A 47,455-nucleotide genomic window follows, 5' to 3' on the forward strand; every position below is an offset into this window, starting at 1 on the left:
AGACGGACTCAGAATCAGGCGTGTGTGCCGCCGTCGACACGGATCTCCGTGCCCGTGATGAAGGCACCATCGTCGGATGCCAACATCGCGATAACTCCCGCAACACTTTCCGGCCCGGCCATGGGGGCACCACCGGACTCCAGATCAGTGCTCAGAATCGGTGACAACTTGCCGAAGAGCGACCAGTCGGTGTCTTCCGGCAAGTACGACGCCGTAGTGTCGGTGATCCCGCTCTTCACACTGCCCGGAGCCACCGCGACGGCACGCAGACCCTGCTTGCCGTATTCGAGAGCCAGTGCGTGAGTGAAGGACTGGATTCCTCCCTTACTTGCGGCGTACGCGGCCATGTACGGGTGCGCGAAGGCCGCGGAGGTGGAACTGAAATTCACCACGACTGCGTTGGCGGTGGCGAGGAGAGCCGGCAGTGCCTGGCGGGTGACGAGGAAAGTGCCCGTCAAATTCACGGAGAGCACCTGATTCCACAGGTCCAGCGAGGTCTCGTGGGTGTGCCCACCACGCAGTATCCCGGCGGCGTTGACCAGTACGTCCAATCCCCCGAGAGTCGAAATCGCCTGACCCACAACCTTGATGACGGAACTCTCGTCACCGATATCGACGACGACGGTGTCGAGGCGATCCTCCGTCGAAGCATGTTCTGCCGATCTCCGGGTGTTCGCCAAACCCTGCTCGGAGATGTCGGCAGCGACCACGCGGCCACCTTCGGCGAGCAACCGCAGCGCGGTGGCCTGCCCGATTCCAGATCCTGCGCCGGTGACGAGAATACGACGACCTTCGAAACGATTCATTGCTGTGTACCTTTCACGAAAACGAGTTGGCTGGCATTCCAGGCTCGGTGGCGCCGACACTCACAACTCACCCGCGAGAAACTTCAGGTACGGGAAATGCGCAGCACTGCAACAGGTGTGGCACTGCGAAATCTCGGCGAGGCAATGCTCGCCGAAGTGGCGAATGTCAGACGGATCCGGCCGGTGCGGCCAAGGCTCTTTCGATCCAGACAAGACCGGACGGGCGGCGGTCGATCGCCTTACGCCCACGTCGGAAAGTCGCTACGCCGAATCGGGCCGTGCGCAGTGCACGGCCGGAAGCGAGAGAACAGCGGCGTATGGACATCACAGGCACGGTAGCAGCGCCGGCACCACTCGCTCAACCGCGTCGTTTCGAGACCCGAATCATTCAGGTAATCAGATGTCACTTCTGGACAACTCGCTCGACTTAGGCAGCACTAACCTGGCGGCATCCCGAAAACCCGATCCAGGAGCACAGTCGATGACACATGCAGACGCCTCGCGCACAACAACTCCCCCGACGACCGTCCTAAGGACCGCTGACCACAATCGCGGACTCAACGACGTTCTCGCGATCGTCGAAGCGATGGAGCGACCGAGCGATCACCTGCTGCGGATCACGGCTCGTTTGACGGAGTCGACCGACGATCCGACCTGGTCACGCCCGAATGTGACCGTACGCATGAATCTCGGGCCGGCCTTCGACGACGCTTCGCGCGTGTACACGGTGCGTTCCTACGATTCAGCGAGCGGATCGATCGTCGTCGATGTGGTCCTGCACGGACAGACCAGTCCGATGATGAGGTGGGCAGCAACGTTGGCCGTCGGTGACACCTTCGGCCTCACCGGTCCGCGGCCACACTTCTTGATCCCTGATGTTCCTGGTCGACGTATCGCACTTTTTCTGGACGGCACCGCAATACCCGCATTGCACTCGATCATCGAGCAGTTACCTACCGACGTCGTCGGAATCGGCTGGGTCACAACAGATGACGAGGTCGTCTTCGCCGAACTGCCCGCCCTCCCCGGCCTGGAGCTTCACCGCGTGAGCGCAGATCCGGCCGAGCCCGACGGCCCACTGGCGGTAGGAGCACGCGAGCTCGCCAATCCCGCGAGCTACGTCGTGTGGGGCGCCGGTGAACGCAACGAGATGCGCGCAATCCGGAAGCACTTTCGATCGACCGTCGGACTCGACAAAAACGACGTCGCGATATTCGGATATTGGAAGGAGGGCGTCAGCAACACCGAAATCGACCTCCGTCGACGCGAGAACTACGAGCGCATCCTCGCCGACGGCGGAACCCTCACCGACATCGACGACCTGGCCATCGAGATCTGATTGCCTCACACCAGCCGACCTGACCGGCGGTGCACTGCGGTGATAAGTTCCTCTGTGCCAGCGGACCTCCACACAGGGGGTCAGGGAATCCGGTGTGAATCCGGAACTGACGCGCAGCGGTGAGGGTGACCGCCCGGGCTTACGCCACTGGATGAGAATCTGGGAAGGCGCTCGGGTGGGGCGATCTCGAGTCCGAATACCGGCTGGCAGCAGGGGTCAACAGGCGCCTGTTCACACGGTAACGGGCTCCGCGAACGAGCCCCTGCGAGAACGAGATTCCATGCGTCTGTCCAGACTTCGCCTACCCGCCGCCGCCGTCGCTGCCCTGTTGAGCGCGTCGTTGGTTGCCTGCTCCTCCGACGACAGTGCTGCCCGACAATCCAACTCTTCCGAACAATCGCGCGTGACAGTCCAGAACTGTGGCCGAGACGTCACGGTGGAGCGACCGATCGAACGGGCAATCGCGGTAAATCAACCTGCAGCAGAGATGCTGTTCGCACTGGGAGTGCAGGACCGGATGGCCGGGTACGCCATGAGCGATGACGATGTCCTCCCAGAACTGCGCGAGGCGCGTGGTCAGGTCCAGGCGTTCGACACCGAGTTCCCGTCATTCGAAAGTGTCCTCGAACGCGAACCGGACATGGTCTACACGACGTTCAACTACACGTTCACCTCGGAGGGCATCGCCGACCGGATCAAGTTCACCGACCTCGGTGTCGCGACATATCAGTCACCCAGCGAGTGCACCGGTCAGGATGCCGAGCAGAGCAAGGCCCTCACGCTCGACGACTTGTACGACGAAATCGACGACGTGGCAACACTGTTCGATGTCAAGGACAAAGGTGTCGACCTCACCGAGAATTTGAAGGATCGCGCGGCCACCGCCACGGCGGCACTGGGAGCTGAGAACGTGACGCTGGCGTGGTGGTACGCAGCCACGAAGACTCCGTACTTCGCCGGGTGCTGCGGTGCACCGGGAATCATGACCGACGCGGTGGGTGCGAAGAACGCCTTCGACGACAACAAGCAGTACTGGCCCGAAATCGGTTGGGAGAGTGTCCTCGATCGAGACCCGACCGTGCTGGTGCTCGCAGATCTCGACCGCGGTGGAGACGGCGACAGTGCCGCAGACAAGATCGCGTTCCTCGAATCGGACCCGGTCGCCAGCAAGCTCACCGCAGTGAAGAACAAGCGTTACATCATCCTCGAAGGAACGACGATGGATCCCTCGATCCGCAATGTCGGTGGCATCGAACAGCTCTCCGACGGGCTGCGCCAGTTGGGTGTGGTCTAGATGTCCGCGGAGATCTGTGAACTGGTGCGTCGGTGGGACGACCAGCAGGCGGCATACATCGCCGACCGTGAGAAGCGCTTCGACGTGATTCTCGACGTCCTCGAATTGCAGCACGCGCACGCCCCGTTCACGGTTGTCGACCTGGCCTGCGGGCCGGGTTCACTGAGCGCCCGGATTCTCGAAAAGTTCGAGCATGCGAGCGTTGTGGGGATCGATTACGACCCGATGCTGCTGGAGCTCGCCCGCCAGTCGTCGACGCGTTTCGGTGACCGACTGCAGCTGATCGACGCAGACCTGGCGGGAGCCGATTGGCCGAATTCGGTGGCTGCGCCGGTTCAGGCGATAGTGTCGACAACCGCGCTGCACTGGTTGCAACCGCAGAAGCTCGTCGAGGTGTATCGGCAGTGCCGCGAACTGCTGAGCCCTGCCGGCGTTCTGCTCAATGGTGATCACTTTCGCTTCGACGGCCGATCCCCCGTCATAAGCCGATGGGCGAACGCTCACGACGAGCAGACGCAACGCTCCGCCTTTGCTGCGGGCGCTCCCGAGTGGGACAGCTGGTGGGACGAGCTGCGGGCCACTCACGGCATCGGGGCACTGACCGACGAGCGTGAGCGTAGATTCGCCGGACGTGACGCCACCGCGCCCACAGCCGTCGACTTCCAGTTGGCGGCGCTCGCGCAAGCAGGTTTTCGGGAGTCGGGGACGGTCTGGCAACTGTTCGACGACTACGTGGTCTACGGCGTGAGATGACGACAAGAGTTCGGCTGCGTGACAACCCGACGACCGTCACCCTGCTGTGGATGATCGGTGTTGTCACGCTGGCCGGATCGGCTGCCGTGGCAATCACGTTGGGGCCGGCCGGTCTGTCGGTCGGTGAGGTGGCTTCGATCGTCGTCGGCCATCTCGGCGGTACCGCGGCGGACGTCACCCCTATCCGTGACGGCATCGTCTGGGACCTCCGTCTGCCGCGTACCCTGCTCGCCGCGCTCTGCGGTGCCGGTCTCGGGTTGTGCGGTGCGATCATGCAGTCGCTGCTTCGCAATCCGCTGGCCGATCCGTTTGTCCTCGGTATCTCGTCCGGCGCCTCGACCGGTGCCGTACTGATCGTGATCCTCGGAGTCGGGTCGGGAGTGATCGGCTTGTCGAGCGGCGCCTTCATCGGCGCGGTGATCTCCTTCGCCCTTGTGTTGCTGCTCGCCCATGCGGCCGGCGGCACGCCGGATCGGGTGATCCTGGCCGGTGTCGCCGCGACCCAACTGTTCTCCGCGCTCACCTCGTTCATCGTCATCACCTCGGCCGATCCCGAGCAGACCCGCGGCGTGATGTTCTGGCTCCTGGGCTCACTCGGCGGCGCCGACTGGCTCGACGTCGCACTCTGCGCTGCGGTGGTCGCAGTCGGCCTCGTGGTCTGTCTGACTCACTCCCGCGCACTCGACGCCTTTGCCTTCGGCGAGGACGCGGCGTCGTCGCTGGGGGTGAACGTGTGGCGGGTGCGTGTGACCCTGTTGTTGGCAACAGCCTTGATGACCGCAGTGATCGTGAGCGTCGCAGGCGCCATCGGCTTCGTGGGCCTGGTCCTCCCGCACGCGGCGCGGGCTCTCGTCGGTTCGAACCACCGCCGACTCCTGCCCGCGTCCGCACTGATCGGCTCCATCTTCCTTGTCTGGGTCGACGCTGTGGCACGCACAGCCATTGCGCCGCAGGAACTCCCGGCCGGTGTGGTGACCGCGCTGGTCGGTGTGCCTGCGTTTGCCGTCATCCTCTGGAGACGGAAGGCCAGGCCATGACACTCGAAGCTACCGGCGTCAGTTGGCGGGTCGGCGGGGCGCTCATAGTCGACGACCTCGACGTCTCGCCTACAACCGGAAGTACGGTGGGGCTTCTCGGCCCCAACGGTTCGGGGAAATCGACGCTGCTGAAACTGCTTGCCGGGCACAATCGTCCGACATCCGGTGTCGTGACCCTGGACCGAACCCCGTTGTCCGACTGGAAACGCCGCGACATCGCGCGTCGGATCGCGACCGTTGATCAGCACAGCAACACCGAGATCGATCTGACGGTCGCGGAGGTAGTCGAACTCGGACGCACACCTCACCGCGGACTGTGGGGTGGGCAGTCGGATTCCGATCGCGACGCCGTTCGGGCAGCGATCGAACACACCGACCTCGCCGGCATGCTGGACCGGTCGTGGCACACCCTGTCCGGCGGGGAGCGCCAACGCGTCCAGATCGCGCGCGCCCTCGCTCAGGAACCTCACGAGTTGCTACTCGACGAGCCGACCAATCACCTGGACATCAACCATCAACTCGAATTGCTCGCGCTCGTGCGACGCCTCCCCACCACCACGATCATGGCATTGCACGATCTGAATCTGGCCGCCATGTTCTGCGATTCGATAGTGATGCTGAACCGGGGATCCATCGTTGCCCACGGAAGCCCGACCGAGGTCCTCACCGCTGACCTGATAGCCGAGGTCTACCAGGTCGACGCCGAGGTTCGCCTGGACGGTCCCGGCGGAGTACCTACCGTGCGATACCTTCCGCCTTGCCACATGTAACCGTTCCGAGTGCCAATATGGATACGTGACCCTCGATGATGTCGCCAACGAACTGTACGGGCTCGACCCCGGCGAGTTCGTCGAGGCGCGTACACATCATGTGAAGGCCGCCCGGGAGGACAACGACCGCACATTGGCCGCGGAAATCGGCAAACTTCGGAAGCCGACCACCGTGGGGTGGTTGGTCAATCTCATCTCGCGCGATGCACCAGAGGATCTGGATGCACTTCTCGCGCTTGGCGAATCGCTACGCGACGCTCAACGCCATCTCTCGGGCCCGGACTTGCGACGGCTGACGACACAGAGGCAGCAGGTGGTGCGGAGTCTCGCCCACAAATCCGGTGAGATCGCGGCTTCACGGGGAAAAAGCGTCGGCGAGGATGCTTTACGTGATGTCGCGCAGACCCTCAATGCCGCTCTGGCCGATGAGGAGACTGCCGCGCAGGTTCGACTCGGACGGGTCGTGACCGCGGCGAGTTACAGCGGTTTCGGACCCGCCGGGCTCGCCGTGGTGAATGAGAAATCACCGCAGCACGCCGCGATTGAAGAGCCGACGACTCCGAAGTCGAAAACTCCGGAACCGAAGGCCGAACAAGCCAGAGCAAAAGCAGAATTGAAGGAAGCCACGGCGCAGGCCGACGAGATCCGCCGCCGGGTGAAGTCCGAGACCGCCGAACTCCAGGAAGCCAGAACGACGCTCTCCGACGTCGAACGGCGCGTTGAAGAACTGCGCACCGAACTCGAGCACGCTGAGCAGCAACGGCAGTTCGCACGGAACGCCGAGAAGACCAGTGACGCTGCGGTTCGAGAATCCGAGAAGGAACTCCGTGTTGCTGAGCGTCGCGTCGACAAAGCAGAACAAAACCTCGCCGCAATCAATTCGTAGACATCCTGTTCATTAATCGATAGTCTGCCAATTATCGATCAGGTTGATCATCCTGGGATCCAGCAGTTACGAACAATGCCGTGCCGATGAGGGTTTGGCGTTATCGGCTACTGCCTCGACAGTCTTCGGAGTGTGAACATGGACAGCGACAACACGTCGGAATGGAGTTTCTTACACGGCAAGCGCGTTCTCGACCTCTCTCGCCTTCTGCCCGGCCCGTTTGCGACGACGCTGCTCGCAGATCTGGGCGCCGACGTGGTCAAGGTCGAGAACCCGAAGCGACCTGATCCCACGCGGGCAGCTGGTGAACGGATGGCTTCGTTGAACAGGAACAAGCGATCGATCGCGCTCGATCTCCGTCTCGAATCCGATCGCGAGACGTTCCTTCGACTAGTCGAGACTGCAGATGCAGTGGTCGAGGGGTTCCGGCCACAGGTACTGGCAGGCATGGGACTCGGCTACGACGTACTTCGAAAAGCCAACCCACGCATCGTATTATGTTCGATCACCGGTTACGGGCAGTCCGGACCCTATGCCGACAAGCCGGGGCACGAATTGAACTTCCTCGGCCTTTCCGGCTTTTTCGCAGTTCCCGGGTGCACCGACGGAGTCGTCACCCGCCCTGGTATCCGGGCCGGTGATCTGGTGGGTTCGATGTACGCAGCACTGTCCATCTCGGTTGCTCTCGCCAGCGTGGACAAGCACGGACGCGGACAACACATAGACATTTCCCTCGCCGAGGCTGCAACCGCCTGGTGCGCGCCTTTCGCGCTCATGATCCGCGATATCGAGAACCCTACCGATTCACCGACCGTCCAGGGAGACAACGACATTTTCGAGACGTCCGACAGTTGCTTGCTTTCACTTGCCACTTTCGAAGACAAGTTCTGGATCGAGTTCCGAACAGCATTCAGCGCTGAGTTTCCGGCACTGAACACACTGCGCTACGACGATCGATGGACCCGAACACAGCACAAGGCAGAGTTGCGGGAACTCCTGGTCACCACCTTCGGTACGCACACATACGGGTGGTGGGAAAAATCGTTGACTGCGATCAATGCCCCGTGGGCGCCGGTGTTCACCGACGCCGGACAACTGATGAGCGATCCCCATGTCGTCGCTCGAAACCTGTTCAGCGAGGTCGCGACCGAAAACGGAGAAAGCTGGCCCCAGATGAGATTCCCGGCGCAATTCAGCTTGGGACTGAACAGTTTTCGACTTCCGACTCCGTACGTGGGCGAGCACACCGAGTCGGTTCTCGACGAAGCCGCCGCGGCAACGGCGAGACGTGACAGCGGCTATTCGGATTTCAATTCGCCGTCGAAACCCGAAGACCAGTAACGTCCCCGCAACGAAAGTTCGAGCAGCATCTCGGTGACTTCTTCCGGCGTCAGCGGTGGCGGGTCGGACTCGAGCCACCACTGCATGACCGCGATCTGTTCACCCACCCATGCCCGCGAGAGTACTTCGATGTCGATTCGCGGAGTAACCCCGAGCGCTTCTGCCCGTGCGGAAAATATCCGCACAGCGGCGACGCTGCGGTCTTCGACGAACTTTCGCAGCGCCTTGCCATCCCCCTCACCACGCAGGATCACACGGTAGACGTCACGTTCCTCAGCGGCATGCCTGAACATCTCGAGCACAGGCTTGCCGGTGAATCCGATCGAAGAGGCGGGAATGAGTGGACCGAGCCGCTCTTGCAGGTCATCGGCCAGATCGGACACGACTTGACCGAGCAAATCGTCTTTGTCGGTGTAGTGACTGTAGAACGTCGCCCGACCCAAATCTGCACGGTCCGTGATGTCTTCGACGGTGATCCCGGCATATCCCCGTTCCAGAACGAGCGAGACCAAGGCATCCCGCAGCAATCGTCGGGTACGCCGGACACGTCTGTCTTCTGGAGGCATTGGGTTCCCTTCCTTCGCACTGTTGTACGAAGCATAGTTCAACATTGACAGGACGATCGAATATAGACAGACTGTCCATTAACATTCGTGATGTCGATTTTCTCTGGAGATGTCCATGAACCTCGGTACTTATCTCGCCCGAAGCGCCAGCTACTACCCCGATCTCGAAGCCCTTGTCTGCGGCGAAGGCCGGTGGACCTACAGCGAGCTCGATACGGCCGCAAACCGTCTCGCGTCCGCTCTCGCAGTGACCGGGACACGGCCCGGACACATGATCGGAACCTTTGCCGGAAACTGCGGGGAACTCGTAGTGACCGAAATGGCCTTGTACAAGGGAGGATTCGTCAGGGTGCCGATCAACGCACGACTGGGCGCCGACGAACTCGGGCATATCCTCGCCGACGCCGATGTGCGTGTCCTCTTCGTCGACCCCGCCCATGCCGAGATGGCGCTGAAGGTCGTCGCCGACGCAGGGCTGAACTGCAGGGTGATCGACTACAGCACTTCGACTCCCGGCGCGGACAGTTATCACGAACTGACGACAAGGGGCAGCGAAGACAACGTCGAGGTGGACGTCGACATTGACGCCCCGGCTGTCCTCAACTACACATCCGGGTCCACCGGCAAGCTCAAGGCTGCGGTCCAGAGTCACGGCAACCGCTTGGCGAACATGCGCAAGCGACTGATGAGCCCCGAAGGCGCGCCGACTGTTGGTGATCGCTACCTCGCCCCCGGCCCGATCACACACGCTTCCGGCATGGTGATGCTCGGAATGTTCGCCAGGGGCGCCGCAGTGGTGATCCTGCCGGCATGGGACACGAGGACGTTCCTGCAGACCATCGAACGTGAGCGGATCACCACCACCATGGTGGTCCCGACGATGCTCAACTTGCTGATGGACCATCCGTCGGTTACCGAAGTCGACCTGAGCTCTCTGCGCTGCATCGGCGTAGGCGCAGCGCCGGTTTCTCCACAACGGTTGCGCGACGCGGTAAAGGTGTTCGGTCCCATCGTCATTCAGGGATACGGGCTCGGCGAAACGACCAGCGTCGTCACTGTCTTGACCGCTGAAGACGTGGTGCGCGGTATCGAATCCGACCCTGAGCTTCTTCTCTCGTGCGGCCGGCCGGCATACGACACCGATGTTCGCGTGGTCGACGACAACGGCGTACAGGTCCCGGCCGGCACGATCGGCGAGATCGTAGCCAGTGGTCCGGACTGTGTCCGCGAATACTTCCACGAACCCGAGCTGTCGGCTGAGACGTTCAGGAACGGCTGGGTCCACACGGGCGATGTCGGCTATTTCCGCGAAGACGGCTACCTGTTCATCGTCGACCGCAAGAAGGACATGATCATCTCGGGCGGATTCAACATCTACTGCAGCGAGGTGGAGGCCGCTTTGTACGAACATCCCGCCGTTTCCGAAGTCTGCGTAGTGGGAGTTCCCGATCCGAAGTGGGGCGAAGCAGTCAAGGCTGTTGTCGTGACCAGAGATGGAACTGACACCACCGCAATGGAATTGATCGCGCACTGCTCGACGCGTCTGGCAAGCATGAAGAAGCCACGTTCGGTCGACTTCGCAGATTCGTTGCCTGTCAACCGAAACGGCAAGATCGATCGCCGCGCGATTCGCGCGACCTACTGGACCACCGCTGACCGTCACGTCAACTGACAGGAAATAGACATGTCATTCGCTCTCACCCCTACCTACGAAGACAATCCAAGACTTCAATCGCTCGTCGAGCGTCTACGCGACTATCTCGACGGCGAACTAGCCGAGTACGAAGCCGAATTGGGTCTCACTCAAGAATCCCACTACATCCGTGAGACACTCGAGCCAGTGTGGAGACGCAGCCGCGAACTCGGCTTCTACGGAATACACCTCCCCACTGAACTCGGCGGCCAGAACCTCACCTATACCGAACTCGCCGCACTCAAAGAAGAGGTCGGTGCATCGCCGCGGGTCCTCGCGACGTCCGTGCTCGGAGACATGGGTGGCCCACTCCGCGCGGGATCGATCTTTCAATACGCCACCGAGCACCAGTTGGAAAAGTACTTGATTCCGGTGCTGCGAGGAGAGAAGGCGTGCTGCTTTTCTCTCACCGAGAACGACGCAGGTTCCGATGTTCGCGGCATGCTCACCACAGCTACCCCGGACGGTGCCGGATGGCGCCTGAACGGCCACAAGGTGTTCTCGTCCGCGGGCCCCTTCGCCGACTTTTCGGTCCTGATCGCAAAGATGGCATCCGACGGCGACGGACCGGATTCGTACTCGGCCTTCCTGGTCGACTTGGATTCTCCTGGCTGCACAGTGGCGGACGGTGACGTCCCGATGTCCGGTCAGCACATCGAAGCGGACATCATCCTCGACGGCTGCTACGTGGGGCCGGAACAGCTTCTCGGAAATGTGGGCGAAGGCTTGAGAATCGGACTCGGTCGAGTCACAGTCAACCGGTTGTTGCACTGCCCCACCGTCCTCGGCGGAGCCCGCCGAGCACTGGAATTGTCGTTGGAGTACAGCAAGACTCGCCAGGTGCAGGGCGCTCCTCTTGCGATGTTGCAGTCCATCCAACACAAACTCGCCGACATGGCGACCGACTACTACGCTGCGCGCTCGATGACCTACGACGCACTCGCCACACTCGATGCCGGTGGGAGTCCGCGTACCGAAGCATTCATGTGCAAGCTGTTCGTTGCCGAGAAGGCCTTCACCATCGCCGACCACGCAGTTCAGATTCACGGAAAAGCCGGGGTCATCCGTGGTTCGGAGGTCGAATCACTGTTCCAGCGGTTGAGGATGTTCCGAATCCTGACCGGCTCCTCCGAGATTCAGAAGAACGGAATCGCGCGTCAATTACTCACCACCTGAAGATCATTCAAGGACAGTCGTATCCAATTTCGCGCCCGCCAGGTCGTCATACGCTCGACGTGACGGCCTGGCGGGCACTCGACATTTCGGAGGCAATCACCGTGATCGATCACGAACCGGACTACAGATTCAGTCTTGCGAACGAACGAACATTTCTGGCTTGGATACGAACTGCGTTGGGGTTGTTGGCAGGCGGCGTCGCAGTCGGTCAGTTCTACGTATCCGAAAACGACAACAATATGTACAAAATGCTCGGAGTCGTGTGCACCGTCGTGGCGTCGGCTGTAGCGCTCGGCGCGCTCAGACACTGGAAGGCCGTCCAAACCGCGATGAGGCGTGATCTTCCCTTACCCACGTCACCGATGATCGCGCTTCTCGTCGGTGGGGTGTGTGTCGTTGCGGGTCTCGGCGTAGGGATGACCGTGTTGTGACGAAAAACGAGCCGCCCGGACTGCAACCCGAGCGAACCGTGCTCGCCTGGCGACGAACTGCCCTCTCCTCTGTGACTGTGTCAGTGATCACCGGTCGCGAAATCGCTTTGCATCCGTCCGTTCTACGAATCGCAGTGTTCGCCACGCTCATCATTACGACTGCCGGAGTCATCGTGGGCACGACAATCCGTCATCGTCGACTCAGTCTGGACGACAAGGATTCTCGAGAAATACCGTTCATTGTCATGGCGACTTTGGCCGTAGGCGTCACGGTTGCGGGACTCGGCACCTGCACTGTCATCCAACTTTGAACAAAGAGATAGACAGTATGTCTATTTATGTATATTGTCTCCATTAATGCTCACTGTGACTCAGTGCACAGTCGACCGCCGAGCGCTGCCCACCGCGCCCAAGCAATCATCGGCATTTTTCGAGAGGGAACAATGACCACAGAACTTGCGGCACCTACTCAGTTTCCACGCAGTCGGCGAGGTAAGAACCTCGCACTCCTGACCGGCTCCACGGCAATGGACAACGCCGAAAGCAGCGTGACGTCCGTGCTCTTCCCGCTCATGCGCGAGGCCATGGGATTGTCATCGGCGGCGCTCGGCACGATCGTTGCAGTGGCCAAGGCCGTCGGGGTCTTCACGGCAATCCCCTGGGCGTTCCTTGCCCGACGATATTCTCGTAAGTCGGTACTTGCCATCTGTTCAGGGTTCTGGGGTGTCTGGGTAATCCTGGCCGGATTGTCCGGCAGTTTCACTCAGTTTCTCGTCCTCTATGCGATCGGCGCCGCAGGTTTCGCCGGCGCCGGCTCGATTGCATTGTCCATCCTCGGAGATCTGTACGAGGACGCCCGGAGGGGCCGCGCAACGGGATTGGTATACGGCGGCGTCGCCGTCATCACCGGCGCGACCGCCCCGATATTCGGGCTTTTGTCTCGCTTCGAAGATGGATGGCGCTACGGATACATCATCACCGGTGCAATCTGCATCGCCATCGGTGTGCTTATCGTGCTTTTCCTCGACGATCCTGAATCCGCCGATGCGCCCGCACAGACGACCACCGACGATCTCGGCTCCAAAGCAAGATTCTGGCGCGAAGGGATACGAGAGCTACTCGCTATCAAGACATTCCGATACTTACTCGTACAACGCGCATTCTCGGGCCAGAACGTCATCATGAGCTTCAGCATCGTATTTCTCGTCGAGGAGCACGGATTCACGACCGCAACTGCTTCGATCATCGCACCGCCCTTCGCAATCGGGTACCTGCTCGGCACGTTCGTCGGCGGACGAGTCAACGACGCCGTACACGTCAAACGACCCCGAAACGGCCGCATCATCATGCTTCAGGCCAGCCAACTCGGATTCGCGGCCGCAGCACTGATCGCTACGCAGATTTCCTGGAACAGCATCGGCGTCTACGCGGTCTTGTTCGGGATCGTCGGCGTCCTTCAAGGTCAGGTCCCAGTGGTCAATCGGCCGATTATCATGGCCGTAGTTCGTCCGGAACTGCGAGCCCTGGCCTTTGCCGTCTCCGTCTCGACAGTCGAAGCGCTGGCCTACGCCGGATACGCTGTCTTGGTCGGAACCCTCGGCGACAGAATCGGATTGCAAGGCGCGCTCTTCATCGTCACCGTAGTGCTGACCACCGTCAACGGGGTCGCTTCAGGCGCACTGTATCGCCCCTACGCCCGCGACAGTGCGGCCCTACTCTCCGGGCCATCCGCCAACCCCCTACATGAACAGAATGCGCTTCGGCACTAGGCAATTCAGTTCATCAACTACGAACGCGGCAATCAACACTCCAACTCGGCAATCAAGACGGAAGTAGACCTCAGATGGCACGAAACATCGCAACGGATGACATCCCCTGGGCGCGCGGATTCACCGACCCGGCCGACGTGCGCCAACAAGCCACAACCATACGAGAGATGGTTGCGACTCGCCGTGTGTGGCGCGGCGACGGACCCAAATGGACCCTCCCGACCGACTACACGGATCTGTCCGGTGTCACATTGAACCTTCCGGATCAGCCGAAGCAGACGGTGTCCGAGTTCCTCGCGGGTGCGCACAGTGACGGTATCGCAGTGCTACATCGGGGACGCATCGTGTACGAGAGTTACTTGCACGGTTGCGAACCGCACGAACCGCACCTCAATGCATCGATGGCGAAATCCTACGTCGGTTTGATGGCTGCACTGGTCGAAGCACAAGGATTGTTCGACCGCGACGATCGGGCGTCGAAATTCATTCCCGAGTTGGCAGGAACTGCGTTCGGAGACAATCGGATTCAGGACCTTCTTCACATGGGCACTGATGTAACGTACGGCGGTCGGCCGTTCCATCGCACCATCGAAGCCAGCCGTTTCTGGGCCGTAGTCGCCCCGAAGCTGCGCCCCATGAATTACCGCGGCCCGGAGACCATTCTCGAGCACCTCGCCACGGCACGCACTGCGGGCCCGACCGGCGTCGAATTCCGCTACGAGAACGGCAATGTCGAGACTGTCGGAGAAATACTGCGCCGCGTGACCGGAACTTCACTCGCCGAACTACTCAGTGAGCTGGTCTGGTCAAGAATCGGAGCCGAAGAAGATGCGTTCTACATAGTCGACTCCGCTGGAACGGAAATGGCGGCGGGCGGATTCAGTGCGACCCTTCGAGACGTGGCCAGAGTGGGTGAGATGATTCGTTGTGACGGTGCCGTCGAGGATCGTCAGGTGATCCCACCGCACATCGCGCGATCGATGACCGCGGGAGTGCCCGCAGGCTATCCTTCGGAGGTCAGAAGCCCGCGTGCCCCTGTCGATTCCCCCGCGACGATGAGCTACCACGACTACTGGTGGATCCTCAATGATCCGTTCGGATCGTTCATGGCAAGCGGAATCCATGGCCAGAGGCTCTTGATCTCACGCGACCTGGAGTTTGTGGTCGCGCATTTCGGAGCCCACATCCTTTCGCCTGCAATCGACACCCCGAACTTCGTACCCGCGTTCCTTCAGATCGGCACTCACTTGGTATCGAACGCTCGCGGAGCGGTCCCCGTCAGCTGAGGTTTCCTCACGCATTCAACCTGCGGCGGCTTCGAGCTCACTCAAGGATTCCTCGAGATGGCCGAGGAGCCGCTGCAAGTGCGGAACATTGCGGCGGCAGCCGACGAGCCCGAACTGCATGGTGGCCGCGTAGCCGATGACGGTGATGTTCATCGCCTGCCCGTCCAACGGAATCGATGCCGGGTAACAGCTCTCGAGCTTCGCGCCATTCCAATAGCGCGTCGTTGTCGGGCCGGGGACGTTGGAAATCACCAGATTGAAGACTGGACGCCCAGTGATTAGTCGGGATGAACCAGGGATCAGCGGCAGCCCGAGACCCGCGACGTTCAATGCACTGAGCGCCGTGATCTGCAGGGGCGTCAGGCCCGACATCAGAGACTTGGCGCTACTCATCGAGTCGTGAACTCTCTGAAGTCGGGCCGCCGGATCTGCCAATTCGGTTGCCAGATCACACAACACCGCACCTACGGCATTGCCGGAAGCCTCACCCTCTTCACCTTTGCGAAGGGATACCGGCACCATCGCGATCAACGGTTTGTCCGGCAACTCGTCCAGTTCGATCAGGTATCGCCGTAGCGCACCCGCGCACATTGCCAACACCGCATCGTTGAGCGTCACGTCTGCAACGCAGCTGACCTTGCGCAGGCGCTCGATCGGCCACGACTGCGCGGCGACACGCCTCGCTCCGGTGATCGGGACGTTGAAGATAGATTTCGGGGCAGCAAACGGCAACGGTGCGACGTGGTCCTTCACTGCCGAGGCAGCGGCGTTCACTATCGCAGGGCCGACCCCGACCACATCTTGCACAGTCTCGATCACGGAGCCCACCCGCCTCTGCAGGTCCAGCCCGCGACCGGCACGAACCCGCCCCGAAGAAGGTCGCTGCGCCCACGGAGGCATCGATTCTCGATCGAGCGGGTCCGACGAGAGGCTGCGGTACCACGCCTGAACAGCAGACACACCATCCATGAGCGCGTGGTGCGTCTTCATGTACACGGCAACTCGGCCGTCGGCGAGACCTTCGATCACGTACGCCTCCCACAGCGGCCGATGCCGATCGAGCAGCGTGCCGTGGAGCATGGAGGTCAGCTCGAGCAACTCGCGGACTCGCCCCGGCTTGGGCAGCGCGAGCAACCGGACGTGATATTCGAGATCGACGTCCTCGTCCTCCGTCCAACGCACCGGCGCGAAGTTCGACAAGAACTGCACCGGCTTGCGACGGAAGAGGGGCCGAATCGAGTCGACGTCGGTCAGCGAACGGTAGAGCGACCTGGCGAATTCGCCGTCGTCCCCTTCCGGCGGAACGAAAAGCGACAGGCCACCGACGTGCATGGGATGCTCCCGTGACTCCATCAGAAGGAACATCGAGTCGAGCGGCAGCATCAGCGTCATGGCGATCCGTTCTCTCGGGCAGCTGCCCGGAGTACCGATCAGCCGCTGTTCGACAAAGTTACTCGCCCTGACTTCCCTCATTGGCGACTCCGACAAAACATTGCCCCCTCGATTTCGACAGGAGTCCGATATTCCCGTCGACGAACGCCTTTTCGGGGCGAAGCACCTCACAGCGATTCGTGGGTGAATGACGAGACACAGAGCACTGCAACAAATTTCAATCCTCACAGCCACAAGTAGTAGCGGAGGCGATCGCAGTAATACTTTTGTCGGAATTGTTTCAAATTGTCTGTACATCCAAGTCACACGTGACTACCGTCACTCATCATCACAATCCCGACTGGTCGGTTGTACCCAAAGGAGAAATACATGTCCCGACGTTCGACGTCGCGTGGGCTTTTCGGCGCACTCGCCACCGCAACTGTGTTCGCCACCGCCGCTGCGGTGGGAAGCTTGTCAGCAAGCATTGCAGGAGCCGCCCCGGCAGCGGAGATCCCCTTCGGCGGTTGGGATTCATGTCCGATCGACAATCCCGAGACCAGCACCTGTATGGACGTCACGGTCACCGGCGGAAACATGAAGATCGGCAAGCTTTCCGTCAGCATTCCCGCCGGGGCGATGCGCATCGCAGGCGGAGTTGCATACCGGGAGAATCCAGAGGCTGAATTCGGATTCGACCAAGTATTCATCCCGCCGAACGACAACAGTCGGGGGATCTACGCCAAACCCATCGACATCCCCGGGGGCGCACTCGGAATCGACCTGCCATTCAACAATCTCTTCGGACTGAACAAGGCTTCGGCCACCGTAGAGTCGACGTCTGCACTCCCCACCGTGGATGCATTTCAGCTTGGTGTGAAGCTACCCGTCAAATTGAAGATCGCGAACCCTCTCCTCGGCGGCAAATGCTACCTGGGCTCGGACAACAACCCCGTCCAACTCAACTTGGATGTGACCGAATACGGTGTCCTCGAAGAGGTTCCAGGTTTCCCGGATACTGCCGTCGTTCGAAACACCGGGCACACCGGACAGCCCTTCGCGGTCCCGACAGCTTCCGGGTGTGGCCCGTTCGGCGTTCTGAATCCAATCGTCAACTGGCGCGCCGGGCTTCCCTCGTCCACCACGTCCAACTCCCTCGCCACGACGAGTGACGTCTACAACATCGGTGCCGACAGCCTCAGGCCCCAGCCGGCCGGCTCACCCGAACCCGCTGCCGTCGTTGCCGAACGTAGTGCCAACTAGCAATCCAACCCACTGCCACAGAACCGTCATCGACGACAGATTGCCACCTCGAAACGGAGTTCACTTGTCCATGCGCACAATACGATTCAGAGCCGCGCTCGCTGTCGTCGCAGCGGGAGTCCTCACTCTCGGGGCGGTGTCAACCGCGACGGCGGCCCCGCTGCCCAATGCGCCGTTCGGGGGCTGGGGAAAATGCCCGATAGCCAATCCGGAGACAAGCACCTGTGTCGACGTCGTCGTCAAAGGCGGCGAAATGAACATCAACGGGCTCAAAGTACCGATTCCTTCCGGCTCGTTGAATATCGCCGGCGGTGTCGCCTATCGCGAGAACCCCGACGCAGAATTCGGGTTCGACCAGATCTTCATTCCTCCCACTGACGGCACCAAAGGCGTCTATTCCAGCCCCATCGAGGTACCAGGAGGAATCTTCGGGCTCGGTATACCGTTCCCCGGCGGCTTGACCACCATCAAGGCAACAGTCGAACCGGTCGCGTTGCCAACAGTCGACGCATTCCAACTCGGTGTCACACTTCCGGCAAGATTGAAGATCTCCAACCCCTTGCTGGGCGGCAACTGCTATCTGGGTTCTGCGAGCAACCCGATCATGTTCAAACTCGGAGTGTCCGAGAATGGTGTCCTGGAAGAAGTTCCAGGATTTCCGGATACCGCCGCCGTCAGAAACGTGACGCACGCCGACCAGACGTTCGCGGTACCGGGCGCATCTGGATGTGGACTGTTCGGCGCATTGAATTGGGCAGTCAATCTTCGCGCCAACGTTCCGTCTTCGAGTGGTCAAAACTCGTTGACCACCACAAGCGATGTGTTCAACATCGGCGCCGACAGCCTGCGGACGCAGTAGAGCAAGCACCGGCGACTCACGAAGTATCACCGACAACAAGGAGATATCGATGTCCCATGCAGTTCGCCGCACCACCATCGTCACAGCTGCCGCCGCAGCCGCGATTGCAGTCGCAGCCGGCACCGCTCTGGCTTCGACCGTCGTCACTCCAGCGGGTCAAACCGTGACTGCTTCGAGCAGCAATCTCAGTATCAAGACAGGAACGATCACACTTACCTGCTCCAGTACGACGGGCTCCGGGACCATCCCATCCGCGCCGGGTAATTCCAACACCGGCACCGGCGGAGTCAACGTCAATATCGGCACCCCCAGCCTGACCGGGTGCAAGGCTAACGGCCTACCCGCTGTGGTCACCACCTCCGGCTCGTGGCTATTGAACGTCTCGGCAGACACCGGATCGGCTCAGGGATCCCTGGTCATTCCTGCAGGAGGCGCAGTCGTGACGATGCCCGGATCCACGTGCACAGTCACCGTCGGGGCCAGCACTATCGGACCGCTGCCATTCGATATTCCCAACCAGCGCGTCGTGGCCAGCAACACCGGCACTGTGAACTACACGCGTACCGGCACCGGGCCCGTCTGCCCCGCCGCAGCCACTGGCACGGCAACCATGTCCGGCACACTGCAGTTCGCGTCGGCCTCGCCGATCAACGTGACGCCGTAACGATCGACAGCTAGACAATAGGCTCGTTGGGGGATCGACGCTTCCGTCGCTCCCCCAACGAACGTCCTGTGGACCGGGTCCGCACACGATCGCCTTCGGTTACGCCACGAAGCGGACCGGCGCGTTATCCATCTCCTGCTTCGGTGGCGTCGAGTAACGCGCCAAGGGCGCGGTGGAGCTCGGCGAGTTCCCGCCCTCCGGTTTTCGTCAGCACTTCCGTATTCTTTGCATCCAATTGGCGGACAATGTCTTTAGCGAGCTCTATGACTCGTTTGCCCTCGTCACTGAGATCGAGGCGAACGGCTCGCGCATCGCGACTATCGCGTTCACTGACAACAAACCCGCTCTTCTCCAACGCTCGCACGAGCTTGGATATGTAGATTCGCTGCAATCCTGTGTGCACTGAGAGTTCTCGCTGACTCGGCCTCTCCCCCGCACTCACCAGACCATGCAGAGACGCGAGCACTGAATACTGGGCGTGAGTCAACCCCAGGTGCGCGATCGCTCGGTCAACCCCCGCCCGCCAGCGCAAGCCAAGGTGCCACACCAGCGACCCTGTCGTCCATGTTTCTCGATCTTGCATACAAATAGAATACATGGCTACTATCTCAATTAGAGTATATGGAAACTATTTGAGGAGTCGCAATGCCCACAATTCCCGTGCTCGACTCGACCATGGCCTACCGCTCGCGCGGTGAAGGACCACCCTTCGTACTCATCCACGGAAACCCCACATCCTCGCACTTGTGGCGAAACATCCTGCCGCAGATAGGAAATCTGGGCCACGCACTTGCCCCTGACCTCATCGGAATGGGGCGGTCAGGCAAACCGCCAATCAACTATGGCTTCCTCGACACCGCCCGCTACCTCGACGCCTGGTTCGACCAGATGGAACTCGACGACGTCGTACTCGTCGGACACGATTGGGGCGGGGCGCTTGCACTGGACTGGGCTGCCCGCCACCCCGATCGCGTCCGAGGTGTGGCCTTCTTCGAAACGATCCTTCGTCCGATGACCTGGGACGAACACTTCCCGGGAGAGGCACGGGCACGGGTGGAAGCTCTGAGGGACTCCGACACAGGAGAGACGAAGGTACTCGACGAGAACTTCTTTCTCGAAATAGCGCTTCACAGAACGGTTCTCGGTGAAATGACCGAAACCGATGCCGAGGCCTATCGCTCCCCTTATCCGTCACGAGAGAGTCGCCGACCCCTTCTCGAGTGGCCACGATCCTTCCCCATCGAAGGAACTCCCGGTGACGTGAATGCACGTGTGGCGGCGTACAGCGATTGGCTCGCAGAAAGCACCGACGTACCCAAACTTCTTCTCACCTTCAGCGGCCCCGCAGAACTTCTCATGATCGGACCTGACGAAGTCACGTGGAGCCGATCGAATATCGCAAATCTCGAGGTGGAACAGTGCGGTCCCGCGGGACATCTCGCCCCCGAGGATCAGCCTGCGGCCATCGCGGCGGCGATCACCGAATGGACACAGCGGCAACACTGTTTCAACCGCGAGTGGCGTGGGACCGTCGCCAAGTACTCTGAGGGCCGGTTTCCCCGACCCATGCGGTAGCGATCCAGACGATGCTCCGAAATATGGGACCGACACCACCTCCGCCGGATTTGTCCGATATAACTAACTGGCGAGTACGCCGGTTGGGACGAGGTCGAGAACGAGGGGGCGTGTGTGGTGAACGAGGACGGGTTGGGGCGAACGTCAGGATCGGGGGCTCCACACCGGGTGGGCGGCTTTCTCTATCACCGCAACGGCGATCGGTGGGAGTGGTCGGACGAAGTTGCACGGATTCACGGATACGAACCCGACCAAGTAGCTCCGACGACAGAATTGATGCTCTCGCACAAGCATCCCGACGACCGAAGACACGTTGCTCAAACACTGCACGCCATCCGCACTTCAGGCGGACCGTTCAGCAGCCGCCACCGCATCATCGACACTGCAGGGGACACTCACTCGGTAATCGTCGTCGGCGACAGCGTCGTGGACGAGTCGGGTGCCGTGGTCGGCAGCTCAGGCTTCTACATCGACGTCACCGAAACCCTCGACAGTACGGTGAAAGCGTCTGTCGACGTGCTGGTCAACGAAATCACCGCTTCTCGCGGAGTAATCGAGCAAGCCAAAGGCATGCTCATGGTGATCTACGGCATTTCGGCCGATCGCGCCTTCGACATCCTCGTGTGGCGTTCTCAAGAGACCAACGTGAAACTCCGGGATGTTGCCGAACAGTTGATAGTTCGAACGCTTGACGACTTCCGGGTCCCGACACTACTGCGGACCCGATTCGATCACGTGCTGTTACAGGGTTGAATGACAACAGGGTTGAGGGATCTGCTTAAGGCGGTTCCCGTGGCTGGCTGCTCAACCTCGAAGAACCTCGCCCGCATTGATTCCGGGACGGTCCGATGCGGCCTATCCCCGTTGTTACCCAACGCGGAGTAAAAGGAAACTACTCGTCGTCAGACTTCTCGTCGGAGGTCTCCTCGACCAGTTCAGGCGCCTGTTCTCGCGTTGCCATTCCCCCGTCGCCGCCCTTGTCCACGGGTCCTGGGTGCCCGCCCTTGGGCGACTGGTCGTTGTCGTCTTTGTCGGTCATGCGATCGTCCTCATCATCTCGTCGTCTCGGTCCTGGAGCCGGCGCAAAGAGACCGGGACCCAGCTCCATCTCAATCTAACGCGCTCAGGACTTCTCGCAACCCTCACCGATTTTGTTTGCATTTCAGTGCTTTCGGGCAGGTGACTGCGAACAGCATTTCCACGATGAGAGGTCGATCCCAGTGCGCGCAGTGACTTGGCAAGGCAAACGGAAAGTAAGCGTCGATACGGTTCCGGACCCGAAGATCGTCGAACCCACCGACGCAATCATCAAGGTCACCACGACGAATATCTGCGGATCCGATCTGCACCTGTACGAGACTCTGGGTGCGTTCATGAATGCCGGCGACATTCTCGGCCATGAACCGATGGGAATCGTCGAAGAAGTCGGTTCGGAAGTCACGAATCTCGAGATAGGTGACCGCGTCGTGATTCCGTTCCAGATCTCGTGTGGCAACTGTTTCATGTGCGATTCGAGCCTCTACACACAGTGCGAGACGACGCAGGTCCGCGATCAGGGAACGGGCGCAGCATTGTTCGGCTTCTCCGAGCTCTACGGCTCGGTGCCCGGCGGGCAGGCTGAGTACCTCCGAGTACCGCAAGCACATTTCACACACATCAAAGTTCCCGAAGGTCCCGCGGATTCGCGATTCGTCTACCTCTCCGACGTGCTCCCCACCGCTTGGCAGTCGGTCGAATACGCCGACATTCCGCCGGGTGGGTCCGTGACAATCCTCGGCCTCGGACCGATCGGTGACATGGCGGCTCGTATCGCCCACCACAAGGGGTTTCGAGTAATCGGTGTGGACCGTGTACCCGAACGCCTTGCGCGCCTTGCCGAACGCGGTATCGAGACCCTCAACCTGGACGACTACGGCAGCAAGATCGGCGATGCCATCAGAGACGCGACAAACGGCCGCGGAACCGATTCGGTGATCGACGCTGTCGGTATGGAAGCGCACGGGTCTCCGATCGGAAAGCTCGCGCAGCAGTTCGTCGGACTCCTTCCCGATGCTCTTGCCGCGCCTGCGATGCGTAACGCAGGAACCGATCGCCTTGGCGCTGTCTATTCGGCCATCGACATCGTTCGGCGCGGCGGAACCATTTCTTTGATCGGTGTCTACGGCGGAATGGTCGATCCGCTGCCGCTGATGACCATGTTCGACAAGCAGATTCAGCTCAGGATGGGCCAGGCGAACGTCAAGAAGTGGGTAGAGGACATCATGCCCCTGCTCACTGACGACGACCCACTCGGCGTCGACACCTTTTCCACCCATCAGCTGCCGCTCGATGAGGCGCCACACGCCTACGAGATCTTCCAGAAGAAGCAGGAAGGCGCGGTCAAGATCCAACTGAAACCGCACGGGTAATCCAACTCCGCAGTATTGTCGCCCGATATGCCGTATTTGGATCGCGCCGGAGAAGTATTTGTCCTCCACCTGGGTAAAGAAGGCGAGCCGGATACGCCGAATCCGTTCAATCCCCAGTGGCTCGACCAGGTCGAGGGCCTCCTCACCGAAGTCGAGAACTTCGACGGTCCTGGGGCGCTGGTCACGACAGCTGTGGGCAAGTTCTATTCCACTGGGCTGGATACAGATTGGATTCTGCACAACGCCGATCAGGTCAACGGGTACATTGACCGCGTGCAAACCTTGTTCGCGCGAATCTTGACGTTTGCGATGCCCACCGTCGCCGCGATTCCGGGACATGCCTTCGGCGGTGGTGCAATTCTGGCCACCGCGCACGATCACGTCGTGATGCGTGAGGATCGCGGTTTCTTCTGCCTGCCAGGGATCACTATCGGCGCGAGTTACGCACCCGGAAGCATCGCCCTACTGGCATCCCGTCTTCCGACACGCGCAGTCCACGACGCGCTCGTCACAGGTAGGAGGTACGGCGGAATCGAGTCATTGTCAGCAGGATTCGTAGATCAAGTCGCGACTGCGGACGATGTACTTTCAACAGCCGTCGACTACGCACGCACGTTGACTCGAACCCGTGGGCGCACGCTCCATGAGATCAAGGAACTGCTGTATGCCGAGCCGTTGGCCCTCCTACGAACGCCAGTAGTCGGAATCGACAAACAGGTAATACTGAAAGACAACTGACCGATACCACCGATCGTCGCACTCGCTTCACACACGCTCGACAGAAAGTAACTGAAACCGAAATGGCTCGGGTACTCACCGTCTCCGACAGCGTCGTCGTCAGCTCCGACGCGCTTTCCCTCTACGCGCTCATCAGCGATCCCACTCGTATGGGCGCTTGGAGTCCCGAAAACTTAGGCGCAACCTTGCGAAGTGACCGCGAAAGCGCTTTCCTGGGAATGGAGTTCGACGGACACAACAAGCGCGGGCACGCGCAGTGGACCACAAGATGCACAGTCACTGCAGCCGACGCCGGGAAGCTCTTCGAATTCCGTGTTCACAAGATCGGCCTCAGTACTCCCCGGATCCCCGCCTCCATCGCAACCTGGCAGTACCGATTCTCGCCGGTGCCCGACGGAACCCGAGTTACCGAAACGTGGACGGACGACAGGCGCAGCTGGCCGGACTTCGCCGCCGACATGTTCGACAAAATTGCCACTGGAGGAAAAACGTTCGCCGACTTTCAGCGCAGCAACATTCGCAAGACGCTCCTGAACCTCAAGAACGCAGTTGAGCAGGAGGCTTCCGGAATCGAAGGTAACGTCGGCTGACCGGCCGACACCATTTGTGGCAGTTTCTGCCACTTTTGGTACAGTGCGGATATGGCAACAGCCCGCCGCACTGGACTACTTCTCCGCGTCTCGCAGAGTTGTGCTGCCGCTTTCGTCGAACGCGGTGATACTTCGACAACCATCGCCGAACTCGCGGAGCGCGCGGAAATCTCCGAGCGAACGTTCTACCGCTGCTTCGCCACCAAAGAGGAGAGCATCTGGCCGATGCTCGACGACGGGAATCGGAGTCTCACCGTTGCACTCGGTGAGCAGCCACACGATTCCGGACTGGCGCTGGCCGTCCGGAACGCCTTCGTCGCCTCGGTCGGTGAGTCTTTCGAAGACATGACTCGATCCCTGATGCCGATCATCTTCGGTGATGCCGCACTCCGGAGAGTATGGGAATCAGCGACTTTCGAGACGATGGAGCTCATTCGCCCCGAAGTGGCCCGGCTGATCGATCGACCGGAAACCTCGCTCGACACCACTGCAGCGGCGGGTCAATCGACGCTCGCTGTGGTCGCAGCACTGCGGGAAATGGCAGACCGCCGAACACCTGCACTCACGGCAATCAACCGCGCGCTCGACGCGTTTTCGATGTCGTATCTCGCGCACCCTACAGGTAAGGAACAGTCATGACTCAAGATCTCTCCGGAAAAATCGTTCTCGTCACAGGTGGCGCCCGCGGCCTCGGTGAAGCGTTTGCGCGCGGCATCGTCGCAGGCAACGGGCGCGTGGTCATCGGCGACATCCTCGATGACGACGGTCGAGCGGTGGCCGAATCTCTCGGCGAGGCAGCGCGTTACGTTCATCTCGACGTCACGGACCCGGGATCCTGGAAGTCCGCCGTCGAGTTCGCCGTGTCCGAGTTCGGCGCAATCAACGGACTGGTCAACAACGCGGGAATCTCCGCTTCCGGGCAGACCGTCGCCGACGAGCCCCTCGAAATGTTCCAGCGCATCATCCAGATCAACCTCGTGTCCGTACACACCGGAATCCACACGGTGGTCCCGTTCATGAAGGCCGCCGGTGGCGGATCCATCGTGAACATCTCCTCGGCCGCAGGCCTGATGGGTATGGCTCTGACCAGCGGTTACGGCGCAGCCAAGTGGGGCGTGCGAGGGCTGAGCAAGATTGCTGCCGTCGAACTCGGTCGCGACAAGATCCGGGTCAACTCGGTTCACCCCGGCATGGTCCTGACGCCCATGACTGCACCGACAGGTATCAGCCTCGAAGAAGGCGCATTCCCCAACAATCCGTATCGCCGCGTCGGTCGCCCGGAGGAGTTGGTCGGTGCGGTCACCTACCTTCTTTCAGACGATGCCTCGTACACAACAGGTTCCGAGATCGCCGTCGACGGTGGTTGGACTGCCGGACCGTCGATCGAGTACATCGCCGGCCAATAAAGTCGGCTTCCGTTTCCGCCTGAATCTGCGCAGGCCGAGCACCCTCAGGTGGGCACCAAAATCTCCCTGATTGCGTTCGGAGAAGGCAACTTTCGCAGTCGCTGGAGCGCCCGATGCAGGTCGAGTGACACCTGGTCGGTCGTACGGGCGAGCGATGTTGCAGTCTCATTGTTGTCGAGGCCGACGATCAACCGCAACACCAGGACGTCGCGCTCGACAACCGGAAGCATTGTCGGAGGCGGGAGCGACCCGCCGGCGAAACCGTCGGATGCCGCACGAGCAATCGCGACGCTCGTACTCGCGTACAGCAGACGCAGGAAAGGCTGATTCGTCTCCGATCCGTCGCACACTGCCGTGAGAACCGCGACGCACGCGGCATCCGCGGCGGAGTCGGAGACGGCCCGATCAAGCTCGGCGCGGCACCGCAGCACAACCATCGGACGAAACGCCGCATACAAACTGGTCATGGACTCGCGGCCACCACTCCGCGCCGCGGCGGCAAGCCCCTCCAGCGAGCCTTCCTGCAACATGGGCTCACATTCTCTCTTTCTCGACGGGGAATTTGTCATGCAGTCCGAGGGATCAGCTGGAACCGAACTGTCCGGCGAAGGGGTTCACAGTCGGCGCGGGTGCCTGATCTTGCCAGCTTTGCCATTGGTTCTGGTTGTCCTGGCCCCACTCGTTGCCCTGATCCCAGGTACCGCCCTGATTCCAGTTACCACCCGGACCGCCGTTTCCGCCATGGCCCCAATCGTGGGCGTGATCCCCACCCCTATCGCCATTCCAACTGTTATCAACTTGTGCGACATCATGATTCAGAGCGTCTGCTGAAGCCGGCGCGGCGAGGACGGCCAAGGGTACGGTCAATACTGCACCCGTCACGGCGAGCTTGGACAAGAAGTGCTTCTTGCGTTGTTCCGGTACGGATAGTCGTGTCATGATCAATCCCTTCTCCATAGATTTGTCGAGACGGTCTCTCGCTGTCTCGATTGGGGCACTCACCAGTGAAGTCCTGCATCCTGGCCGTCCACTGGCACTAACCTGGCAAATTCCTGGCAGGATGCTGATTCAAACCGAACGCCTTGCACTGCAAAACTTTTCGACCCAGTCAGCCGTGCATTCTCTGCTCCAAGTCCGACCGTTCCGTTCCAGGCGACGAGGGGTCACACGGGCGTAAGGTCGAGAGAGTTCGGCTCAGTCGTCAAGAGCGGAAGGACACCCAGACAATGCGGAGCGATGGAGATACGTGGGACATCGTCAGTAGCGTCGGACTCACCGCGCTGGCAGTGGCAACGTTCCGAGCACTGGAGAGCACCCGTCCGGACGCGATCATCGAAGACAAGTTCGCCTCGTGGTTCGTAGAAGCTGCAGCCGAGCCGCATTTCACAGCTCTTCTGAAAGATCCCACACTCCTCGAGGACACCCCCTTCGGCGGTTTCATGGGGTTGCGAACCAGGTTCTTCGACGAATTCTTCTCGTCGTCAACCGAATCCGGAGTAAGGCAGGCGGTAATCGTTGCAGCAGGGTTGGATTCGCGTGCGTACCGGCTGGATTGGAGCTCAGGATCGACGGTATTCGAAGTGGATCAGCCAAAGGTGCTGGAGTTCAAAGCCGAAGTGCTCGCGGCGCACGACGCCCAGCCGAAGACCGATAGACGCACTGTGCCTACTGATCTGCGAAACGACTGGCCGGCCGCACTCGAGGAGGCTGGTTTCGACCCGAACGAACCCACGGCCTGGTCGGCGGAAGGCCTGCTCGCCTATCTCCCCGGCCCGGCCCACGACGCCCTGTTCGAGCGGATCGACGAACTCTCGGCCACCGGTAGTCGCTTGGCAGTGAACGACTTTCCGGCCGGAACCGACCCGAGCAAGCTGGCGGCCATCAGATCCAAGTACTTCGCCGAGAACCCATTCGGAGACCTGGACATTTCGCAACTGTTCTACAGCGACAAGCGATCCGATCCGGGCCAGTGGTTGGCTGAACACAATTGGACTGTCCGACGCTTCAGCTCGGTCGAGTTGGCAGAACTGTACGATCGCCGGATCCCCGAACTCCCCGAAGAAATCGCAGCGCTGTCAACGCAACCCTCCTTTTTGGCCGCGACCAAGAACTAGCTCTCGCAGTCATCACGAAAGTTCTTCGAGTGCAGCCTTTCTCCCATTTGTCCAGCTGCAAGGTGCGTGTCACCACTACAAGTGGTTGACGGTACCCGAGGATGAACCGATTCAGTACCTCAGTCTGAGTACGTCTACATCTCAGACGGACGCGCGCCGAAGAGAACGCTGATGAAATGAGTCCATGAAACTCGAACACACACGCAGGAAGAGTCGCCCGCTCACGCTGGTGGCACTTGCCTCCGCAGCGGTATTCGCCCTCGCCGCATGTACTTCCGGGACTGATTCCGCACGAACCTCTGAAAACAGCACAAAGACCTCCCCCACCGAGACACCCACGACAGTCACGATCCCCGACAGCCCCGTCGGCAAGCAGATCACCTGGCTTCTCAATGCGTTCAACACGAGCGCGCCATTGACCCAGGAAGAAATCGCCGAACACTTCGGGCCCACTGCACCCGTCGTCCTGACACCTCCGGACTTCGACTCCATCCGAGCCGGACAGCCTTGGACAACAGTGAAGTACAAGGGAGGCGACTCCGACGGCACAGTTTCCATCACCAGCACCACCGGCGGTGCGTTCGACGTCAACGTCGTTGTCGACGGCAACGGGCTGATCCTCGGAATGGCGATCACACCGACCAAGGACGTTCATGTGCCGGCCGCATCTTGGCAAGAACTCGAGGCAGCTGTCAAAGCGCTTCCCGCGCCGACCAATCTGACCGTCACCGAGGTCACCGAAGGAAAGAACGCCGAAGTCTTCAGTGTCGGCGACACCTCACCACAGCCCACAGGGTCAACGATCAAGCTGTACGTTCTCGGCGCGGTCGCGACGGCCGTCCAGAACGGGACACTCTCCTGGGATCAGAAGCTCACCATCACCGACGACCTCAAATCGATGCCCGGCGGGACCATGCAGGACCTGCCATCGGGAACTGAAGTCACGGTCCGAGATACCGCCGGCAAGATGATCTCGATCAGCGACAACACCGCCACCGACATGCTGATCGCTGCTGTCGGGCGCGAGCAGGTAGAAGCCGAGTTCGCCCCGATGGGCATGGCAAATCCTTCGCTCAACATCCCGCTCAAGCCGACCCGCGCACTGTTCCAACTCGGCTGGGGTGACCAAGGCGCACAACGTATCGCTTGGCGCGACGGAACTCCGGACGAGCGTCGAGCGATACTCGCGGCACTACCTGGCGGCCTGGTGGACATCCCGGCGTCAGCATTCACCACCCCCGCATGGCCTTTCGACATCGATTGGTTCGCCTCGCCCGCCGACCTGCGTGCCGCGTTGGTCACGTTGCAAGAGAAGGCGAAGACCGAGAGCGGCGCACCGGTTCGAAACATTCTCGCCGAGGATCCGGCGCTCAGTGACGAGTCCGCGAAATGGTTCACTTACGGCGGATTCAAGGGCGGCAGTTCCATCGGGGTCCTCGCGGGTGCCTATTACGTGGAACACGACGATCGTGCCTGGGTTGTCACCATGCAAACTCATGGTGACGACGCTGCACTGGTTGCCGACCCGGCTCTGTACTTCGATCCGGTCGACGACGCGATGCTCTTGATCCAGAATGATGCGACCAGCTAAAGCGCACTCCCCAACTCGAGCGCACGTCCCAACTCGCGCAAGATTCACCGAAAGGCCTGTCCCGACAAAGGGATCCGTTGGGGCAGGCCTTTGTGATCGGTCAGGAAAGTACGACGCGCTCGAGCCTGTCGGCGATCGCTTTGCCGACGCCCCAGTCGAGTGCTGCACACCCGACCGACTTGAACACCGTGCGACCGTGACGCTCCACGCCGGATTCCATTACCGCGCCCAGTGATCGGAGGTCGGAGATGGGGAACTCTCGCTCGATTGCCGACCTGACTTCGCCCGATCCCTCCAGACATCCGGCTACGTCGTCGAGGACGGTAACCGTCGAAGCATCGATGAGCCCGGCAGGGAGTTCCGTCATCGACGGACGGAAAGATCCGACTGCATTGACGTGGACGTTTGCCGGTAGTGCTGCGAGGTCGAACAACGGTGACGTGGCACCGGTCGCACAACACACCACGTCAGCATTTCCGACGCATTCGTTTGCCGATCCTGCTACCGAGAGCCGGAGTCCTGGATGCCTCACTTTTGCTTCGTCGACAAAGCGTTGTGCATGCGCGAGAGTCCGGCTGTGTACCGAGATCTCCTCGAATTCCCGTACTGCGCAGCAGGAATCAAGTTGTGTCGCGGCCTGGGCGCCGGAGCCGAGGATCGCCAGACGCCGGACCTTTTCGGGCGCCAGCACGTCCGTTGCCACACCGGAGACCGCACCGGTTCGCAGCGCGGTGAACCGGTGGGCCTCCACGCTGAATCGCGGAAGTCCGGTGGCTCCGTCGTACCAGAGCACAGTTCCTTCGATGCGCCTGCTTCCGTCGATGTCGTAGATCGTCAGCGTCTTGACAACGGCGTCTCGGGTGGTCCGATGCAGTGCGGACATCACGAGCAACTGGCCGTCCGCCACGACCGTTCGCGGTGGTTGTTCGAGCCGCCCCTCGTGAAGTTCGGTGATGGCACTGGCCACCGCTGCGACGGCGACCCCGACGGGAATCAACGAGTCGAGCCTGGCGAGGGCGATGTGTGGAGCCACTGCATGATCTTCGATTTCCATCGTTTTCCGATTCCGTTTCTCGGGGTGTACTTCAGGGCTAGTTCACTGAAATTCCTTGACATCCAATCGGTAAGGTATTACACCTAATGCATCCTCGCAAGGCTCCGTACGAACCCGCCGTTCCGAACGAACGGCCCGAAGGTGGATCTGATGGACAAGACAATGACGCGGTTCTCGAGGCGTACCGCTCTGGTGGGAACTGCAACTGCACTCGCACTGGTTCTCGGTGGTTGTTCAGGCGCAACTCAAGACGCCGGCGCCTCGTCCGAGCCCGCCGGCGAGCCGCAGCGGGGCGGTGAACTGCGAGTTTCGATCGGCGCAGAACCGATTGCACCTGCGTTCGACATGGGAACAATGGCCGTCACCTCGGTGGGCACAGCATCGATCGCTACCCTCGCGTACAACGGTCTGGTCGACTTCAAGGACGGTCAACCGGTACCCGAACTCGCTACGTCCTGGAAGCAGACCTCCCCCACGCAGTACGTCTTCACCCTCCGCGATGGTGTGAAGTTCACTGACGGAACGCCGTTCGATGCCGAAGCAGTCAAATTCAATCTCGATCGATTGCTCGACCCGAATGGAACCGGTGCGAACCTGCCGCCGTCTTTGGAATCGGTTGAGGTCAGCGCACCCCATGAAGTAACCATGAATCTCTCGACCCCCGCCGGTGGATTTGTCGCCTCGTTGCGCCGTGGACGGGTGATGATGATGTCCCCAACCGCCGTGACGCAGTACGCCAAGACCGACCCGTTCAAAGCTTCGGTGGGCACCGGTCCGTACAAGTTCGAGGAGTACAAGACCGGTCAGTACATCAGGCTCGTCCGCAACGACGATTACTGGGCTGACGACAACTACCTGGATTCGATCAAGATCTCGATCCTTCCCGACCCGACCACCTCGATGCAGGCATTCGTCAACGGGGAACTCGATGTTCTCGGTGTGACACCGGCCCAACTCGCACAAGTCAAAAGCCGAGGCAACTCGGTCATCAAGACGTCGATCAGCAACACGTTCAACTACGTCAGTTTCAACCAGGCGGTCAAGCCTTTCGACAACGTCGACGTACGCCGCGGGTTCTCTGCAGCGATCAACCGTGACGGTATCGCACAGGGCATTTACCAGGGATACGCCGATCCGGCGAGCGGGCCCCTCAGCCCGAAAATCGGCGATGCCTACTCGGACCTCTCCGGTCTTGCCTCACAGACGTTTTCAACAGACAAGGCAAAGGAATTCCTGAAGAACGGAAACTTCGACCTCGGTACGACGGTTCCGTTCAGCACCTTCACCCAGACTCCGTTCTCGACAGAAGCCGATGCGGTTGCCGAACAGCTCCAGAACGTCGGCATCAAGGTCGACCTGAGCAAAGAGGAGTTCGGATCCTGGGCTCAGAAGATCTACACAGCAAAGAATTTCACGGTCATGAACAGCGGTCAGACCACGGCCACCGTCGATCCCGACGAGATTCTCTACCCCTTGTTCCACAGTAAGGGCGATCTGAACGCCTCTTCGATCAACGATCCCGAACTCGACAAACTGCTCGACGCTGCTCGCGCCGAACAGGATCCGCAGCAACGGGCACAGATGTACCAGCAGGCATCCAAGCTGATCGCGGACAATGCCTACGCAGCGTTCACCGTGTACCCGCAGAAGATCGCCGCAACCAGCCCATCGGTCGGCGGATACGAATTCACGGAGGGTGGCACCAATCCACTCTCGAGGGTTTGGCTCGCCAAGTGAGCGTGATCGAAGCGGTACCTGATTCCGACATGCCGCCGAAGGAGCGAGAGCCCGCGCCCTCGTCCGGCCGGCTGCGTCGAATCGCGCGCACCCTGTTGGTCAATGCCGCACAACTGGGAATCGTCGGACTCGCCGCAACATTCCTGATGTTCGTACTCCTTCGGACGATCCCCGGGGACCCCGCTCGCACAGTGAGCGGGCCGGGCGGGTCTGTCAGTCCTGAGCAGATCGCACGTATTCGTTCCGAACTCGGTCTCGACAAGCCGGTGGTGGTCCAGTATTTCGACTGGCTGTCCGCCGCCGCTCGCGGCGACCTCGGAAAGTCGTTGGTGCTCAACGACTCGGTGACGACCTTACTGTCCGACCGCATCGTCGTAACACTTCAACTGGGCATGTATGCGCTTGGCTTCGCATTGTTGGTCGCGGTACCACTGAGCGTCCTCGCTTCAAGGTTCACCAGCGATCGCGCGAACCGGAGTGTCCGACTGGTCGGAACGCTGGGTATCGCAGTACCCAGCTTCTGGTTGGCTCTCCTGTTGATCATCGCGTTCCAGAACGTCTTGCCGACGTTTGGATACTCGTCGATCAGTGACGGTATCGGTGCGCATTTCCAACACATGATTCTTCCGACCATCGCGCTGGGTGTCGGTATGTCGACTCTGCTCTTCGAGACCACGCGTGCATCCTTGATCGGCACACTCAACTCCGATTACGTCCGGACGGCAAGGTCATTCGGGATCCCCGAGCGTCGCGTTTACTCTCGATACGCACTACGGAACGCACTACTTCCCACTGTGACGATCGCCGGACTGGAGATGGGCGCGCTGATGGGCGGAGCACTCCTCGTCGAAAATGCTTTTGCCGTTCCCGGTATGGGCCGACTCCTCGTTCAATCCGTCTTGGCTCGCGACTACACAGTGGTGCAGGGTTGCATCCTCGTGCTGGTCATCGTTGTCGTATCTGTCAATCTTCTGATGGATGTCGTCTATTCCCTCATCGATCCCAGAGTCAGGACCGACAATGACTGAGTCATTCGGAGCTGCGCTTTCCCCGTCTTCCCCAATCGCGCCGAGCACACGTCAGCGGCGTCGATTCACGGCCCGCATTCTCTCCTTGCCTGGTCAGAAGGTGGCATGGAGCATTCTGTTCGTACTGGTGTCGGCGGCCGTGCTCGCGCCTCTTCTCGCGCCGCACTCCCCCAACGTCCAAGATCTCACGTCGACTCTCGCCCCACCCAACGGTGAGCATCTCCTCGGCACCGATGATCTGGGTCGAGATCAGTTGAGCCGTCTACTGTTCGGACTCCGCACCTCACTCGCCATCAGTGCTGCAGTGACATTGGGCGTCATGATCATCGGGCTACCACTCGGAATGCTGGCAGGCTTCACCCGTGGAATTGCGAATACCGTCATTGCCCGGGTCATCGACGTCGGGCTGGCTTTGCCTTCATTGCTGCTCGCACTGGCGCTCATCGCCGCAATGGGAGCGGGGGTCACCAGTACGGTCATCGCTCTCGTTGCGGGCTACACGCCGTATCTCGCACGGGTTACACGCAGTGTCGTACTCAAGATTCGTGAAGAGGAATACATCGACAGCGCAGCCGTGAGCGGAGTTCCGACCTGGCGCATCATCGTTCGGCACGTCACGCCGAACATGATCGAATCAGTGTCGGTTCAGCTGACCCTGATCTTCGCCTTCACCGTTATCGCCGAAGCCGGGCTCAGCTTCGTCGGTCTCGGTATCCAGCCACCGACCTCGTCTCTGGGCAACATGCTCGCCCTCGGGTCGACCCACAGCATCGACCTGCCTTTGATGTCGATAGTCCCCGGATGCACCATCGCCCTCGTCGTCATCACTCTGCTGGTCTGTGGAGACGGCCTTCGCCACGCGCTCGACCCGAGGAGCAACCGATGACGATACCGCTGCTGTCGATCACGGATCTCCGTGTAGCACTGGCAGACAATCCCGCACTGCGACCAGTGGACGGAGTCAGCTTCCACATAAATTCGGGTGAGAGCGTCGCACTGGTCGGTGAGAGCGGCTGCGGCAAATCAGTGACGTCGTACTCCGTACTCGGCCTCCTCGAAGGCTCCCTAGCGGCACATGGAGAGATGGTCTTCGACGGCCGGCAATTCGACATGTCCGACCGTGGTGCGCTGGCCCCGCTTCGAGGCACCGACATTGCGATGATCCCCCAGGACCCCGGAACCTCGCTGAACCCAGTGGTGAGCATCGAACGACAACTCGGCGATCTCGTACGTATACATCACAAGGTCACCAAACGCATTGCAGCCAAACGAGTACGCGAACTGCTTGCCCGAGTCGGGATTCCGGCCCCGGATCGGGTCGCCGGTGCCTTTCCTTTCGAATTGTCCGGTGGGATGCGCCAACGTGTACTCATCGCAATGGCTCTGGCCTGCGAACCGACGATGCTCATCGCCGACGAGCCGACCACCGCATTGGACACAACAGTGCAAGCGCAGATCATGGATCTGTTGCACAGTCTCATCGAAGACGAGGGGATGTCCATGATGTTCATCTCGCACGATCTCGGGCTGGTTGCACAACACTGCAACCGGGCGTACGTGATGTACGCGGGCAAGATCGTCGAATCCGGATCCGTCGACAACGTACTGCGTGAACCGGAGCATCCGTACACGCACGCACTGGTCGACTGTTTGGAAAGCATGAACTCGGGCGCTCGGCGTTTGAAGACGGTACGAGGGATCGTGCCGCCGTTGTCTGACCGAAACCACGGTTGCCACTTCGCCCCACGCTGCGACCGTGCGGGCAACGAATGCCTTTCAGGCTCGCCCGAACTCGAAAGAAGTGGACACAATCTCGCGGCCTGTCTGCACCCGATGACCGGCTCACATCAGCGCGTCTTGGCAAGTGAGGTGGCTCGATGACCAAACACCAGTTAGTTTCCACACACGAAGTGGCCCGCTTGGAAGGGATCACCCATTCCTTCCGGACACGTCTGGGCGGCCGCGCCGTGCAGGCGCTTCGGGGCGTCGACCTGTCGATCCCGGCAGGGCGGTCTCTCGGACTGGTCGGTGAAAGCGGAAGCGGCAAGTCCACTCTCGGTCGAGTTGTGACCGGCCTGCTCGAGCCGTCCGGTGGCAACCTGGAAATATTGGGGCAGCGTGTCACCGGCAAGTCCTCTCGCAAGCGAACCCCGGGATCGGTGCAGATGATCTTCCAGAACCCGCGCGCATCGATAGATCCGAAGCTGCCGATCTGGCGTGCCGTCGCCGAACCACTACGCATAGGCGGGCATTCGGCGCGTCGCCAGGACGTCGACGATTTGCTCGACCGTGCCGGACTGAGCGCTTCGTACGGAGACATGTACGCACACCAACTTTCGGGTGGGCAGTGCCAGCGAGTGGCGATCGCACGCGCCGTCGCAGCGAAACCGAAACTCATCGTCGCCGACGAACCTGTCTCCGCCCTGGACGTTTCGGTGCAGGCGCAGATTCTCAACCTCCTCAAGGACATTCAAGAGGACTCCGGAACATCCTTCCTTTTCATCAGTCATGATCTTGGAGTCGTTCGATTCTTCTGCGACGAGGTTGCCGTCCTGTATCTGGGTCAGGTGCAGGAGTACGGTTCGACCGAGAGCATTCTGACCGACCCCGCACACCCGTACACACGCGCATTGGCCTCGGCATCGCCGACACTGTTCTCCGAAGCTGCGCGAGAGCGGATCATCCTCACCGGCGAGCCCCCGAAGCCTGACAACCCGCCGGGCGGCTGTGTCTTTCACGAGAGATGTCACCTACGCATCGGCGCGATCTGCGACACGGTTTCGCCCCCGACCTATTCCACGCCGTCAGGTGAGGCGCGTTGTCATCTTTACGCCCCGCCTAATTCCGCGAGTTCATGAACACGTCACTGCCTTGACCGAAACATTCTCCTTCACACCAACCCCCGGAACGGAATACCATGAGCACCAATCCCCTCAGGATCCTCGCCTCCATCGCCGACGTGTGTGACGACGCAAACGCCACCGTTGCGTTTCACGTCCGCAGCCTCGACGGAAACCTCGAAATCGGTTCCGGCGCCGATGCACGTTCGGTGACCGCCTCGACCTACAAAGTCCCCGTCATGCTCGAGGTCGCCGCCCAAGCATCCGAAGGACGCATACAACTGGCCGACCGAATCAAGGTCCCTGCAGACAGGCGCACCATCGGGCCCTCCGGGATTTCAGCGATGACGGACGACGTGGAAGTATCCATCCGGGACTTGGCCCTGCTCATGATGCAGGTCAGCGACAACACCGCCACTGACATTCTGCAAGAGATGGTAGGTACCGAGAACATCATGAGCCGACTCCGCGCGCTCGGATTGAACTCGACCTCCATCACCACCGATTGCGAAGGCATCATTTCGCTTGCTCTCCAGGAACTCTCGACCGATGAATACGCAACTTTGCAGAACACCTCCACCGGCAACCCGTTCGGGCTTCCCGAGGACGAGTTCGTCGCGGCCATCGCAGCAGGCGAGTCGTTGAACGCGCGCGGCGGTAACACCAGTACCCCTCGTGAGATGACCGAACTGCTCAGCCTCATCTGGACGGACAAGGCTGCAGACGCCGAAGCCTGCGCAGAAGTACGCCGAGTGATGGGCCTGCAGTTCGCGCCTCACCGCCTCTCCTCCGCGTACGTCGACGGACCGACGATCTCCGGCAAAACCGGCACGTTCCTTGCCGGGGTTCGCAACGAGGTGGGCGTCGTCGACTTCGGCGACGAGGATCTCTACGTTGTAGCGATCTTCCTGAGGGACAAGAACAACTACATGCGTAACAGCAAGGTGGACGCGGCAATCGGGAAGATCGCCGCACTTGCGATCGACAGCCTTCGGAACGCAAGCCGCGACGCCGCTGCGACGGCGGTAACAGCCTGATGAGCCCTACGCTCGGCGCACCCCCTCGATGGCGGAGATGACGTGGACCCAGATGCAGGAGGCGATGAACGACGGGATCCGCAACGTCATCTTCGCGGTGGGAGCGACCGAACAACACGGCCCGCACCTGCCTCTGTCCACGGACACCCTGATCGGCACTGCCACTTCGCTTGCCGTCGCCACACGGATCGGGGCGACAATGGTGGCGCCCACCATCGCGTTCGGAGTTTCCCCGCACCACATGTCGTTTCCCGGAACGGTCTCTCTGCGCGAGGCGACGTTTCTCGACGTAGTCGAAGATTACGTTCGCAGTCTCGCCGCTCATGGGTTCGACAATATCCTCGTCATCTCGAGCCACGGCGGCAACTTCGAACCCCTCGCGCATCTGATCGAGAGAGTCGGACCCCGGATCGGCGAGACACGGATTCATGCGCACACCGATCTTCTCCAGTTGCTCGCAGCTTTCGAAGCAGTGGCTGAGGAGGATTCGATCTCTCCCGAGGCCTGCGGTTCTCATGCCGGCGATTTCGAAACATCGATAGTCCTCGCACTGCGACCCGACCTCGTCGACATGAACGCCGCCGAGCCCGGATTCCTTGGACGCTTCGACAAGGACACTGCCACCGCGTTGTTCGACGGCGGGACAAAAGCATTGTCGGTGAACGGTATCTTGGGCGACCCCGTCGCCGCACTGGAGTCACGCGGCGAACGGTACCTCGAATCACTGACCACCGTTGTCTCGGAGTACTTTCGTACCGAGATCGCCCAGCACGAGGGACGCAAAAGATGACTGTCGACGTACAGCGGGTGGTTCAGGCCGAACTCGACGCAATGGTCGCCGCAGACACCCAACTCGGCATCCAGGTTGCGGTGTACCAGCACGGTCAGTTGATCGTAGATGCCTGGTCCGGGCACACCGAACCCACTCGAAGTGCGCCCGTCCGAAGTGACACCTTGTTCCCGATCTTCTCGTGCAGCAAAGGTCTCATGTATACGACGGTGCATCTGCTTGCCGAACGCGGCGAACTCGACTACGACGCACGGGTCAGCGACTATTGGCCGGAGTTTGGACAGAACGGCAAGGGAGAGGCGACTATTCGACAGGTCCTCGTCCACACGTCCGGAGTCCAGGACATAACACACGACTTTCACCTCGACAACTGGGACGGCACCTGCGCTCGCCTGGCCGAGTCCGAGGCGATGTGGACTCCGGGTAGCGAGACCGCGTACCGCGGACTGTCTTCCGGATTCGTTCTCGGCGAGGTAGCAAGTCGCGTGTACGGGAAGCCCTTCGGCCAGATCGTCGCCGAACTGATCTGCGAGCCTTTGGGTATCACGGATCTGTTCTTCGGCGTCCCTCCTTCGGTTAGGGACCGCATCGCGGTTCTCGCGAACGACGAATCAGTTCTGACCGGTCCCGCGTCGAGCCCTGATACTCGGATCATGGCGGAGCTCTTCAACACTCCGTCGATTCAGGCATCAGCTGTCCCTGCCGGAGGTGCCATCACCTCCGCTCGATCCTTGGCCAAACACTATGCGTCGTTGATCGGCGATGGTGTGGACGGAGTGCGTCTACTCCCGCCAGCGCGGACCACTCTGGCAACGACGCTGGAAACCGATGCGTACGATCAAACGCACAAGGCGCCGGTCCGCAAGGGTTTGGGTTATCTACTGGGCGACAAAGGGATTGCAATGGGCGGACGGTCGAATTCATTCGGCCACAGCGGGTTCGGCGGTTCGTACGGGTTTGCCGATCCGGACTACGGTTTGAGTTTCGCGCTCACGAAGAATCGACTGGTTGCCACGACGCCTCTCGAGGTGCCGGCCTCGGTCGTCCTGGCGAATACGGTACGAGAAGCTTTGTCCATCCCGAACGGTTGACCGCCCCGGACCGAGTCGTCACGAAGACAATCGACAAACGGAGAGTCTCACTATGCACGTTTATATTTCGGTGGACATGGAAGGCATCGCAGGAATTGCGACGCTCGACCAGATAGTTCGTGGAGGTCACGGATACCAACGTGCGCAAGCACTGATGACGGCCGAGGCCAACGCGGCAATCGCCGGAGCATTCGACGCGGGCGCGCAATCGGTGCTCGTCAACGACAGTCATGGAACGATGGACAATCTGCTGCACGCCGAACTGGATCCGCGGGCGCGGGTTCTGTTCGGATCGCCGAAACTGCAGTGCATGGCAGAGGGTCTCACCGCTGAACACGACGTGGCCCTTTTCGTCGGCTACCACGCTCCTGCGGGTGGTCCGGGTGTGCTGGCACATACGTTCTCGGCTCTGTTCACGGATGTTCGTCTCGACGGCAGGACCGTGTCGGAAAGCGATGTGAACTCGCTCTACGCGGCTACTCACGGCGTGCCGGTCGGCTTGGTCACTGGAGATGACGTGATCTGCGGGTTGGTCAGCGCTACGTCTCCTTCGACCGAAACCGTCGTGGTGAAGCAGGCGCACGGGTGGTCTGCTACCAACTCGCTTCCGCCGAGTCTGGCGTGCGCAGCCATTCGCGATGCATCCAGACGAGTTGTGCAACAGTGCGACTCGCTGAAGCCGACGGAGTTACGCGACGAGTGGGTCCTCGAAATCGTTCACCCGACAACAACTGCTGCGGAGATGGCGGAGGGTGTCCCCGGTTCTCGGCGAACGTCAGATCGAACCATCGAGCATCGCTTGAACACCGTCGACGACATCATCGGACTGATCACCGTCAACTATCAATTGGCATCTGCCGGCCTCCGCGGACAGATGACGATCGCCAACCGTCAGTAGAGGGCAAATTTCCATGAGAGTGACCGTTATCGGTGCCGGTTCGATCGGGTTGTGTTCGGCGCTGGCCTTGGCTGCCGAGGGAGCCGACGTGTGTGTAGTCGACGCGAGGGATGCGGGAACCGGCGCGTCGAGCCATAACGCCGGGTGGGTCGTCCCGAGCATGTCGGCCCCCGTCCCTGCCCCCGGAGTACTGACCCAATCGTTGAAGTGGATGCTGCGTCCTGACAGCCCGCTGTACATCAGCCCCAGCCGCGACCCTCGCCTTGCCTCCTTCTTGATTGCGATGCTTCGCAACTGCACCACAACGAGATTCGAATCCGGTCTGCGAAATCTGATGGCACTCAATCATCGGACTTTCGAGCTTTTCGACGAACTCGAGCGCACTGGGCTTCAGTTCGAAAACCACCGATCCGGATTGGTGCAGCTGTTTCGCACACAGAAGTCGCTCGACTCCCACGCCGAAGAAATGACGCTGGTGCGAGCACTCGGCGGTGACGAATTCGACGTACACACCAGTGCCCGAACGGCTCAGCTGATGCCGGGACTCTCGAGCTCGGTCGTCGGTGGGATCGTCTGTCCCCACGAGAGATTCCTCGACCCCGCAGCCTTCGTCGAAAGCTTGATCACACAGTGCGAGAGCCTCGGGGTCGAGATCGTGGAAGGCACCGAACTCACACTGTCAGCAGACTCCGCCGGCAACGTGACAGCTTCTGGAGTAGAACGGCCGATGACGTCCGATCATTTTGTGGTCGCGGCGGGCACCTGGAGCGCCGATGTGGTGCGAGCACTCGGGTACACACTCCCCGTCCAATCCGGCAAAGGCTACGGTTTCGACGTTCCACCGATTTTCCCCGTCGGTACTCGGGCGTCGTATCTGTCGGAAGCCAAAGTTGCCGTCACGCCGTTGTCCGGTGCGACTCGACTGGCCGGCACCATGGGATTCGGAGGCCGAAGTGAACACATCGACAAGCGAAGGGCCGGAGGCATACTGACCTCGGCAGCCGACTATTTCGACACCTGGGAACCTCCGCAGAATGCAGTCCCGTGGACAGGGCTACGCCCGATGACACCCGACGGGATGCCCATCATCGGTCGCTTACCTCACCATCCGAATGTCACTGTCGCCACCGGCCACGCGATGCTCGGTATAACCCTCGGCCCCGTCACCGGAGAGTTGGTCGCTCGCAGCGTGTTCGGCCGAAGCCTCCCGGCCTATGCCGGCGTGTTCGGGCCAGACCGCTTCAGTCGGACTTTTCGGAGCGTCCGGCCCACAACCCGCTGACGTGGTGGAGGTGTGCAGTCATGACAGCTTCGGCCGCAACCGGATCTCGTGATTCCAACGCCTGCAGGAGTTGATCGTGCTCCCGAGCCGACCCGACCAAGTCCTTGCTGCCTGCAATGCCTTTCAGCCCGGACAGGCGAGTCTGATCGCGCAACTGCTCCACCACCTTGACCAGCCGTGCGTTACCCAGTGCAGCCAAAAGTTCCAGGTGGAAGTCCTTGTCCAGGGTCAGGAATGAGACCAGATCCCCCTCGGCCGCGGCGTTCTCGACGCGCTTGCTCAGCTTCCAGAGATCGGTGAGATCCAGCGGGGGTTCGAGCACGGCAACCTTCGCCATTGCAGGTGGCTCGAGCATCAGCCGGACTTCGACGATGTCCGCGAGTTCGTCATCCGTCAGTTCGACGATGCGAAAGCCGCGGTTCCTCACCATCTCGATGAGCCCTTGGCTCTTCAGATCGAGTAGAGCCTCACGCACCGGGGTGGGCGAGACCTCGAGTTGCGCTGCGATGTCGCCAATCGCGTAGAGCCGGCCGGACTCCAGTTCACCGCTCGAGATCCGGGCCCGAAGCAGTCTCGTGGCATCGCTGCGCAAGCTGGTCCGTGCCAGTGGTTGGAATACGGCACTCTGCTTTTCGTCGCGGATACTACGATCTGCGCTTGAACCGGCCGGCTGCTTCGTCCCCATACCTGCACCCTAATACTCATCGATGTCCAATATGTAATACCTAACATTTTATGTGACAAAGATCGTTCCAGCTCGCACCGATGTGCAAGCTGAGTCCGCCCCGGCCGAGATACCGAGCTCAGTTCCCGGCTGGGTTGACAGATCCGGCTGGGCTGACAGATGGGGTCCTGATACAAAGAAGCCGCTGCGCATCCAGTGTCATCCGGATGCACAGCGGCTTCGCTAAGTCTTAGCCCGTGGGGGTCTCGGTCTCGTCCGACGAGAATCCGTCGAAGAATGCGATGACCTTCTGAAGAAGTGCCGCGATGTCGAAATCTTCCAAGCTACCCATTGCGTTCGTCCTTTCGTTTAACACTGAGGATGAAACGTGCATCTTGCAATTTCCAATGTAAAGCATGAAAAGCATTATTTCTCGACCGCGCGACACTTCGGTCGCAAATACGTCACTCAGCAAGATATGGGCAAATCACCGGAAATAACAGCTCCCACCCGCAATATTTCGGTCTTCCGCAACCCGCTGAATTCCCCAATTAGCAAGTGGGTAAATCTTGAGAAAAATTTCCCGGCGCGTCGATCACGAAAGATATTCCTGGTGAAACTCTCAATCCAAGAACACAAAGGCAGAGGAAGCTCCGACACAGCTGACACGCAGTTTTGCCCGCCTTCAAGAGTCGTCATCCACGCACATAGTGGACACTCGTATGCGATAACGAACCGGTAGCAACACAATCCCAGGCACTTTCTCCCATCTTCTGACTTTTACTCATGACCACTGAAGATTTGCGCTGGTGAAACGCAATACCAGTTCGAAAGTTCCACAACTTCTCCGGATGCTGTGCACGCGATTAACTGATCAAATATCTGTTGACTCACCGAACCCACACACTCCGCCAGAACGTCACATCCGAATGCTGGACGTTAGTTTAGATGGGTTCGCATTCTCGGAATCTGCTCGATAACGGCGGCCCCACGGATAAAGCCGAGACTGCACCACCGCAGGCCGCCAGGTCATGATCCGCGACTCGGCGAAGGGCGTGCGGACAAGTCCACACGAGGGTGAAATAGGGGGTGAGACATGCCTTGGGGTCTCGTTTTACCGAGTCCGACACAGTACGTTTTCCCAGGCACGCCAGTCCCCAGATTCATACGGTGTGCAAGGACTCGTTGACGCTTCCGAGATGTTGGCAAGGCCGACCACAGGCCCCGTTCTCCCGACGAGAACGGGGCTTCCTCGGGTCGGTTTCCGCCTTCGACCGACCGGGTAGACGCGAGCATGGGCGCCACCTGCTCGGCCGAATCCACCGCTGGCCGCCACGAATCGACGACCCCGACCGTCGGCGTCGAAGAAGAATTCATCCTCGTCGACCCAACCTCCTGGTTGCCGTCCACCGACAATGTTGCGGTTGCGGAAACCGCGTCGACACTGGGGTTGGATCTTCAGCTCGAGTTGTCCCGCTGCCAAGTCGAGACCAACTCTCCCGTGTGCCATGGCATCGACGAACTCCGAACCCACTTGATCGACATGCGTCGGCTCGCGGCAAAAGCTGCCGAGTTGAACGGCTGCAGGCTGTTGGCCGTCGGCGCACCGCTTTCGGGGCCTTCGCGTTTCGAGATCAGCGACTCGCCTCGTTACCGCCGGATGGGCGAACGCTTCGGCGCCCTCGCTGCCGAACAAAGCATCTGCGGTTGCCACATACATGTGGGCGTCGCTGATCAAGTACAGGCCGTGCAGGTCTGCAATCACGTGCGCATCTGGTTGCCCGCCTTGTTGGCACTGAGCGCCAATTCCCGTGTCCACCAAGGAGTCGACACCGACTTCGCGAGTTGGCGGGCGATCCAATGGTCCAGGTGGCCAGTCGCCGGGCCGCCGCCGTACTTCGAGACCACCGGGGACTTCGACACCGCGGTTGCGAAGATGGTGGATTGCGGCGTGATGCTCGACAAGCGGATGGCCTACTGGGATATCCGACCTTCCTGCCACCTACCGACCGTCGAGATCCGAGTCTGCGACGTTCAGCCGACAGCAGAGGATGCAGCGCTACTTGCAACCCTTGGACGGGCTCTGGTGGCAACTGCGTTACGCGCGATAGACCGGGGCATCGAGGCTCCGAACATTTCCCTCGAGAGCCTCCGCCTCGCAACCTGGGTATCCGCGAAGGAAGGCGTCCTGGGAGCGTCGATCGATCCGATTACCTCACAAAGAATTTCAGCCACCGAACTGTTGCACCGGCTCCTGATCCATGTCCGTGACTCCCTAGACGAGGGAGGCGAGTACGCGAGCGTGGAGTCGGCGCTGCAGCTCAAGTCAGTCACAGGCAACGGCAGCGACTGGCAACAGCGAACGCTGCGCCAGGTCTGCCTTCGGGAACTGATTGCGCGTGCCGTTCAGCGCACCGTACCGACCGCGCCGACTGGCACGGATACGCACGACGAGCCGACAACGGATCAGTAGTAATGCCGCCGACCACCGATGGCGTGCCCGGCCGCGCCAAGCGCGTACAGGATGATTCCGATCACCAGCAAGACGACACCAATCGTCCACAGGATCGGAATGTTCACCACGAAACCGATTATCAGCAGGATCACGCCGAGGATGATCATCACAAGCTCCTTCAGTGCGTTCACTCGGGCGGATACGCCCGCCTCGAGCCGCATACACCGTGGATACCCGTCGGCAGAGCGTTTCATACCCACTCTGACCGGGTATTTCGCTGGGCACCATAATATTTGAAGAATCGAGCCCGCCATGATGAGAATTGTGACTCTGATCGTTCTGATCTGGCTGATAGTCGGGGCCGTCGCGGCCGGCCAACGCGGCTACTACAGCAGTTCGCCGACCAACTGCGCCGGCGTCGGGACCATCGCGCTCACGGTCATCGCGGGTCCGCTGAACTACTTCGGCGTCAACCCCAAAGTCACCGATTGCACGCTCCCCCAGCCCACCGAGTGAGCTGCCGGAAATCCACGCTAAACCGACTAGTCGTTACCCTGGAGGTGAGTCGACACACATCGAAGTGAGGGGCCACCATGACCACTGCACCAGATCGCACCCGAATCGAGTTCCCGGACATCAGCTCGCGTGCGTGGGAACACCCGGCCGATCGGGCTGCATTGGTGACGCTCCGGACGCTTCGGGGGTTCGACACTGTTCTGCGGACGCTGTCCGGACTGCTCCAAGAACGTCAGCACCGCCTCATGTACCTCGCCACGTCGGTGCGAGTCGACGAACGCCAGTTCAGCGACCTGAACGACCTGCGCCGTGACTGCGTCGACATCCTGCAGGCCGACGAGACACCCGAGCTGTTCGTACTCCAGACCCCGATGGTCAACGCCTTCACCATCGGCATGGACAAGCCGTTCATGGTGGTCACTACCGGCCTATTGGACGTGATGAACTACGAGGAACAGCGGTTCATCATCGGCCACGAACTTGGCCACGCGCTGTCCGGTCATGCTGTGTATCGGACCATCCTGATGCATTTGATGCGACTGGCCGGAACCATCGGATGGCTGCCCGTCGGCGGATGGGCATTGCGCGCGATCATCGCCGCCCTCATGGAATGGCAGCGCAAGTCAGAACTGTCCGGTGATCGTGCCGGACTGTTGTGCGGGCAGGACGTACACACCGCGATTCGCGTCCAGATGAAATTGGCGGGCGGATCCCGAGTCAGTGAAATCGACATCGACGCGTTTCTTGCCCAGGCCGCCGAGTACGACGCCAGCGGCGACCTCCGCGACGGTGTACTCAAGCTCCTCAACATCGAACTGCTCTCTCACCCGTTCTCGGTGCTTCGCGCCGCCGAGCTCAAGAAGTGGGTGGACAGCGGAGACTACGCCGCGATTCTGCGCGGAAACTACCCCCGTCGCGGCGATGACGACGGATCGAAGATCAGCGACGAGTTCAAGAATGCAGCCAAGACCTACAAGCAGAACTTCGACGAGTCGGAGGACCCTTTGATCCGCATGGTGCGCGACATCGGTAGCGGATTGGGCGGTGCGGTCGGCGCCGTGGGGAATGGCGTCGGCGATGTAGCGTCGGACATCAAGGAACGATTCACCCACTGGCGCAAGAGTTCCGACAGGTCGAAGGGCACCGACGACGCCGAGTAAGCAGAATCGGGACCTGCCGCCGAAGGCAGTCGGCGGCAGGTCCCGGGCTCTTGGCGTGAAGGTGATGCAGGCTTCCCTCTGCACCACCCTCACGTTCACAGACAGTACCAGCAGTCGAACAAACGTGCGAACTGAAAGCGGTCGTGTCGAATCACCGGTTGTCGGGTACGCGGCATAGGACCACTACAGAAGGGAGCCGACATGCATGCTGGGCGACTGAAGAAGGTCGGTTCGAGTGACGGCCCGTTTGCCTCCGTGTACTTCGAAGACGTCCGTAACCGGGAAGATGCGCGCGAGCGCTTCGAACTCGAATGGCGCTCGATGCGCAATCAACTCACGAAACAGGGAGCATCGGAATCGCTGATCGCACGACTGGACGAGGTGAAGGACAACCATCACGGCATCTCAGGTCGCGCCGGACGCGCGATCGTCGCCACTTCCGAGGCAGTGCTGATCGACGATATTCTGCTCGAACCTGCCGGCTCCACTATCGCGACCTTGGGCGAACTGCCCTACCTGATTCCACTGATCGCACACGGATACGACACCGAACCGTTCCTCATCGCCAAGGTCGACCACACTGGCGCGGACCTGTGCGTGCGCGATGCTCGCGGGCGTGACGTGTACGGCGAAACGGTAGACGGAGACGGCTTCCCGGTCCACAAGGCACACGTGGGCGGTCAGGAGCGATACACCGACAGCCAAAGCCTCGTGGAGGAGAATATCCGGAAGAACCTGACTCAGGCTGTGGAGCGCGCGGCGGCGCTCGCCCGTGAACACAAGGTCGCGCTGGTAGTTGTCATCGGAGAAGTACAATCCCGCAAAGCTTTTGCACAGCTTTTGCCGTCGACGCTACGGGTGGTGGACGTCGAAAAGGGTTCGCGTTCAGTCGGTTCGACACCCGCCGAGGTGTCCAAGTCGATTCGTGAACTGATCGACACGCAGCGACTGCGCAGAATGGATGTGGAAACCGAACGCTACGTCGCGGAGCAGGGCCGGGACTCCGGCCTCTCCATCGACGGGACCGCACGCGTCCTCGACGCCCTCGAACAGGGCAAGGTCGAGACGCTGCTGCTCACCGATCCTGACGACAAGGAAGTCACCAGTGGAGAGTTGATCGGGCCCGCCGATCGCGTACTCCCCTACATCGCAATCGGGACCGGCACCGAGTTGGTAC

General features: G+C 60.7%; 49 protein-coding genes and 1 riboswitch. Of the genes, 39 read left to right on the forward strand and 10 right to left on the reverse strand.

Features of this window, described 5'->3' with window-relative positions:
* Nucleotides 1-14: 14 nt before the first annotated feature.
* Nucleotides 15-806, reverse strand: a complete 792-nt coding sequence (locus ACYP01_RS09135; protein ID WP_459679536.1) for an SDR family NAD(P)-dependent oxidoreductase — start codon at nt 804-806, stop codon at nt 15-17.
* 481 nt (nt 807-1,287) lie between these two features.
* On the opposite strand from ACYP01_RS09135, the gene ACYP01_RS09140 reads away from it, so the two are divergent.
* The 7 genes from ACYP01_RS09140 to ACYP01_RS09170 all read left to right on the forward strand — a co-directional run bounded on the left by ACYP01_RS09140 (nt 1,288) and on the right by ACYP01_RS09170 (nt 8,226).
* Nucleotides 1,288-2,145, forward strand: a complete 858-nt coding sequence (locus ACYP01_RS09140; protein ID WP_459679539.1) for a siderophore-interacting protein — start codon at nt 1,288-1,290, stop codon at nt 2,143-2,145.
* A gap of 41 nt (nt 2,146-2,186) precedes the next feature.
* A riboswitch (cobalamin riboswitch) is annotated at nt 2,187-2,367 on the forward strand.
* A 58-nt stretch (nt 2,368-2,425) separates the two neighbouring features.
* Entirely contained in the window at nt 2,426-3,439 is a 1,014-nt protein-coding gene (locus ACYP01_RS09145) for an ABC transporter substrate-binding protein (RefSeq protein ID WP_054827305.1), read from the forward strand.
* Nucleotides 3,440-4,192, forward strand: a complete 753-nt coding sequence (locus ACYP01_RS09150) for a class I SAM-dependent methyltransferase (protein ID WP_459679543.1) — start codon at nt 3,440-3,442, stop codon at nt 4,190-4,192.
* Nucleotides 4,189-5,229, forward strand: a complete 1,041-nt coding sequence (locus ACYP01_RS09155) for a FecCD family ABC transporter permease (protein WP_042452436.1) — start codon at nt 4,189-4,191, stop codon at nt 5,227-5,229. Before ACYP01_RS09150 ends, ACYP01_RS09155 begins: the two co-directional genes overlap by 4 nt.
* The gene (locus ACYP01_RS09160) at nt 5,226-5,999 is read left to right on the forward strand and encodes an ABC transporter ATP-binding protein (RefSeq protein ID WP_064074086.1); all 774 of its coding nucleotides are present in this window, start codon (nt 5,226-5,228) and stop codon (nt 5,997-5,999) included. The genes ACYP01_RS09155 and ACYP01_RS09160 overlap by 4 nt, the downstream gene beginning before the upstream one ends.
* Nucleotides 6,000-6,024: 25 nt before the next feature.
* Nucleotides 6,025-6,885 carry a hypothetical protein gene (locus ACYP01_RS09165; protein WP_063314919.1) on the forward strand — a complete coding sequence of 287 codons (861 nt, stop codon included), beginning with the start codon at nt 6,025-6,027 and terminating at the stop codon, nt 6,883-6,885.
* Between the two features lie 138 nt (nt 6,886-7,023).
* Complete coding sequence (locus ACYP01_RS09170; RefSeq protein ID WP_217018458.1) at nt 7,024-8,226, forward strand: CaiB/BaiF CoA transferase family protein; 1,203 nt, start codon at nt 7,024-7,026, stop codon at nt 8,224-8,226.
* On the opposite strand, the gene ACYP01_RS09175 is transcribed toward ACYP01_RS09170, so the two are convergent.
* Nucleotides 8,184-8,792: a TetR/AcrR family transcriptional regulator gene (locus ACYP01_RS09175; RefSeq protein WP_007734687.1), complete on the reverse strand. Its 609-nt coding sequence runs from the start codon at nt 8,790-8,792 to the stop codon at nt 8,184-8,186. The two genes, ACYP01_RS09170 and ACYP01_RS09175, sit on opposite strands and share 43 nt — an antisense overlap.
* 115 nt (nt 8,793-8,907) lie before the next feature.
* On the opposite strand from ACYP01_RS09175, the gene ACYP01_RS09180 reads away from it, so the two are divergent.
* The 6 genes from ACYP01_RS09180 (at nt 8,908) to ACYP01_RS09205 (ending at nt 15,147) form a co-directional block, all read left to right on the forward strand.
* Entirely contained in the window at nt 8,908-10,464 is a 1,557-nt protein-coding gene (locus ACYP01_RS09180) for an acyl-CoA synthetase (protein ID WP_063315142.1), read from the forward strand.
* A 12-nt stretch (nt 10,465-10,476) separates the two neighbouring features.
* Nucleotides 10,477-11,661: an acyl-CoA dehydrogenase family protein gene (locus ACYP01_RS09185; RefSeq protein ID WP_063314921.1), complete on the forward strand. Its 1,185-nt coding sequence runs from the start codon at nt 10,477-10,479 to the stop codon at nt 11,659-11,661.
* A gap of 59 nt (nt 11,662-11,720) precedes the next feature.
* Complete coding sequence (locus ACYP01_RS09190) at nt 11,721-12,092, forward strand: YidH family protein (protein ID WP_081557457.1); 372 nt, start codon at nt 11,721-11,723, stop codon at nt 12,090-12,092.
* A complete protein-coding gene (locus ACYP01_RS09195; RefSeq protein WP_007734680.1) occupies nt 12,089-12,403 on the forward strand; it encodes a DUF202 domain-containing protein in 315 nt (104 codons plus the stop codon). Before ACYP01_RS09190 ends, ACYP01_RS09195 begins: the two co-directional genes overlap by 4 nt.
* Before the next feature lie 132 nt (nt 12,404-12,535).
* Entirely contained in the window at nt 12,536-13,861 is a 1,326-nt protein-coding gene (locus ACYP01_RS09200) for an MFS transporter (protein ID WP_459679550.1), read from the forward strand.
* 74 nt (nt 13,862-13,935) lie between these two features.
* Nucleotides 13,936-15,147, forward strand: coding sequence for a serine hydrolase domain-containing protein (locus ACYP01_RS09205; RefSeq protein WP_081557456.1), 1,212 nt, complete (start codon nt 13,936-13,938; stop codon nt 15,145-15,147).
* 15 nt (nt 15,148-15,162) lie between these two features.
* On the opposite strand, the gene ACYP01_RS09210 is transcribed toward ACYP01_RS09205, so the two are convergent.
* Nucleotides 15,163-16,539 carry a WS/DGAT/MGAT family O-acyltransferase gene (locus tag ACYP01_RS09210; protein WP_404650602.1) on the reverse strand — a complete coding sequence of 459 codons (1,377 nt, stop codon included), beginning with the start codon at nt 16,537-16,539 and terminating at the stop codon, nt 15,163-15,165.
* 369 nt (nt 16,540-16,908) lie between these two features.
* Here ACYP01_RS09210 and ACYP01_RS09215 point away from each other — a divergent pair, with 369 nt between their 5' ends.
* The 3 genes from ACYP01_RS09215 to ACYP01_RS09225 all read left to right on the forward strand — a co-directional run bounded on the left by ACYP01_RS09215 (nt 16,909) and on the right by ACYP01_RS09225 (nt 19,304).
* Nucleotides 16,909-17,781 (forward strand): hypothetical protein, encoded by an 873-nt coding sequence (locus ACYP01_RS09215; protein WP_007734676.1) that lies wholly within the window; start codon nt 16,909-16,911, stop codon nt 17,779-17,781.
* 70 nt (nt 17,782-17,851) lie between these two features.
* Nucleotides 17,852-18,640, forward strand: coding sequence for a hypothetical protein (locus tag ACYP01_RS09220; RefSeq protein WP_083058341.1), 789 nt, complete (start codon nt 17,852-17,854; stop codon nt 18,638-18,640).
* A 49-nt stretch (nt 18,641-18,689) separates the two neighbouring features.
* Nucleotides 18,690-19,304 carry a hypothetical protein gene (locus ACYP01_RS09225; RefSeq protein ID WP_054827310.1) on the forward strand — a complete coding sequence of 205 codons (615 nt, stop codon included), beginning with the start codon at nt 18,690-18,692 and terminating at the stop codon, nt 19,302-19,304.
* 124 nt (nt 19,305-19,428) lie between these two features.
* On the opposite strand, the gene ACYP01_RS09230 is transcribed toward ACYP01_RS09225, so the two are convergent.
* The gene (locus ACYP01_RS09230) at nt 19,429-19,902 is read right to left on the reverse strand and encodes a MarR family winged helix-turn-helix transcriptional regulator (RefSeq protein ID WP_349304091.1); all 474 of its coding nucleotides are present in this window, start codon (nt 19,900-19,902) and stop codon (nt 19,429-19,431) included.
* A gap of 47 nt (nt 19,903-19,949) precedes the next feature.
* Here ACYP01_RS09230 and ACYP01_RS09235 point away from each other — a divergent pair, with 47 nt between their 5' ends.
* Nucleotides 19,950-20,879, forward strand: a complete 930-nt coding sequence (locus ACYP01_RS09235) for a haloalkane dehalogenase (RefSeq protein WP_459679555.1) — start codon at nt 19,950-19,952, stop codon at nt 20,877-20,879.
* A gap of 114 nt (nt 20,880-20,993) precedes the next feature.
* The gene (locus ACYP01_RS09240; RefSeq protein WP_037132380.1) at nt 20,994-21,632 is read left to right on the forward strand and encodes a PAS and ANTAR domain-containing protein; all 639 of its coding nucleotides are present in this window, start codon (nt 20,994-20,996) and stop codon (nt 21,630-21,632) included.
* A gap of 139 nt (nt 21,633-21,771) precedes the next feature.
* On the opposite strand, the gene ACYP01_RS09245 is transcribed toward ACYP01_RS09240, so the two are convergent.
* Nucleotides 21,772-21,918 (reverse strand): hypothetical protein, encoded by a 147-nt coding sequence (locus ACYP01_RS09245; RefSeq protein ID WP_003945804.1) that lies wholly within the window; start codon nt 21,916-21,918, stop codon nt 21,772-21,774.
* 181 nt (nt 21,919-22,099) lie between these two features.
* Between ACYP01_RS09245 and ACYP01_RS09250 the strand changes: the two genes are divergently transcribed.
* The 5 genes from ACYP01_RS09250 (at nt 22,100) to ACYP01_RS09270 (ending at nt 26,021) form a co-directional block, all read left to right on the forward strand.
* On the forward strand, nt 22,100-23,287 hold the full coding sequence (locus ACYP01_RS09250; RefSeq protein ID WP_459679560.1) for a zinc-dependent alcohol dehydrogenase: 1,188 nt from the start codon (nt 22,100-22,102) through the stop codon (nt 23,285-23,287).
* A 27-nt stretch (nt 23,288-23,314) separates the two neighbouring features.
* Nucleotides 23,315-24,025: an enoyl-CoA hydratase/isomerase family protein gene (locus ACYP01_RS09255; RefSeq protein ID WP_459679562.1), complete on the forward strand. Its 711-nt coding sequence runs from the start codon at nt 23,315-23,317 to the stop codon at nt 24,023-24,025.
* A 62-nt stretch (nt 24,026-24,087) separates the two neighbouring features.
* Nucleotides 24,088-24,615 (forward strand): SRPBCC family protein, encoded by a 528-nt coding sequence (locus ACYP01_RS09260; RefSeq protein ID WP_459679565.1) that lies wholly within the window; start codon nt 24,088-24,090, stop codon nt 24,613-24,615.
* Between the two features lie 51 nt (nt 24,616-24,666).
* Nucleotides 24,667-25,254, forward strand: a complete 588-nt coding sequence (locus tag ACYP01_RS09265; RefSeq protein ID WP_459679568.1) for a TetR/AcrR family transcriptional regulator — start codon at nt 24,667-24,669, stop codon at nt 25,252-25,254.
* Entirely contained in the window at nt 25,251-26,021 is a 771-nt protein-coding gene (locus ACYP01_RS09270; RefSeq protein WP_459679571.1) for an SDR family oxidoreductase, read from the forward strand. Before ACYP01_RS09265 ends, ACYP01_RS09270 begins: the two co-directional genes overlap by 4 nt.
* Nucleotides 26,022-26,065: 44 nt before the next feature.
* Here the strand turns inward: ACYP01_RS09270 and ACYP01_RS09275 are convergent, their stop codons facing one another.
* Both ACYP01_RS09275 and ACYP01_RS09280 read right to left on the reverse strand, forming a co-directional pair.
* Complete coding sequence (locus ACYP01_RS09275) at nt 26,066-26,551, reverse strand: RNA polymerase subunit sigma (RefSeq protein WP_459679573.1); 486 nt, start codon at nt 26,549-26,551, stop codon at nt 26,066-26,068.
* 52 nt (nt 26,552-26,603) lie between these two features.
* On the reverse strand, nt 26,604-26,960 hold the full coding sequence (locus ACYP01_RS09280) for a hypothetical protein (RefSeq protein WP_459679576.1): 357 nt from the start codon (nt 26,958-26,960) through the stop codon (nt 26,604-26,606).
* 287 nt (nt 26,961-27,247) lie between these two features.
* Here ACYP01_RS09280 and ACYP01_RS09285 point away from each other — a divergent pair, with 287 nt between their 5' ends.
* Both ACYP01_RS09285 and ACYP01_RS09290 read left to right on the forward strand, forming a co-directional pair.
* Nucleotides 27,248-28,135: a class I SAM-dependent methyltransferase gene (locus ACYP01_RS09285; protein ID WP_459679579.1), complete on the forward strand. Its 888-nt coding sequence runs from the start codon at nt 27,248-27,250 to the stop codon at nt 28,133-28,135.
* A gap of 184 nt (nt 28,136-28,319) precedes the next feature.
* Nucleotides 28,320-29,726 (forward strand): serine hydrolase, encoded by a 1,407-nt coding sequence (locus tag ACYP01_RS09290; protein ID WP_459679582.1) that lies wholly within the window; start codon nt 28,320-28,322, stop codon nt 29,724-29,726.
* A 100-nt stretch (nt 29,727-29,826) separates the two neighbouring features.
* Here the strand turns inward: ACYP01_RS09290 and ACYP01_RS09295 are convergent, their stop codons facing one another.
* Nucleotides 29,827-30,780 (reverse strand): ornithine cyclodeaminase family protein, encoded by a 954-nt coding sequence (locus ACYP01_RS09295; protein ID WP_459679585.1) that lies wholly within the window; start codon nt 30,778-30,780, stop codon nt 29,827-29,829.
* A 150-nt stretch (nt 30,781-30,930) separates the two neighbouring features.
* Here ACYP01_RS09295 and ACYP01_RS09300 point away from each other — a divergent pair, with 150 nt between their 5' ends.
* Genes ACYP01_RS09300 through ACYP01_RS09345 form a run of 10 tightly spaced genes read left to right on the forward strand, consistent with a single transcriptional unit; the run spans nt 30,931 to nt 41,483 of the window.
* Nucleotides 30,931-32,517, forward strand: coding sequence for an ABC transporter substrate-binding protein (locus tag ACYP01_RS09300; protein WP_459679588.1), 1,587 nt, complete (start codon nt 30,931-30,933; stop codon nt 32,515-32,517).
* Entirely contained in the window at nt 32,514-33,545 is a 1,032-nt protein-coding gene (locus ACYP01_RS09305; protein WP_003945487.1) for an ABC transporter permease, read from the forward strand. The genes ACYP01_RS09300 and ACYP01_RS09305 overlap by 4 nt, the downstream gene beginning before the upstream one ends.
* Nucleotides 33,538-34,431, forward strand: a complete 894-nt coding sequence (locus ACYP01_RS09310) for an ABC transporter permease (protein WP_064112944.1) — start codon at nt 33,538-33,540, stop codon at nt 34,429-34,431. The genes ACYP01_RS09305 and ACYP01_RS09310 overlap by 8 nt, the downstream gene beginning before the upstream one ends.
* On the forward strand, nt 34,428-35,426 hold the full coding sequence (locus tag ACYP01_RS09315; protein WP_051649482.1) for an ABC transporter ATP-binding protein: 999 nt from the start codon (nt 34,428-34,430) through the stop codon (nt 35,424-35,426). The genes ACYP01_RS09310 and ACYP01_RS09315 overlap by 4 nt, the downstream gene beginning before the upstream one ends.
* Nucleotides 35,423-36,403 (forward strand): oligopeptide/dipeptide ABC transporter ATP-binding protein, encoded by a 981-nt coding sequence (locus tag ACYP01_RS09320; protein WP_037132368.1) that lies wholly within the window; start codon nt 35,423-35,425, stop codon nt 36,401-36,403. The genes ACYP01_RS09315 and ACYP01_RS09320 overlap by 4 nt, the downstream gene beginning before the upstream one ends.
* A 59-nt stretch (nt 36,404-36,462) precedes the next feature.
* Nucleotides 36,463-37,422 (forward strand): serine hydrolase, encoded by a 960-nt coding sequence (locus ACYP01_RS09325; protein ID WP_003945892.1) that lies wholly within the window; start codon nt 36,463-36,465, stop codon nt 37,420-37,422.
* 37 nt (nt 37,423-37,459) lie between these two features.
* Nucleotides 37,460-38,212 (forward strand): creatininase family protein, encoded by a 753-nt coding sequence (locus ACYP01_RS09330; protein ID WP_064112958.1) that lies wholly within the window; start codon nt 37,460-37,462, stop codon nt 38,210-38,212.
* Complete coding sequence (locus ACYP01_RS09335) at nt 38,209-39,303, forward strand: serine hydrolase domain-containing protein (protein ID WP_065456069.1); 1,095 nt, start codon at nt 38,209-38,211, stop codon at nt 39,301-39,303. The genes ACYP01_RS09330 and ACYP01_RS09335 overlap by 4 nt, the downstream gene beginning before the upstream one ends.
* A gap of 52 nt (nt 39,304-39,355) precedes the next feature.
* Nucleotides 39,356-40,201 carry a M55 family metallopeptidase gene (locus ACYP01_RS09340; RefSeq protein WP_064112942.1) on the forward strand — a complete coding sequence of 282 codons (846 nt, stop codon included), beginning with the start codon at nt 39,356-39,358 and terminating at the stop codon, nt 40,199-40,201.
* Between the two features lie 13 nt (nt 40,202-40,214).
* Nucleotides 40,215-41,483 (forward strand): NAD(P)/FAD-dependent oxidoreductase, encoded by a 1,269-nt coding sequence (locus ACYP01_RS09345; protein WP_065456070.1) that lies wholly within the window; start codon nt 40,215-40,217, stop codon nt 41,481-41,483.
* On the opposite strand, the gene ACYP01_RS09350 is transcribed toward ACYP01_RS09345, so the two are convergent.
* Nucleotides 41,443-42,168, reverse strand: coding sequence for a GntR family transcriptional regulator (locus ACYP01_RS09350; RefSeq protein ID WP_081305440.1), 726 nt, complete (start codon nt 42,166-42,168; stop codon nt 41,443-41,445). The two genes, ACYP01_RS09345 and ACYP01_RS09350, sit on opposite strands and share 41 nt — an antisense overlap.
* A 1,273-nt stretch (nt 42,169-43,441) precedes the next feature.
* On the opposite strand from ACYP01_RS09350, the gene ACYP01_RS09355 reads away from it, so the two are divergent.
* Nucleotides 43,442-44,620 (forward strand): carboxylate-amine ligase, encoded by a 1,179-nt coding sequence (locus ACYP01_RS09355; RefSeq protein WP_065456071.1) that lies wholly within the window; start codon nt 43,442-43,444, stop codon nt 44,618-44,620.
* Here ACYP01_RS09355 and ACYP01_RS09360 read toward each other — a convergent pair.
* Entirely contained in the window at nt 44,614-44,769 is a 156-nt protein-coding gene (locus ACYP01_RS09360) for a DUF6131 family protein (RefSeq protein WP_003945912.1), read from the reverse strand. The two genes, ACYP01_RS09355 and ACYP01_RS09360, sit on opposite strands and share 7 nt — an antisense overlap.
* A gap of 145 nt (nt 44,770-44,914) precedes the next feature.
* On the opposite strand from ACYP01_RS09360, the gene ACYP01_RS09365 reads away from it, so the two are divergent.
* The 3 genes from ACYP01_RS09365 to ACYP01_RS09375 form a co-directional block, all read left to right on the forward strand.
* On the forward strand, nt 44,915-45,118 hold the full coding sequence (locus tag ACYP01_RS09365) for a hypothetical protein (RefSeq protein WP_003945456.1): 204 nt from the start codon (nt 44,915-44,917) through the stop codon (nt 45,116-45,118).
* Between the two features lie 77 nt (nt 45,119-45,195).
* Nucleotides 45,196-46,278 (forward strand): M48 family metallopeptidase, encoded by a 1,083-nt coding sequence (locus ACYP01_RS09370; protein ID WP_459679600.1) that lies wholly within the window; start codon nt 45,196-45,198, stop codon nt 46,276-46,278.
* A gap of 201 nt (nt 46,279-46,479) precedes the next feature.
* On the forward strand, nt 46,480-47,455 hold a 976-nt coding region (locus ACYP01_RS09375; protein ID WP_459679603.1), incomplete at its 3' end, for a baeRF2 domain-containing protein.

It is taken from the genome of Rhodococcus sp. no. 34 (assembly GCF_054589475.1).

Coding starts and splice junctions, on each gene's coding strand:
- ACYP01_RS09170 (WP_217018458.1), top strand. CDS start 7,024: ATGGACAGCGACAACACGTCGGAATGGAGTTTCTTACACGGCAAGCGC.
- ACYP01_RS09200 (WP_459679550.1), top strand. CDS start 12,536: ATGACCACAGAACTTGCGGCACCTACTCAGTTTCCACGCAGTCGGCGA.
- ACYP01_RS09210 (WP_404650602.1), bottom strand. CDS start 16,539: ATGACGCTGATGCTGCCGCTCGACTCGATGTTCCTTCTGATGGAGTCA.
- ACYP01_RS09360 (WP_003945912.1), bottom strand. CDS start 44,769: ATGATCATCCTCGGCGTGATCCTGCTGATAATCGGTTTCGTGGTGAAC.
- ACYP01_RS09260 (WP_459679565.1), top strand. CDS start 24,088: ATGGCTCGGGTACTCACCGTCTCCGACAGCGTCGTCGTCAGCTCCGAC.
- ACYP01_RS09160 (WP_064074086.1), top strand. CDS start 5,226: ATGACACTCGAAGCTACCGGCGTCAGTTGGCGGGTCGGCGGGGCGCTC.
- ACYP01_RS09355 (WP_065456071.1), top strand. CDS start 43,442: ATGGGCGCCACCTGCTCGGCCGAATCCACCGCTGGCCGCCACGAATCG.
- ACYP01_RS09370 (WP_459679600.1), top strand. CDS start 45,196: ATGACCACTGCACCAGATCGCACCCGAATCGAGTTCCCGGACATCAGC.
- ACYP01_RS09330 (WP_064112958.1), top strand. CDS start 37,460: ATGACGTGGACCCAGATGCAGGAGGCGATGAACGACGGGATCCGCAAC.
- ACYP01_RS09310 (WP_064112944.1), top strand. CDS start 33,538: ATGACTGAGTCATTCGGAGCTGCGCTTTCCCCGTCTTCCCCAATCGCG.
- ACYP01_RS09215 (WP_007734676.1), top strand. CDS start 16,909: ATGTCCCGACGTTCGACGTCGCGTGGGCTTTTCGGCGCACTCGCCACC.
- ACYP01_RS09205 (WP_081557456.1), top strand. CDS start 13,936: ATGGCACGAAACATCGCAACGGATGACATCCCCTGGGCGCGCGGATTC.
- ACYP01_RS09335 (WP_065456069.1), top strand. CDS start 38,209: ATGACTGTCGACGTACAGCGGGTGGTTCAGGCCGAACTCGACGCAATG.
- ACYP01_RS09150 (WP_459679543.1), top strand. CDS start 3,440: ATGTCCGCGGAGATCTGTGAACTGGTGCGTCGGTGGGACGACCAGCAG.
- ACYP01_RS09245 (WP_003945804.1), bottom strand. CDS start 21,918: ATGACCGACAAAGACGACAACGACCAGTCGCCCAAGGGCGGGCACCCA.
- ACYP01_RS09280 (WP_459679576.1), bottom strand. CDS start 26,960: ATGACACGACTATCCGTACCGGAACAACGCAAGAAGCACTTCTTGTCC.
- ACYP01_RS09285 (WP_459679579.1), top strand. CDS start 27,248: ATGCGGAGCGATGGAGATACGTGGGACATCGTCAGTAGCGTCGGACTC.
- ACYP01_RS09270 (WP_459679571.1), top strand. CDS start 25,251: ATGACTCAAGATCTCTCCGGAAAAATCGTTCTCGTCACAGGTGGCGCC.
- ACYP01_RS09265 (WP_459679568.1), top strand. CDS start 24,667: ATGGCAACAGCCCGCCGCACTGGACTACTTCTCCGCGTCTCGCAGAGT.
- ACYP01_RS09350 (WP_081305440.1), bottom strand. CDS start 42,168: ATGGGGACGAAGCAGCCGGCCGGTTCAAGCGCAGATCGTAGTATCCGC.
- ACYP01_RS09275 (WP_459679573.1), bottom strand. CDS start 26,551: ATGTTGCAGGAAGGCTCGCTGGAGGGGCTTGCCGCCGCGGCGCGGAGT.
- ACYP01_RS09345 (WP_065456070.1), top strand. CDS start 40,215: ATGAGAGTGACCGTTATCGGTGCCGGTTCGATCGGGTTGTGTTCGGCG.
- ACYP01_RS09235 (WP_459679555.1), top strand. CDS start 19,950: ATGCCCACAATTCCCGTGCTCGACTCGACCATGGCCTACCGCTCGCGC.
- ACYP01_RS09320 (WP_037132368.1), top strand. CDS start 35,423: ATGACCAAACACCAGTTAGTTTCCACACACGAAGTGGCCCGCTTGGAA.
- ACYP01_RS09135 (WP_459679536.1), bottom strand. CDS start 806: ATGAATCGTTTCGAAGGTCGTCGTATTCTCGTCACCGGCGCAGGATCT.
- ACYP01_RS09365 (WP_003945456.1), top strand. CDS start 44,915: ATGATGAGAATTGTGACTCTGATCGTTCTGATCTGGCTGATAGTCGGG.
- ACYP01_RS09295 (WP_459679585.1), bottom strand. CDS start 30,780: ATGGAAATCGAAGATCATGCAGTGGCTCCACACATCGCCCTCGCCAGG.
- ACYP01_RS09225 (WP_054827310.1), top strand. CDS start 18,690: ATGTCCCATGCAGTTCGCCGCACCACCATCGTCACAGCTGCCGCCGCA.
- ACYP01_RS09220 (WP_083058341.1), top strand. CDS start 17,852: ATGCGCACAATACGATTCAGAGCCGCGCTCGCTGTCGTCGCAGCGGGA.
- ACYP01_RS09315 (WP_051649482.1), top strand. CDS start 34,428: ATGACGATACCGCTGCTGTCGATCACGGATCTCCGTGTAGCACTGGCA.
- ACYP01_RS09145 (WP_054827305.1), top strand. CDS start 2,426: ATGCGTCTGTCCAGACTTCGCCTACCCGCCGCCGCCGTCGCTGCCCTG.
- ACYP01_RS09140 (WP_459679539.1), top strand. CDS start 1,288: ATGACACATGCAGACGCCTCGCGCACAACAACTCCCCCGACGACCGTC.
- ACYP01_RS09255 (WP_459679562.1), top strand. CDS start 23,315: ATGCCGTATTTGGATCGCGCCGGAGAAGTATTTGTCCTCCACCTGGGT.
- ACYP01_RS09230 (WP_349304091.1), bottom strand. CDS start 19,902: ATGTATTCTATTTGTATGCAAGATCGAGAAACATGGACGACAGGGTCG.
- ACYP01_RS09180 (WP_063315142.1), top strand. CDS start 8,908: ATGAACCTCGGTACTTATCTCGCCCGAAGCGCCAGCTACTACCCCGAT.
- ACYP01_RS09340 (WP_064112942.1), top strand. CDS start 39,356: ATGCACGTTTATATTTCGGTGGACATGGAAGGCATCGCAGGAATTGCG.
- ACYP01_RS09175 (WP_007734687.1), bottom strand. CDS start 8,792: ATGCCTCCAGAAGACAGACGTGTCCGGCGTACCCGACGATTGCTGCGG.
- ACYP01_RS09290 (WP_459679582.1), top strand. CDS start 28,320: ATGAAACTCGAACACACACGCAGGAAGAGTCGCCCGCTCACGCTGGTG.
- ACYP01_RS09325 (WP_003945892.1), top strand. CDS start 36,463: ATGAGCACCAATCCCCTCAGGATCCTCGCCTCCATCGCCGACGTGTGT.
- ACYP01_RS09185 (WP_063314921.1), top strand. CDS start 10,477: ATGTCATTCGCTCTCACCCCTACCTACGAAGACAATCCAAGACTTCAA.
- ACYP01_RS09155 (WP_042452436.1), top strand. CDS start 4,189: ATGACGACAAGAGTTCGGCTGCGTGACAACCCGACGACCGTCACCCTG.
- ACYP01_RS09300 (WP_459679588.1), top strand. CDS start 30,931: ATGGACAAGACAATGACGCGGTTCTCGAGGCGTACCGCTCTGGTGGGA.